The sequence below is a fragment of the Duganella fentianensis genome, from assembly GCF_964031615.1.
Taxonomy (GTDB): Bacteria; Pseudomonadota; Gammaproteobacteria; order Burkholderiales; family Burkholderiaceae_D; genus Rugamonas; species Rugamonas fentianensis_A.
In genome coordinates, this window is sequence record NZ_CAXIQN010000020.1 from 229375 (window position 1) to 286208 (window position 56834).

The following is a 56834-nucleotide window of genomic DNA, read 5'->3' on the forward strand; positions in this document are numbered from 1 at the left end:
GAGCGGCTACAGCGCGATCAAGCCGAATCGGCGGCTGGCTATTACGGCATGAGCCGGGTCTACGCTGCCCAAGGCAAGACGGACGAGGCAACTCACCTGCTGGAACAGGCCCGCACGCTAAGCGATGCTGCCGAGTATCCCGTCGAGCACCGCTTGGGTGACGCGTATCTGGCCAGGGGCGACAAGCTGGCGGCCAAAGCGGCCTATCAGCGCTACCTCGCCAACAAGCGCGCCCATCCGGCCAATCTGGAGACAGTGCGCAAGAGTATGAGCCAGATTAACTAGGTAGGCCATGCAATCCCGCGTATTCTCTCTGACCAACACCTCACCACAAGGAAGTAACATGACCGATGATAATGTCCCCGTTTGGCGCCTGAACCTGCTGCGTGCAATGTATTTGCTGGTGACGCTAGGTCTGGCTCTGTCGTTCTGGCCAGCCGTACTGGATCACACCGAACTCTGGGCACGCTGGGCCCAGCGTCGCGGCGAAATGGTGGCGATGCTGCTCGCCCTGTCGATGCTGTGCGTATGGGGCTTGCGCTACCCCTTGCAAATGCTGCCCTTGCTGATTTTCGAACTGGTGTGGAAGAGCTTGTGGGTGGTGACGATAGCCTATCCGCTGTGGCAGCAGGGTGCCATGACGCCGGGCGTTGAGGAATCCTTCTATGCATGTCTGGCAGGCATCATCATCACGCCCCTAGTCCTGCCATGGCGCTATATTTTGCAGCATTACTTCCGCAAACCGGGCCAGCGCTGGCGCAATTGAGAACTGCGGCAGAATCTTAAGCCGTACTCACGTCTACACTATTGGAGTAAGCTGTCGTCATGCTATCCACTTCCCATGCCGAAACCGCTGTGCAGGCGCACTCGTTCCAATTGCAGGTGCTATTCGGCTGGCGCCGCCTACTCACGGTCGTCCTGATCTGCAGCGTACTGTACTACCTGCTTAATCTGGCCCATGCAAGCCACACTTTCCGCCTGCCCATGAGGATTTATTGCACCGGTCTGGCCGTACTACTGGCGTTCGGTCTGTTCGAGCAATGGCCGCGTCGGCTGCCCGGATGGCTGACGCGCTGGGCACTGCAGGTATCTGCCGTCGGGATCACCGTTCCCGTCTCGGTCTTCCTGTTTTTCCACCTAGGCACCGCTGCGGGGGCGCCACCATTCTGGGATGATCCGATGCGCATGAACGGTTTTGTCCAGATGGCACTCGCAGGCACGCTCGTCGCCCCCTGGACGGCACTGGCCGCCTTATTGCGTCAGGGCGAAGCCAAGGCCGAGAAACAGGCGATCGAGTTCGAACTGGAACGCACCGAGCTGGCCCGTCAGGCGCTGGATGCCCGTATGCGCCTGCTGACGGCGCAGGCGCAGCCCCATTTTCTGTTCAATACGCTGGCCAATGTGCAAGCTCTGGTAGAAGCAGGCTCGCCGCGCGCACCTAGACTGCTGCAGAGTCTGACCGACTATCTGCGTGCCGCAGTGCCGCGTCTGGATGGATCTGCCAACACACTGGGGCAGGAACTGGAGCTGGTGCGCGCCTATCTGGAACTGATGCAGATGCGTATGCCAGACCGCCTTGCATTCGATCTGCATATAGGCGCAGGTGTGCACCTGTTGCGCTGCCCGCCGATGACTCTGCTGACGCTGGTCGAGAATGCCGTCCAGCATGGCATCGATCCCAGCGAAGAAGGCGGCCGTATCGACGTCCACGCCGATCTGATCGGTGAACGCCACTGCCGTCTGAGCGTGGCGGACACGGGAGTGGGCTTGCAGGCCAGCGGCGGCGGTCTGGGCACCGGACTGGTCGCACTGCGCGAACGTCTGCATTGGGCCTACGGCGCCGGCGCTACGCTGGAACTGAGTGAAGTGGCCCCGCATGGCGTACATGCCAGGATTGAATTCGATATCGCCCCCCAATGAATCCAACTACTCCCTACACGGCCTTGATTGCCGACGACGAACCGCTGTTACGCGAGATTATGGAAGCGCGCCTCGCCGCCGCCTGGCCGGAACTGAAGATTGTCGCCCAGGCCCGCAATGGCCGTCAGGCAATCGAACTATTCGAGCAATTTCAGCCGGATATCTGCTTTCTGGACGTGCACATGCCCGGTCTGAGCGGCATCGAAGTGGCACGCCAGATCGGCCGGCGTTCGCACCTGGTGTTTGTGACCGCCTTCGGCGAATACGCGCTAGACGCGTTCGAACAGGGGGCGCTCGATTATCTGGTCAAACCCGTTGCCGCTGCCCGCCTCGCCGAAACCGTGACACGGCTGCAGGAACGCTTGCAGTCCCGTCAGCCGGTGGTGCATACCGAAGCATTACTGGCGCAACTGGCGCAAAAGCTCAAGCTCGATCCGCCACAGCGGATGAGCTGGATCCGTGCCACGGTAGGCAATTCCTTGCGCATGATACCGGTCGATGACATCGACTTTCTCAAGAGCGACACCAAGTACACTCTGGTGGCGTACCGCGATGAAGGCAAGGCGGCAGAAGCGCTGATACGCCTGCCCTTGAAAGAACTGCTGGCGCAACTCGACCCTCAGCAGTTCGCTCAAGTCCATCGCTCGGTGGTGGTCAATCTGCGTTCGATACGCTGCGTTACGCGGGGCGAAAACGAAACCGCCGAGATCGAACTCAAGGGGCGTAGCGAACGGCTGCCCGTGAGCCGTAGCTACCTGCAGATCTTCAAGGAGATGTGAGCGACCAACGCCGTCGCTGCCTGCAGAATTAGTCCGATCAGGTAAGCTGACTTCACGCCTGCCACTACTCCCAGTAGCGTGCCTTGAGGAGTTTCCATTGCGCCTCGATCATTGCCTGATTCGGATCGTGGCCCGCACGCGCCACCACTGTGTAGCTTTTGTCTGCCGCCTGCAGGGCATCGAACCAGTGACGCGTTACGGCGGGATGGGTCACCAGATCGGCCTCGCCCTGGACTATCATCACGGGCAAAGCCAGACAGCGCGCGTCACGTTCCATGTCGACAGTGCTGAACATCCCCTCGCCCTGCATGCCGACAAATTGCAGCCAGGAATATTCTTCCGATTCGTCAAAATCCGCGGCGGGCTCTGCCTGCCACCAATGGCGGGGAGCGGGGTCAGCGGCAATAGCCTCGTATTTCCGCGTCAGACGGCGCAACGCACCCAGATTGCGCGGGTTACGCCACGGCGGCGGCCCCATACTTTCCAGCATGGCCAGCGCTGCCCCGTCACTGGCAGTGCGCGCCTGCGCCAGTGTCGCGGCATAACTGGCCGCCTCGTTCTGGCGCCGTCCCACCATCTGTGCGACGCCCATATAGGCATGAAATAGCTCAGGGCGTGCCACGGCCATATCGAGCGCCAGCACGGAACCCCACGAACTGCCCCACAGGATGAGCTTGGACTTGCCGAGACGGGCGCGCACATGTTCCGCCACGGCAATGCCATCATCCCTCATCTGGCGAATGCTTAAGTCGCCCTCGGGCCGGTTGCGTGTATAGGTCTTGCCCGCGCCGCGCTGATCCCACTGCACCAGTGTGAAATCCTGCTGCCAGCGGCCGAAGATGGCATCCGCGTAGGGGCTCAAGGGGTTGCCCGGCCCGCCGTGGACGAACAAAATCACGGGGTTGCTGCAGTGAGCACCGTCGATCGTTACCCACTGCAGTATCCCGCCTATGGGGACAAAGGCACGCTCATGGATGGGCGCATGGCCCCCCTCGGGGCAAGCCGGCGATGCAGCAGTTGCCGAATTGAATATAAAGAGAGCAATAATTGCAGCAAAGAAGCGAAGCATGGTCAGTGTCCGGTCGAGTGAAAACAGCCTCCAGAGTGGCATGTTTGCTGACTTGGCGCGTCCCAACTTAGGATTTGCGCCTATTCAGCCGCTACGAAATGCCGTCGGCGTGGTTCCCGTGTGTTTCTTGAAGACCCGGTTCATCGCGCTCTTGCTATTAAAGCCCGCCTCGGTTGCCAGTTCGAGCACACTGGCTTCGGCACGGGCAGGATCAGCCAGTGCGCGTTTCAGTGCAGCCACCCGGTAACCGTTGACGAATTCCTGAAAATTTATCCCGCAGGTCTGATTGATCAACTGCGACAATTCGTGGCTCGTCAATGCCAGCCTGGTGGCCAATGATTCGACGCTCAGCTCGCCATCGCGGTAGAGCTGATCTTGCTCCATACTCGCTACAAGGGCAGTCATGGCTGGCCCACGCATGGCATCTTCCAGCGTACTCGAGGCGTAACGACGCTTCTCGGGCTCCGGCAACCGCAGCGACTGCACGGCCAGGCCATAGACAAAACCGGTGACGACCAGCGCACCGATCAGGTCCGACCACACGGGCAAGGCCGGCCAGACCTGCTCGGCGACGAAGATCAAGGCGTCCAGCGCCAGTCCGCCTGCCAGCCATGCCGCAAGGCGGCGCAATGCCGGCGCATGCCCCCTACCCAAGATGGTATAAGCGGCGTAGGCATAGCTCGCCAGATGAACCACCTTCAGCAGCCCGGCAGTAACAATCAGGATGCCGATTATGGGAGGTGGCGGGAGCGCCCCCAACATGAGCGGCAGCCAAGCAATGAAAAACAGCAGAAACGGCAGACCGTGCAATAGATCACGTCGCCTTGGCACACGCCCCTCAAGCTGGCATCCTAGATAAAGCCAGCCCAGTGGACCTATCAGCAATGGCAAGGCTGCAACCGAACGGATCCAGCGTGGATGCGATGTAAATACTCCCTGCTCAGCGGCCAGCGCATGGGCCATCAGGAGTACGAACACAGCGAGCAGGCCTGCCAGCAGACGATTCGCCACCGGGTTGCCACGGCGCATAAGCAACAGACAAGCAATCAGCAACAGCCCTTGTCCCAGAGCTGCGATCAGAATCAGAGACATCATGACCGCACTTGCCACCTCTCCTTACCCGCGCCACCTTTTTGCAGCATGACAATGCTCCCGATCTTCTGCCCCTGCGGTGAAGGGCAGCGCGCCAAGAAAAATGCCATTGATGACGCAATTAAGTTCATCAATGGCATGCAATTAACCCCACAAATTCAATGGGTTAATCCATTTAGTTATTCCCACTCGATGGTTGCAGGCGGTTTACCGCTAATATCGTAGACCACACGGTTGATGCCGCGCACTTCATTGATGATGCGATTCGATACCTTGCCCAGCAGCGCGTGCGGCAGGTGTGCCCAGTGTGCCGTCATGAAGTCCTGCGTCTGCACGGCGCGCAAAGCCACCACGTATTCGTAGGTACGGCCGTCGCCCATTACACCGACCGACTTCACCGGCAGGAACACCGCGAATGCCTGACTGGTTGCTTCGTACCAGTTGGCTGGCACGCTGTCCTGATCGAAGCCCGGTACCACCACTGCTTCGTACGGCGTGTTGCGCAGTTCTTCGATGAAGATGGCGTCGGCCTGACGCAGCAGGTCGGCATATTCCTTCTTCACTTCGCCGAGGATACGCACACCGAGGCCAGGACCCGGGAATGGATGACGGTACACCATGTCATGCGGCAGACCCAGCGCCACGCCCAGCTTGCGCACTTCGTCCTTGAACAGTTCGCGCAGCGGTTCCAGCAGTTGCAGCTTCATGTGCTCAGGCAGACCGCCCACATTGTGGTGGCTCTTGATGGTCTGGCCTTTCTTGCCCTTGCCGGCCGACTCGATCACGTCCGGATAGATAGTGCCCTGTGCCAGCCATTTGGCGCTGGTCAGCTTGCCCGATTCGGCATTGAACACTTCGACGAATTCGCGGCCGATGATCTTGCGCTTCTGCTCGGGATCGGCCACACCCGCCAGATGGCCCATGAACTGGGCTTCGGCATCGACACGGATCACTTTCACACCGAGGTTTTTGGAGAACATATCCATCACCATCTTGCCTTCGTCGAGGCGCAGCAGGCCATGGTCGACGAATACGCAGGTCAGCTGATCGCCAATGGCGCGGTGGATCAGCGCGGCAGCAACGGACGAATCCACGCCGCCCGACAGACCCAGAATCACTTCATCCTTGCCCACTTGCGCGCGGATCTTCTCGACCGCTTCGCTGATGTAATCAGGCATGTTCCAGTCCGATTTGCAGCCGCAGATTTCGTGCACGAAGCGGCCCAGCATGGCCTTGCCCTGCACCGTGTGGGTGACTTCTGGGTGCCATTGCACGCCGTAGAAACGCTTCTCTTCATTGGCCATGGCGGCGATCGGGCAGCTCGGCGTATTACCCATCAGCACGAAGCCCGGTGGCATTTCCAGCACTTTATCGCCGTGGCTCATCCACACTTTCAGCATGCCGTGGCCTTCGTCGGTGACAAAGTCGTTGATGCCGTCCAGCAGCTTGGTGTGGCTACGGGCGCGCACTTCGGCGTAACCGAATTCGCGTACCTTGCCGTTTTCCACTTTGCCGCCCAGCTGGGCTGCCATGGTCTGCATGCCGTAGCAGATACCCAGCACTGGCACGCCCAGTTCGAACACGGCGTCGGGAGCACGCGGTGCATCGCCTTCCAGCGTGGAGCTGTGGCTGCCCGACAGAATCACACCGGCGGCGCCATAGTTGCGCACGAATTCGTCGCTAACGTCGTAGGGGTAGACTTCCGAGAACACACCGGCATCGCGCACGCGGCGTGCGATCAGCTGGGTTACCTGGGAGCCGAAATCGAGAATGAGGATTTTAGAGTGCATGGATATGTGCAGAAGAGGTCAACAATAGAAAAACGCCGGCCACACGGCCGGCGTTGCAAGGAGCTTAGTCGCCCGAACGGTAGTTCGGCGCTTCCTTGGTGATTTGTACATCGTGTACGTGCGATTCGCGCATGCCGGCCGAGGTGATCTCGACGAATTCGGCCTTGTTACGCAGTTCTTCGATGGTGGCGCAACCGCAGTAGCCCATCGACTGGCGCACGCCGCCTACCAGCTGGAAGATGATGGCCAGCACACTGCCCTTGTAGGCAACGCGGCCTTCGATACCTTCCGGCACGAACTTGTCGGCCTTCATGGCAGCGTCCTGGAAGTAGCGGTCGGCCGAACCATCCGACATCGCGCCCAGCGAACCCATGCCACGGTAGGACTTGTACGAACGGCCCTGATACAGAATCACTTCGCCCGGTGCTTCTTCGGTACCGGCGAACATGGAGCCCATCATCACGGTCGAAGCGCCGGCAGCCAGTGCTTTCGAGATATCGCCCGAGTAGCGGATGCCGCCGTCAGCGATACATGGTACGCCCGTGCCTTCCAGTGCTTCAGCCACGTTGGAGATGGCAGTAATTTGCGGTACGCCCACGCCAGCGACGATACGGGTGGTGCAGATCGAGCCGGGGCCGATGCCCACTTTAACGGCATCGGCGCCGTGTTCTACCAGCGCCTTGGCAGCCGCCGCGGTAGCGATATTGCCGCCGATAACGTCCACTTGCGGGAACTTGGTCTTAATCCATTTCACGCGGTCCAGAATGCCTTGCGAGTGACCGTGGGCGGTATCCACCACCAGCACGTCCACGCCGGCAGCAACCAGCAGTTCGATACGTTCTTCATCCTTGGCGCCTACGCCCACAGCCGCGCCCACCAGCAGCTTGCCCTGCGAGTCTTTCGACGCCATCGGGTGCGAAGTGGATTTCTGGATGTCCTTAACGGTGATCAGGCCGCGCAGTTCAAACGCTTCATTCACCACCAGCACGCGTTCCAGACGGTGCTTGTTCATCAGGCGCTTGGCTTCGTCGCGGTCTGCGCCTTCGGCACCTTCCATCACGTACACCAGCTTGTCGCGCGGGGTCATTTTGGCGCGCACTTCAGCATCCAGTTCGCGCTCGAAACGCAGGTCGCGGTTGGTGATGATACCGACCACTTCCTTGCCTTCCACTACAGGGAAACCGGAAATGCCATACTGCTCGGTCAGTTGAATGACGTCGCGGATTTTCATGGTTGGCGGGATGGTGATCGGATCACGCAGCACACCCGCCTCGAAACGTTTGACGCGCGCTACTTCACGCGCCTGATCCTTCGGGCTCAGATTCTTGTGGATGATACCGATGCCGCCTTCCTGTGCCATAGCAATGGCCAGACGGGCTTCGGTCACCGTATCCATCGCAGCCGACAGCAGCGGGATATTCAGACTGATATTACGGGTCAGACGGGTTTTCAGAGACGTATCGGCAGGCAGAACATTCGAATACGCGGGGACGAGCAGCACGTCATCGAACGTGAGTGCTTTTTGGAGTAGACGCATAGCATTTCCTATAGGCGCAAAAGCAGATTATACAGAAATCAGCGGTTCCTGTCATTAACTTCCGCAGACCACCAGAGACATAGATGAAATAAGGCCTACTACTTCAGAATTGCAATGTTTGGAGAGGTTTGCAAAGGTCTATGTTTTCGCCATTTTTTCGCCATTTTTTCGCCCAAATTTCGCCCGAGAATTTGGCCGCTTTCACCAGCTACTGGACGAGCTAAGTCTCCTCTAGCGCACTATTACGCGCATAAAACGGAGACCTAATGTTAGCAGGATCGGGGGGCATACCAACAATCTTGATCCGCCACTCTTGGAAATACACCGGACTGCCCTGCTGGTCTCCTCGGCTGGCATGCTGGAATCCCTGCCATAGCATTAGGCCATGATGCCAAGTTACGCAGCGCGCATCCCAGAGCGCAGGCAATAACTTGCCCTCGGTGCTGCTATTGCCCCACTCCTGCACCTCCATGCGCGTATGCAGGCCTGATCCGACCAGGGTAACCGCACCGAATATGCCGGGGTCGTTGTTAATATCCCGATCGCTGCGCCGAACGCCACGCTGCCTGAATTGAGTTATTTCACTGTACATAAATACAGTTTATCAGACCAAGACTAGCCACGTACAAAATGAGCAGCATAAGTCAAATGGTGATTTCAATTTACCAACACATTAAACTCAATTATCATAATTGAAACTTCGAACACGGCATTTAACGCTTACCTGCACGACTGGTAGAGCTGATGCCGCTGGCTGTTCAATCTAAAGATTTTTAAAGGTATGTGATGAAAAAAATTATATCGACGGTATTTGCGTGGCTATTCACTTTAATTTCCCCGCATGTCGACGCGCAGACTTGGACTCTGAGCACATATGGTCACATCACTGCCGGAAGTGACGATAGCAATGCTTTCGGCGCTGGAAAGAATCTTAATGGCTTGCAATATGTGAATACACTGACAATCTCTGTAGATCCAAAACTATACCAACTTCCGCGTTACTTCCCAGATGTCGGCCAGGGCTTCATGGACCCTGTTCCGGGCTCCTTCACGTTCACTAGCTCCGTTACAATAAACGGGAAAACTGTGCAATTTGAGGCCTTGGCGTCACGTGGGATTCAGCAAATATTTGGCTGGAAGCCAATTGGCTCGACGGAACGAATTACCGACATCATGGCATATGGGCAGGGAGCTTCCTTACCTGGTGGATATCTATTTGCCAACTGGATAAACGTCACGGCACCTAGGTCGGACGCTCTCGGTGTGCCTAACTTTCAGAATTCATTTTCTCTAAGTGCCCCAACCAATGGATCAATTGGTGAAAGCGGCATTTTCTATGACTTTATCCCGGAGTGGGGCAACGTTGGTGCAATCAATGGAGCCCTAAGCCTTGAAGGCAACATTGAGTACTTATCAGTAAATTCAATATCTCCGGTTCCTGAGCCATTCGCATATGTGGGGCTGCTACTTGGAATAGTCGTTATTAGTTTAGCTCAGTATCAACGCCGGAGAATTAGAGACAGCCTGCAATAGCTGCTTGCAGTTGCCCCTCATGTGACCTGCCGCGCGGCCAGTCCCGCGCCAGCGCAAGAACCTTACCCCCGTCGCTGGCCAGCGAAGGCAACCTGTCAAATTCAAAATCCGGGCGTTCAGGTACCGTCTTAATGCACGGTACCGTCACTGCGACACGGACTTCCACCGGCGCCAGCGGCGTGCTGCAACATCCGGCCAACAGCGTACTCATCAAAATTATTACCTTCATCGCACGCTCTCCAGAAGTTGATTTACCGCCGGCATGGCATCGGCACATGTGACCGCACGGACTGTACCCAGCTTGGCCAGAGCGATATCGTAGCGTCGACCGGCGGCAGCGGCCATCTGCCGGGCGGCCTGACCGCGTGCATCAGCCTGTACTGTCGCTGCCTGCATCGCATCGATTGCACTATTCTGCACTTCGATCGATGCCCGCAGCAAGGCACTGATGCCCTGCTCCGCCTCCAGGGCGGTCAGCGCCGTGTAACGGTCATGCGCGGCCAGCCACCATCCGCCGCCCATGCCGACACCGGTGACGAGCAGCATGGCCAGCAGCGCTGCCGCGACGGCACGCCACAAAATGGCCGTCATCGGATACCCGCAGCATACGATGCATGGCCCCCAGAAAATGATGCAGTAAGCACCTGGCTCCGCGGCGCGCCGGACGAAAGGCCAACATGTACCCACGTACCTTCATAGATCAACTGATCGAACTCAATGCCCGACTGGAGGATCAGGGCTGCCAGCGCGCGCGGCGTCAATCCGGGCGCCGTGATGTCGGCAGCGAGCCCGATCTGGTGTGCGCTATTGGCTGCTCCGCCCACGGCGGCATTGAGTTCCGGACACCGGTAAGCTGGCGCGCGGTGATGGATTTACCGCATCCGCAGCGCTTAACGCCCCACTTCATCAGTACGGATAGCGACATTGGCAATCGACAAATTGTTCATGCTTCACTCCGATCAGGTTATGCCTAAATTGGCGGTAATAAATTAGGAACGCATTGGGCGCAGGGCGCCACGGCTTACACGACGCTTCGCAGAACCTGGAAGTGAGAGGGACCGCATATGCTTACGTGGATGATCCAGCGGCATGGTGCCGTCGGAGTTGAATTTGTATGGCATAGTCTAACTTTCCGGGCATCCACCCTATCGATGGGCGTCCGGCCGTTGCGCCACGTTGCATCCGCTTGTGACATAAAAAAACCGCCTCGAGGGCGGTCTAGTGGGTCTGTGCATAAAAAACCACCGTACTGTAGCGGTGGCTCACTCATCCTTTGGAAACTAGGGTAGGTTCAAATAGCGGCAAATAAAAGAAAGTACCAGAATCACAAACCCAATCCCAAAAATACTTCCCTTCTTGCAAAATATAATAAAAGTAGCGACGCCCTTTAGTGGAATTCCGAGACCGATGGGAACTACCAACTGCATGAACGCGTCTATTGCGGTATTCAGAAATGCGACAAATAGCACCAATAACGCGACCATCACCAAAGCTAGAACCCATGGATTTAGATAATTACCCAATAAGTTCAACGCGCCAAAACCAACCATTGCGATGATAAAAAATAATATTGCTGTAAGCGTGCGGCCATAGCCTTCAACAAAGACCGCATCAATCGCTGCTCTCTGATCATCGCTGATACGGCTTTGGAATTTGATCAAAGACTCTTGAATTTTCGCATTAAATTCTTTACGTCGAGCATCGTCAAAAAAATAGTCTGCCGCCATGAACGCTGTGGCGAATACCTGCAAGGTGAGGATAACTTTGTCTGATATCAGTGCCATCGTCTTTAGGTTATGTTCAAATTCACAATCATACCAAAACCCGCTGAATAAAAGTATATTTTTATCAACAATCCACTACGCCGCCCCCTCCCTTTTTGAGCAAGCACCCCACGCAGATAATTTGCCGAGTACCGCCCTTGAGCTTACGCGCCTGCATCATGGCACCGATCACCGTTTCGATCACCTCGCACCCACCGCAGAGCGGACACTGCAGCATCTCGGCCGACTTACTTGCCGTCCGAGATTTTAGCTTGGGTTTTTACGGTTCTGGGGGGGTGGAGGTACGAGGTGCAGAGTCGTCCGGCGATGACATCACTACTTGAACGACCTGAGATCTCTTTCAGCCATTTGCTTGAGCGTCCGCGTACGGCCACGATCATTCGTGAACAGGGATGCATCGCCCCCCCCTCCCCGCACTGCACGCCATGCCCTTCATCTTACCCAGAATCTCATCTTGGAAGTCGTTGCTCTGCTGCGCTAGCCATTCGCTGTAGGTCAGGTTCGCGTCCACCAGTTCCGCATCGATCGTGTCCGCCCTGAAGGCTGGTATTGTGGAGAGGTAAATGCCAAGAACGAATTTGGCGGGTACGTAGGCTTTAAACGGTTCCTCTCAGGTCGCACTAACGGGGTCGTTTATATAGAAGGTCACGGCATGCTTGGGAAAGAGTCTACTGAAGAAGCCGTCCAGATCTTAAAGATTGCCACCGCGAAGATGGAAGTGTTCAACAGAATGGTTAAGTCACTTGCGGTGGCTTTTTCATTTGGGGCGTAAGACTGAAAGACCAATCCCTCTAAGCTCGCTAGGGCATTCATATGGAGGTTTTCCATGACCACAATAGACTCGCTGCTTAAGTCTGCCCGTGAATTGAATGCACAGGCTTACGCCGCGCTGTACGACGGTATGACAGAAGAACTGCGGACCTACATCGATTACAAGGGGCAGTTCCAGTCCGAACTCTACAAGTTTGTGGTTCCGGTGGATTTCAGCGTCGCGAGCATTGTTCCAGATCAGGTCTACGCAGCCGCTGTAGCCCAGCCGATGCAGGAGCGCCGACTCAAGGACTGTGCCTCTGCTCTGGCCTTGGCGAAACTCGCCTGCAGCGTATCAAGAACACCATCGACGTGGGCTATACCCAGGGCAAGTCGACCGCAGACATTATCCGAGAGATTCGCGGTACGAAGACACTTAACTACGCCGATGGTCTGCCTGATACCAGCCGGCGCGCCGTCGAGTCGGTGATGCACACGGCGCTGAGCCACACGGCGCAGATCACGAACACGACGTTTTTTAAGGAAAACGGCGACATTCTCGGCGACGAGGTATGGATAAGTATGCTGGACGGACATACGAGCGAGGGATGCCGCGCACGCAGGAGCATTGAGCCTAGGGCTCGACATAATGTATTCGAGAGCCACTGGAAGGAACTCTGCTCTGCAAATGAGCAGTGACCAATCAAGGTGAGAATTCGTTAGATTTCCAGTTGACAATCTTGAATATAATCCAAGAGCGCACAGGCACGCTCTTGCCGAAACTGGACAAATCTTGAAAAAAGCTACTCTCACCGCCGTGGGCATCGCTGTTATCGCGGCACTGGTAATTACATTCGGATCACCATACATTGCGCTTTACCAAATCAAGTCAGCAATCGCAGATCACGATGCCGATGCGGTATCCGAACATGTTGACTTCCCTGCGGTTCGAGAAAGCTTAAAGGGCCAGCTCATGGGAGGCGTGATGTCCGAGTTCAACAAACCGGAAATGAAGTCCAATCCATTTGCCGGAGTGGGGAAAGCACTTGGGGCGGCAATATTATCGCCTATGATCGATGCCATGGTATCGCCAGCTGGAATCATAGCACTGATGCAACGGACGAACTCAGGACCTGATTCAGCCGGCGATGAAAGCGAACAAGGCAGCATGGCTAACTACAAACTCTCGTTCAAGGGATGGGGTAAAGTGGTTATCTACCGTGAAGGTTCCGAAGAGGTCTCGCTCACCATGCGTCGCTATGGCATCTGGGACTGGAAGCTGACAGCTATCAACATGCCGCCTGACACCCTCAAGTTGTAACGAAAAAGCTCAGCATTCCATCGAATATCAAGGCTATCGAAGACAGCTGCATACTTAGCCAGATGATCATCTGTTGGGGAATGCGTAAATTGCCCCCTGTCGATTGCGTTCGATGATAAAGAATTCACCAGCTTTGGCTTTCAGGAATCCATGCAGCTTGTCCAATGGCTGCTGCTAAATCGCAAGCACGACTAGGAAAGCCAAGTATTTTAAGACCGTAGGATGGCGACTTGCCATCTACTGCCCCATAACTTACTAAAATGTGATAATTGATAAGTATTTTAGTGATACCTACCCATATAGTATAGATAATGCATTGGTGAAAGTAACATAGAATTTTTCAATTTGAGCAACTTAGATTGCTCTTGTACACTCGGATCTTATAATTAAATCATAATAAAAATGGATAAAAATTGAGCGGGCCAATCCTCTATTCAACCAACCCATGGATCACCTCAGACATAGTAAACAAACATCGTAACGGTGAGTACTTCGTTTGGTGTAGTGAGTATTTTGACTCCGCGACAGCCCACGGAGGATCTGCCGCTCGATCCATTGCGCCCAGCTCATGTCCGAAGGAAATATACGACACCCTGCAGAAAGCATGGGTAAACGAAGATAAGCACAACGCTCAAGTTAAAGGATACATTCGAACTTTCAAGCGACTCGCAAAGATTTGGTTGGCTGATGGATCGATTAATCAAGATCAAGCGAACGACATCATTGGCGTGGTAACCTCAGGGAGCTTTAAGATTTGGCGTCCAACCTTATATGTAATCCCGCGTCAGCCCGTAGAGAGTGCAGGGAGACTAATTACCGTTCCACCGAAGAAGCGAGCGGCTCATGGGCCTGAGCTTCAGATATTAGATCTGAAAACGCACGAATTCGACATGATAGAGAGGTAGGCATGATTGCATCACTTTCAGGGTTTGATAACCTGACGGCTGCCGGAATACTTGCGCGCATGGCGCTTGCCTTAGATGATGACGGCAACCCCGCAGCTCTTGATCGCTTGCCTGATGAGATTGATATTCGTCAACGAGTTCGCGCCGAACTATACGAACACCTTGGTTTGCGTATTGATGACAACTCGGAAGAAGCAGTCGAACGATTTACCGATGCCCTAGATGTTGCGAGCGACTCGCTTCTCGGGCCACTAGCTTTAGAAGATGCATTGATTGGGATGTCGAGGAAGGGACAGTTACCGTCTGATTTATACCACATCCGCGTCCTTGAGCCCGTTGAAGAAATTTACGGAGAAAAGTGGCCTGCTGAATATGACCGGTTAGAAGCAACTATCCGCCTGCCTGATCAAGAGCAGCACTACGGCGAACCAGAGCCAGGAACAGATGGGCACCTTGTTTCTATTTTTGCCAAACACTTTCCGGACCCATTTTCATTCAGAAGCTTTACGCTACTGGTTCTTGGCCAAAGACAAGGGACAAAGTTAACAGTTGTTCACGTTTGGCGACTTTACGCGGATAAAGTAGATGTTTCTGGCGTTACGGATTTACTGGATGTCGTGCGTCGCTTTACTAACGTCTATGGTGAGGAAATTATAATAAACGGAAAGAAAGGCCGTTTTTTTGAAACTGCACAGCTATCCTCATCCATTGCTACAACGACCGAGATTGAAATTGTCCCAAGAACTGTGATTGATCGACGAGGGCGAAAACGGGACGCCTCCATCAGCACTATTGATATAGTGTGTTTCCAACAGAGCCACCCAAAAGGAGGCAAAATTGCATCCTTAATTGTGGCTATCGATCGTGATAAGTACCGTGCTTCGCTTGAGGCACATGGTTGGTAGATGTAAATAAGCCCCGCAAGCTGGGGCTTATTCCTTCATTATTTAGACAAGCTTAGCCTGTACCTTCTCCTTCAAATCAGCCAGCTCTGGATCGATCACCCTCTTCTCACGCTTACGCTGATTTAGCCCTTGGGCATGGTAGCTACCTCGTCGCTTACTGTTATTATCCTCCAGCTCGAGTGTAATGACCCAGCGGTTCCTGCTCAACTTATGCCGCTAATCTAAATGTCTCAGCGGGCGTTTTCATGCCCAACGCTTGGTGTGGACGCTGATTGTTGTAGAAGCCAATCCAATCGGCGATGACCCGGCTGGCATTCTGCAAACTTTCGAAGCGATGACGTTGAACGCATTGCTCCTTCAAGGTCCGGATGACGCGCTCCACCATGCCGTTTTGCTCCGGGCAGTGAGGCGTGATGAACTCCTGCCGCAAGCCGTAGCTCCGAACCAGCCTGATGTAGCTTCGGCTAGTGAAAACCAAACCATTGTCCGACCGCAGTAAGAGCGGCGCAGTCACCCTGCCCAAGGTACCGTAGCGGGCAATGAGCGCCTGTTCAGAATCTGGCCCATTCTGTCTGCAACTTCCTCGCACTTGCCCGCGAAAGCGCTATCATTAGCCTTCTTTCCCCCTCCAAGGTGTGCTCTATGTGCGTGAATTTCCGGCCGCCCGATCCAGCCCTGCTGGAAGCGGTCATGGGCGTGGTGATCGACCTGCATGACAGCGGCTTCTGGCGTGGCGAAACGTGGAAAGATTACCCTGCCCCCATCGTCCGGCGCGGCAGCAGCGGCCAGCGCGAGGGCTTACTGGCCAGCTACGGCATGGTGCCGCGCCAGCGCATACCGGCCGGCGTACGCCCGTTCGACACCATGAACGCCCGCATTGAAACCGTAGGACAGTTACGCTCGTTCTCCTCGGCATGGCAGCATAGCCAGCTCTGTCTGGTACCAATGACGGCTTTTTATGAGCCGAATTATGAATCTGGCAAAGCCGTGCGCTGGGGCATAGGCGCAGCCGATGGCAGCCTGCTGGCTGCCGCTGGCCTGTGGCGCGCATGGCAGGGCGAGCAAGGGCCGGAGTATTCCTTCACCCAGCTCACCATGAACGCTGACGAACACCCGCTGATGCGCCGCTTCCACCGCGCCGGCGAAGAAAAACGCGCTCTGATACTGCTGCCGCAGGAAGAATGGGATGACTGGCTGGACTGCCGCAACCCCGAATATGCCCGCAGTTTCGTGCGTCCCTACCCGGCCGAACTGCTAAGTGCATGGGCCGAACCTGTCCCCGCCCGTAGCAAAGCGCCCGCCGTAACGCCCCAGCCCGAGGCAACTCAGGGTAATCTGCAACTGGATTTCTGATCTCTCTATGAAGCTACTACACCGCGCCCGCCACCAGTTTATTCCCGCTGCACTAGCCGGCATCTGCCTACTAGTGGCTGGCACGGCGGCTCACGCGCAATACCTGTGGATCGATGAAAAAGGTGTCAAGCAGTTCTCGGACCGGCCACCGCCGCCCAGCGTGCCGGAAAAACGCATCCTGAAAGCCCCCGGCAAGGCCAGCTTCAATCCCGACGCCAGCGCGCCAGAGGTGCCCGCTGCACCGGCACGCAACAGCACCACCTTGGCCGAGCGCGAAGCAGACTACCAGCGCCGCCACACTGAAGCGCGGGCGGCGGCCGACAAAGCTGCCGAACAAACCCGCCAGCGGGCCGAACAGACGGCCAATTGCGAAATTGCCCGAAAGAATCAACAAGCCATTAGCGATGGCATCCGTATCGCAACGTACGATAAAAACGGCGAACGTCACTTTATGACAGACGCAGAACGGGCCGAACAGGAAAAAAACAACCGCAAAGTGTTGGCTGCCTGCAAATAGCCCCTGTTGTAAACGGGGCAAGCTGCCGTATCATGTGCGATCCATTTTCTTTGCAACCTGACATGCTAAAGCCTACCGTAAACAAGGGCCGCGCCAGCGGACGCATCACCTTGGCCATGGTTGCGCGGCACGCCGGGGTTGCCACCATGACGGCATCCCGGGCGCTGACCCAGCCCGGTCTGGTTTCCCAGCCCCTGCGCGACCGCGTACTGCAATCCGTCGCCGAACTCGGCTACGTGCCTAACCGCGCCGCCCGTGCGCTCGCTTCGTCCCAGTCCAAAGTCATCGCCGTACTGGTGCCTTCGCTGTCGAACGCTGTGTTCACCGAAGTGCTGGCCGGTATCGAAGACGCGCTGGAAGGCGACGACTACCAGATCCTGATCGGCAATACCCGCTATTCCGAACGGGAAGAAGAGAAACTCATCACCACCTACCTGCAATCGGCACCGGATGGCATGCTGCTTACGGGTCTGAGCCCCTGCCCGCGCGTACAGCAACTGCTGGCAGGCAGCCCCATGCCGCTGGTTTCCATGATGGATCTGGCAGGCGAAGGCGATCAGCCTTCGGTGGGTTTCTCGCAATTTGCTGCCGGTCAGACCATGACGCGCTACCTGATCAGCCGTGGCTACCGCCGCATCGGCTTCATGGGCGCCCAGCTGGACGAGCGCACCCTGCGCCGTGCCGACGGCTACCGCCAAGCCATGCAGGATGCGGGACTGGCCGCAGCGGAACTGGAAGTGATGGTCGCCCAGCCTTCCACCATTGCACTGGGCGCTGCCCTGCTGGACCGTATGCTGGAGCAGGCCCCCGATTGCGATGCAATCTTCTGCTGCAATGACGATCTAGCCCAAGGCGCCGTGTTTCAAGCCCAGCGCCGCAATCTGAGCGTTCCCGACCAGCTGGCTATCTGCGGTTTCAACGACCTGCCCGCCTCGGCCTGGATGAACCCTACCCTGACCACCATCAGCACGCCGCGCTACCGCATCGGCTTTGAAGCGGCCACCCTGCTGCGCGCACTGATCAAAGGGGAAACTCCGGCCGCACGCCACATCGACCTCGGCTTCACGCTGATGGCACGCGAGAGCGCATGAACGCATCCACTGCACACGGCTGGGTGGTGATGGGCGTGAGCGGTTGCGGTAAATCCTCGGTGGGACAGCAACTGGCGCAAGCCTTGCAGCAGCCCTTCATCGAGGGGGATGCTTTCCATTCTCCGGCCAATATTGCCCGCATGAGTGCCGGCATCGCCCTCAGTGACGCCGATCGTGCCGACTGGCTGGTGGCGCTGGGTCACGAGATCCGCCGCGCGCGCCAGCAGCATGGCGGCTATGTGCTCTCGTGTTCAGCGCTGAAACGGCATTACCGTGACCGCCTGCGTGCTGCCGATCCCGCGCTGCGTTTTGCCCACCTGCATGGAGAAGCGGCCTTGCTGGCGCAGCGCATGGCCGGCCGCAATGCCCACTACATGCCGCCCAGCCTGTTAGCCAGCCAGCTGGCCACCTTGCAGCCACTGCAGGCCGACGAAGCCGGCATCGTGCTCGATATCCGTCACAGCACGGCCGATCTGGTGCACACTATCTTGCGGCTATCCGGCGCAGGCTTGCGCTAGTTGCAGGTACACTGGAGCTGTCGCCGCCTAGCGGGAGAGCGCCATGAATCTGGCCAAGCAGGAACAATTGCAGCGCGCCTTGAACGATGCTGCGCGCGATGTCGTCCGTCCGCCCCTGACACTAGCCGCCATCAGCATGCCGCTGAGCGCCGCGCAGATTGCCGACAGCAATCTCAACATCGTGCGCAACAAGGATACCGGCTGCATCCAGTTCATTTTCCCCGATCACCGCGCCCCGCGGCTCAATAGCGCCGCCGCGTCGGCCATGGACTGGCTGGTGCATGCCGCTGTGCGCGTGCGCGAAGAGATTACCCAGAACATGATCGAAAGCATGGAGCGCCATAGCAAACCGGAACGCCTGCTCAAGCTGGGCGCGGGCTGGCAGCAGCGCGCCAGCCCGCAGGATCTGGCCGCTTCGCGGGGACGCAAAGTACTCCTGCTAGTCCACGGCATTTGCAGTAGTTGCGAAGGGGCGTTCTGCGAGCTGGAGCGGGCCGGCACATTGGCCACGCTGCTGCAACGCTATCAGGGACAAGTGTACGGCTACGACCATTGGACGATCGCCAAAACACCGCAGCAGAATGCGCTCGATCTGCTGCAACTGATCCCGCCCGATAGCCAGTGGCAGCTAGACCTGCTATGCCACAGCCGTGGCGGGCTGCTGGTACGCAGTCTGCTGGCCGGCAGCGGACCACACAGCATAGCGGATCCCACTCTCGCCGCCATCAGCACCGCGCGGCAAGGCCGCATCGCCAGCGCCGGCACAGCAATTTTTGTCGCGGCCGCCAATCAGGGCACGCCGCTGGCTCAGCCCGCCGATGTGCAGAGCTTCCTGAATATCGCTGCTTTGCTGGCCACGATCAGCGGCGCGCTGGGGCTGGATCTCGTGATCGCACTGGCGCGGCTGGCGCTCAATCAGGGCTTGCAGCGACCTAGCATTGCAGCGCTGGCCAGCCACTCGGACCTGCAAACCCAGCTGGCGCAGGCCGGCAGTCTGCTAGCACAGGCCAGTATCTATTATGCGCGCGCCGATTTTGCCTATGGCGGCTCGGCACTGGAACAGACGGGTGCCTTGATCAACCACCTGCTGATCAATGCCGATAACGATGTCATCGTCCCCTACGACAGCGTGCTGCTGCCAGAGCCCGCACCGGCACCGGCCAACTTGCTGGAATTCGGTACGCCGCAGGCACGCCAGAGTGAAGTCTGGCATACGGAATTCTTCCGCCAGCCCGCCATGCGTGAGTTTATCTTGCAGGCAGTACGATCGTCAGCGTAGTACCGTCTACTTCCGAAGTGGTCATGCTGATGCTGCCGCCGTGCGCTTCTGTAATCAGCCGGGCCGAATACGTACCGAGTCCGCTGCCATTCTCCTTGCCTGCCGTAGCGTATTTTTCGAAGAAGCGTGCGCGCATCACTTCCGGTACGGCTGCGCGGTTATGAATGCGGATTTCGCCGCCGGCGGCCAGTGTAATGCTGACCGTATCGCCAGCGCTGCTAGCCTCGGTGGCATTGCGCACCAGATTATGCAGCATGGAATACAGCAGCAGCGGGTTGCCGGACACGCTAAGCGCTGCCCCCAGCGCCAGCGCAATGGTGATCTGCCGGCCGGCGCAGATGCCGCGGCTTTCATCGGCTACCCGCTGCAGCAGCGCGGCCAGATCGACGGGCGTCTGCTCCGGGCGATAATCGCCTGCCTCCATGCGCAGCAGCAGCGCGGATAGTTTCAGCATATCGAGCATATCGTTGGCCGTACGTTCGATCGCTACCAGCTGCTGGTTCTGCGCTTCGTTCAACTGCCCCGCCAGCAGCATGGCACTACTCATGCCGATAATTGCGGCCAGCGGATTATGCAGATCATGCCGCGTGATGCGCTCGACCTCTTCACGCAAACGGGCATTCTCCAGTGCCAGATCGAACTGGGCGCGCAGGTTCTCGCGGTCGCGCGCCGTGCGCAGTGCCGTGGCCACGCGGGCCTTGAGTATCATAGGCTCGATCGGCTTGCTGACATAATCGACGGCGCCCAGCGCCAGACCTTCCACTGTGCGGCTGGCATCGCTCACAGCGGTCAGGAAAATCACGGGGATATGCGCCGTGGCGGGATCGGCCTTGAGGCGGCGGCACACTTCGAAGCCATCCATCTCCGGCATCATCAGATCCAGCAGCACCAGATCGGGCGCACTGGCAGCGCATAGCTGCAAAGCTTTGTCGCCGCGCGCCGCCAGCTTGACCTGATAGTCGTCGCGCAGCAGGCCGCCCACCAGCGTCAGATTGGCCGGCGTATCGTCTACCACCAGCACCGTCTGGCGCTGTGGCAGCGGCGCAGCCGTTGCCGCCGCCGGCTGCACGGACGGCGCCAGCCGCTGGCCACCCAGCGCAGCATGAATACGGCGTTCCAGTTCCTCGGGGCGGAACGGCTTGAGCAGGAAGTCACTCACTCTGGCTTCGATCGCTGCCGCCACTTTTTCGCGCTGTATCTCCGCCGTCACCAGTATGAAGGGCAGTCGCGCCAGTGCTGGATGAGCGCGTACCTGCTGCAGCAGTTCCAGCCCGCTCATGCCGGGCATCGACCAGTCGGAAAGCACCAGCGTGAACTTGCGGCTGGCCAGCAGCTTCAGGGCATCTTCGCCATTGCTGGCCGTCTGTACGTCCGTCATGCCCAGCAGCTTCAGCTGGTGCACCACCAGATCGCGCATCACTGCAAAATCATCGACTACCAGTATTGTCGGCTGACCCAAAACGCCTCCCTATTCCATCAACAAGACAGGCTGCGCCTATTTGCGCAGCAGTATATTCAAGCCCGGTTTGAGATCGGCATCTTCCACATAGCCTATGGCGCCCGGTGTGCTCTGGACGAAGCTCACCACTTCCGCCCCGCTAGCCAGTTCGCGCGGCGGCGTGCCTTTGCCGATGTAGCGCCGCACTGTCCAGTAGGCCGTGTACTTTTCCTCATCCTGATTCAGATAGGTCTGCAGGAAATGGGCGCGCACCGTATTGCCGCTGCGTAGATTGACTGCCGCCACCGTCACGCCAGCCACCTCGACCACTTTGCCGCTATAGATTTTCTGCACCTGAGCGTCATCCAGACGGGGCAGATTGCCATTGCCGATCACGACCACGCCGGCCAGTGCCAGCGGAGCGGCGCCAGCGAAGGTACTGGCAGCCAGCAGGCTGCAGGCCAGCCGCCATCTGTTTTGTGCTATGCGCTGGACCATATCAGAACACCACACTGTAGGAAGCCGACAGCAGATTCAAACCCTGATGCTGCACCACGGCCGTACCCATGCCATGGTCGATCAGGCTACTGCTGGTGCCGATCTGCACATGCATCCATTCCAGCTTGAATTTGCTGCTGGGGCTCAGACTGTAGGCCGCACCCAGCGCCAGCGAGCGCTGGTCATCCACCCCGCCACGCGTGCCTTCCGCAATCCGGGCCGCCCGGTCCGACAGCAATCGGGCCAGCGTCACATACGGCGTCCATTTGCCCACGGGACGCAGCAAAGTCAGATAGGCGCCCTGCGAATTTTTCGGTGTGACGGCATGCGGCGCATGGCGCCACGCATACTCGCCCAGCACGCGCCAGTCGCCGTCGAAATGCAGATCGGCGCCCAGCAGCGCCACCCGCGTATCGATACCATCGCTGTCGCCTCCTTGCGGCACTCCGGGCGCGATATCGCTACCGCCCTGCGTGCCCGCAGCGGGCGCGCTGCCCTGCCCCATGCCGTCAACGCGGATACGGGCGCGCTGCCAGCCCATGCGCCAGACATCATCCTCGTTGCGGTAGGCCAGCACCACGCCGCCAGAACGGGTATGCAGTTCGCCTGCCGAGCTTGCGCCGGGCTGGGCCCGTGCCGTCAGGCTGGTGCGCCCCGCATAGGCTTCCAGCCCCAGTTCGCCCGCCGCCAGCGCCCAGTTGCGGCTGAACGCCAGCCCCGTGTAATCGTTGGTGGGGGCGGTGGAATACACTTCCGTGGGCAGATGCATGACGGCGTAGGAAGCCCCCACCTGCATATTTTCCGAGAACAGATACATCGGCATGCGCAGCTTACCGGCGCGCAGCAGCGTGTCGTTACTCAGACGGTAGGACAGAAACGCCCATTGCAGGCGGGCGTCCCAGCGCTGGTCATTGCTGACGGAAGGCGCCAGCGTGGCCTGTACGGTGGCGCTCCAGCGCGGCGCCAGCTCGGCCACCAGCTGTACGCCGGCCAGACTGTCACGCTCGAAGCTGCCGCTGCGATCTACATAGCGCTCGTAGCGATAGGAGCGATCGGAGACGGCATAGCCGGCGGTAGCAAAGCCGGACCAGCTCAGCTCTGCAGCATGCAGAGCCGGCAGCCCGCCCAGTAGCGCGGCCATGGCAACGGCCTGCTGGCACAGCGCGGCACGGCGCCGGCGGCTCAGATACGTGGTAGCTAATTTCTTCATAGGCGGTTTCAGGTAATGGATTCCGGCAGCAGCGACAGTGCCGTATCGAAGTCAATATTTTCCAGTGCATGGCTGATCTGCTGCACCACGTCCACCGGCAGTGCCGCGGCAAATGCCGCACGATGCTGTTCCCACAGAGCGATGCAGTCGCCATCACTATCGGCTAACAGAGCACGTAATTGCGGCAGGCAGTCTGGCAAGGCGGCACCGGCACTGGTGCCATCGATGGGCGCAGCAGGCTGCGGCAATTGCGCCAGCAGGCTTTGTAGCGGCTCACTCAAGGCCACCAGTGCCGCCTGCGCAGCAGCGCTCTGCTGGCTATGGCAGGCGCGTTCCAGCACTGCTGCCAGTTCGGCCACGCCAGCCGCGCCTATGGTGCCGCTCAAGCCGCGCAGGGTGTGGGCCAGCCGTTCCGCTTGCGGCCACTGGGCGGATGCCAGCAATGCCTGCGCCGCCGGCAGCATTTGCGCGAACTCCTGACCATACCGTTCCAGCATGCCACGATACAGTGACACTCTGCCGCCACAGCGGCGCAGACCCGCCACCGCATCCAGCCCCGCGATGGCCGGCAGACCGGAACTGGCGGGCAGCGCGATAGCTGCACCGGCCAGCGCTGCGTCGCCGGCATCGCCGGCTGCTACGGCGTCATCTGCATTAGCCGCAGCATCCACGCCAGCGAACGCTGGCGTGCCAGACTGCGGCGTGCCGTCAGCAGATAAAGTGGGCGCGGCGTAGTGACGCGCCAGTTCCGCATACAGTTCATCCGGCTCTATCGGTTTGCCGATGTGGCCATTCATGCCCAGCGCCAGACACTGTTCGCGTTCTTCGACCAGCGCGTGCGCCGTCATGGCGATCAGCGGCAGCGCGTCATACGCCGGCTGGGCACGCAGTCTGCGCGTGGCCTCGTAGCCATCCATCACCGGCATCTGCAAATCCATCAGCACCACATGGTAGTGATCGGGCGGCACCGCTGCCAGCAGGTCCAGCGCCGCCTGCCCATGCTCGGCCACCGTCACCTGCACGCCGCGTCCCTGCATCAGCTCGCACGCCAGCTGCTGGTTAAGGGGATTATCTTCTACCAGTAGCACCCGCATGCCATCCAGTGCAGTGGCCTGCTGGCGTTGCGGCAGCCTATCCATGGCACCGTTCTGCCCCGTTACGCTGGCCAGCAGCTCGCGCAGCGCCGCCGGCAGCACCGGCTTGGCCAGGAAGTGGCGCGCGCCCAGCCGGCCCGCGCTGATATGCAGGTGCTCGGCATCATAGGCCGAAACAATGGCGGTGACAGGCGCCTGCCCGTCTAGCGCTGCCAGCACCGTGTCGCCGCCGGCAGGTGCCATCACCCAGTCCAGCAACAGCAGGTCATACGGCTGGCCATGCGCCTGGGCTGCCTGCACCTGCGCGATCGCCGCCGCTGCGCTGTCGGCCGTGTCGATACAGCCTGCACCGCGTTGCGCCACATCCAGCGCCTGCAGCAGATGCTGCAGCACCGTGCGCGCCTCTGGCTGGTCATCCACCACCAGCACGCGCAGATCGCTCAGACTAGCCAGCGCCGTGCTGGCGCTCACCGCGCCGGCCGCCTCCGCCTCCGCAGTTGGGTAGGCAGCGGCACGGCCAAAGCGGGCGCTGAACACAAAACTGGAACCCTGTTCCGGTGCGCTCTCCACGTAGATGGCACCGCCCATCAGCTCCACCAGCCGCTTGGAAATGGTCAGGCCCAGCCCCGTCCCGCCGAAGCGGCGCGTGGTAGAACCGTCGGCCTGAGTAAATTCCTGAAACAGATTGGCTACCTGTTCAGCCGTCATGCCTATGCCCGTATCCCGGATGGCAAAGCGCAGCATCAGCGCCGTGTCGCTACGCTCGGCGACTTCAACCGACAGCCGCACATAACCGCGCTGGGTAAATTTGACGGCGTTGGACAGCAGATTGGTCAGCACCTGCCCCAGCCGCAGCGCATCGCCGCTCAGCATGCCCTGCTCGCCCAGCAACTGCGGATCTTCCACATCGAGCAGCAGTTCCAGTCCCTTGTCACGCGCCGCCATGCTCAGTAGCGACATGCTGTTGGCCAGCACATCCTCCAGCCGGAACGGCGCCTCTTCCAGCCGCAGCTTGCCGGCTTCGACTTTGGAAAAATCCAGAATATCGTTGATGATGCCCAGCAGCGAACGGGCCGCCTGATGCACTTTACTGACGTAATCGCGCTGGCGCGCATTGAGCTCCGTCTCCAGCGCCAGATGGCTCATGCCGATGATGGCATTCATCGGCGTGCGGATCTCGTGGCTCATATTAGCCAGAAACATGGACTTGGCCTGCGTTGCCGCTTCGGCCTGCGCGCGCGCTGCTTCCAGCTCGCGCTGCACCGCGGCGCGCGCCGCAATATCGCCCTCGATGGCCTGCGCCATGCCATCCAGCGTGCTGCCCAGCTGCTGCACCTCTTCCACCGCGCGCGGGCCGCTGCGCGCGGCCGCCACATCGCCATAACGGGTGCTGTAATCGCCGCCGCGCAACTGGCGCGCTGCCCGTCCCAGACGCGTGATCGGCGCCAGCACCTTCAGCCTGACCACCTGAAACGCGGCCAGCACCAGCAGCACCGTCAGCGCCATCGACGCCAGCGAAATGGCGATGCGCCGCTCCAGTCGCTGGGCCGCCATATCCATCTCCGCACTGGTGCGGCTATCGGTAATGGCACTGAGCGCATTCACGGCGCGCGACAGATCGGCTTTGAGTTCGCTGTACTGCTTGCTGTAGACCAGCTGGCTGGCATAGTCGCGGCGCGGTTCGCCATCATCGACAAAATCGCCTTGCACGGGATCGTACAAGCCCTGCGTGGCAGCAAACGCGATCTGTTCGATCTTGTTCATGGCAGCCGTGGCGGCAATCACCTGATTCAGTGCCTGAAATTCGGCCGCACCAAAGCCGGCCTGCCTCATCTTCTCGGCCAGCGACACTTGCCGCCCCTGCTCCGGCAGCTGGTGTTGCAGCAGTCCCGCGATGGCATCGTCCCAGTAAGTCATGGGGTTGTAGTTGGCCGGCGCCGGCTTGCTGCCTTCGCGGATCGCGAGAATATCGTAGTAATAAAACAGGTAGCGAGTTTCGCCCGTCAGCGTGAACGCGCGCACCAGCTGGGCCAGCTGTTCGGTTTCTTGATGTAGGCCATGCGTCAGCGCCAGCGCATCCTGCCGGTACTGTTGCGAAGAAAGCATTTCATTATGGGCCTGACGGATCAGAATAATCAGCCAGCCATTAGCCGCCAGCGAGAGCAGCACGAGAAACGAAAACCATGCAGAAATTCTGCGTAATTTCATAGGCGGGACAGCATTCTTGGCCGGATCGGGCGATAGCACAAGAATAGAACAGAATGCCTAAAAAACGAACAAAAAGTCACGCTGCCGTGTAGATTTACGGCAATAGTGTTGGTTTGTCAGACGCTGGCTTTGCGGCGCCGGCGTGCCTGCTTGGGGTCGGCGATCAGGGGGCGATACAGTTCGATACGGTCATGCTCGCGCAGCGGTGTGTCCAGCGTCTTCTTCCTGGCGTAGACGCCCACCTGCATAGCCTGCAGATCGAGCTGGGGCAGACGCTGCGCCAGACCACTCAGCGCGATGCCCTGAGCGATGGTGCTACCGGCCGGCACCTGCAAAGCTTGCAGAAATTGCAGCTCGTCGCTGGCGTAGCAGACTTCGATATTCAGCATATGCTCAGCCATACACAGCCTCCGCCCGTTTGCAGAAGGAATCCACCATGCTGTTGGCGATCATGCCGAATACGGGCCCCACCAACTGGGCCAGCAGCGCGCTGGAAAACTCGTAGTGCAGGTCCAGCTCGATTTTGCAGGCATCCTCGCGCAGGGCCTTGAAACTCCACACACCGTCCAGACATTTGAACGGACCATCGACCAGCTGCATGCGGATTTCCGACGGCGGCGTGTTCAGGTTGGAAGTGGTAAAGCTCTGGCGCACGCCACGATAGTTGATGCCGACACTGGCGACTACCTGATCATCATGTCTTTGCTTGATTTCGACCGCCCCGCACCATGGCAGAAACTGGGGGTAATCCTCGATGGCAGCCACCAGATCGTACATCTGCCGGGCGCTGTAACCGAGTAAAACTGACTTGTGCACTACTGCCATACGCTAACCATTTGCTATGATGTTGAATTATTCGCGAAAAAACCCGCGTAGCAGTAGTTTAACCGATACCATCCCATGACCATAGCTGATAACAAAAAAGCCTTTTTTGACTACTTCATCGAAGACCGCTATGAAGCGGGCATCGTGCTGGAAGGCTGGGAAGTCAAGGCCATCCGCGATGGCCGCGTGCAGATCAAGGAAGCCTACGTCACCATCAAGGGCGACGAGCTATTCCTGTTCGGCGCCCACATCAGCGCTCTGCCCACGGCCTCCACCCACATCCATCCGGAAGCCGTACGCACCCGCAAGCTGCTGCTGCACCGGCAGGAAATGGATAAGCTGATCGGCAAGGTGGTGCGCTCCGGCTATACGCTGGTGCCGCTCAATCTGCACTACAAGGGCGGCCGGGTGAAATGCGAAATCGGGCTGGCTAAGGGTAAGAAAATGCACGACAAGCGCGCCAGCGAGAAAGACCGCGACAACAAGCGGGAAGTGGCGGCCGCCATGAAGACCCACCGCCGTTAATCCCACCTCGCCCCTCCCCTGCTCTGCGCCCGGCCTGAGCTATGGCGACGGCTAGAGCAGGCGCGGCAGCACATCGGCCGCCGAGGCGGCCAGTTTCAAACTGATCAGATCATCGGCGCGGGTCTTGCCCAGATTGATGGCGGCGATAGGCTTGCCCGCAGCGGCGGCCAGCTTGCAGAAGCGGAAGCCGGAAAACACCATCAGCGACGACCCCACCACCAGCAGTGCATCGGCCTGTTCGGCCAGTGCCAGCGCCGCCGCCGTCCTTGCGGGCGGAATATTATCTCCGAAGAAAATCACATCCGGCTGCAGCGTACCGCCGCACGCCGCGCATACGGGCATATGGAAGCGCTGCATGGCTGCCAGCTCCACCTCGGCGTCGCCGTCGGGACGCACTTCCGGCACCACGCTATCGGCGTCCTCACTGGTGGCACTGGCCGCCAGCTCGGGATTATGGTCAAGCAGCCATTGCCGGATGGCGGCACGGGGATGGATGGTGTGGCATTGCAGGCAGCGCACGCCGTGGATATTCCCGTGCAGTTCGATCAGCTGACGGCTGCCCGCACGCTGGTGCAGGCCATCCACATTCTGCGTGATGATGGCACCGATGCGCCCCGCCGCTTCCAGTTGCGCCAGCGCGTGATGCGCCGCATTCGGCGCAGCCTGCGCCAGCGTCGGCCAGCCTACCATGCTGCGCGCCCAGTAGCGCCGCTGCACGGCCGGGTCTTTGCGGAAATCCGGCCCCTGTATCGGCGCACGGCCGCGCCGCACACCGTCCTGATCGCGATAGTCGGGAATGCCGGATGCGGTACTCAGGCCCGCCCCCGTCAGCACCAGCACATTGCGGTGCCGTTCGAGGAATTCTGCCAGTTGCGCCAGCTGGCTAGTGTCGACCGTCTGCATCCTGTTTCAGGCCTGCAGGCGCGCGCGCAGATCGGCCACACTGGCAGTCCACTCGGCATAATGTTCGCTGTCTTCCCACAGCTCGCGCAGTTCGCAGCTTGGCGCCAGCACCAGCTCGAGTACCTGCTGCGCCTTCTCGGCCAGATCGCTGCGCACGCGTGCCTTGGCCTTGCGTGCAGCCACCCATGTATCGACCGCACGACTATCTTCCGTCTGCGCCCCGCCCTTGCCCTGCAGGCGCGCCAGCACTTCGATCGCCACCAGTGCTTCCACCGCATACGGTGCTTCCAGCATGCCGCCGGCCGTCTGCAAAGCCACGTCGAGCGTGTTTTCCACCGCTTCCAGCGACGTCACCTGCGCCAGATCTTCAGCCCAGTCCTGCGCATAGTCATTGCCGAAAGCATCCACTGCCCATGTACCCATTGCTCGTCTCCCGCTGCGTGCACCGGCGGGCACCTGCCCAGCCGTTTTCAGCCAGCATCTTAGCAGAGCGGCATCCGGCGTGCGGGCAACTGCTAGAACAGCTCGATGGTCGGCAAAGCCTCGCCAGTGTTATCCTTGGCCGGTTCGCGGCTGACGATCTGTTCCAGTTCATCCACTAGCTGATCGAGCGCCCCGGCAACCACCGGCGCCAGATCAAAACCGGCGACGATGCGCTGGCCGGCGCGGCGGATCGCACTAATCATGGCAGCTTCCTGCGCCGAGCTCAGATCGAAGTCCTGCGACATGTCATTGACCTGCTCCACCAGCGTTTCCATGCTCTGGCCACTGCGCTCGCGCGCTTCGCTGAGGCGCACGCGGTATTCCTGCCGGGTCTGATCCAGCATGGCGAGGATATTTTCCAGCGCGGCGATGCCGCTAGCGTTATCGAGCATGGTGCGCAGCACGGCCAGCCGGTCATCGGCCGCCGCGGCGGCGATCGCCAGATGGTCGCGCAGACGGCCGCACAGCGCAGCATCGGCCAGCGGCATATTGTTGACGAGGATGGTAATACGCTCGAAGTTGTAGGCCGCCTTGTCGCGGAAGGCGACGATGCGATCCATCTCGCGCACATGGCGTACCATCGCCACTTCTGCCGCCACATCCTGTCCGGCCGCACTGATGGTCTGTTCCAGCCCCCCCACGCGCATATGGATCACCCCATCCAGACCGAAGCGGGCGGTAATTTCCAGCAGCGCCACGGCCACCTCCTGATAGCTGCGGCAGCCGTTCAGCTGGCGCAGGCACTGCACCAGCAAAGCATATTCATCGAGTACATGCGCATATTGCACAGCACTGCCGTTTGCAGACATATCGCTCATCATGTCACCTCGTTAGCTAGATCCCGTCATTCCATCGCGCCGGCTCAGTGAGCCGGCAGCACCTGTTTCACTACCCGAACCAGTTCCACACCGAGCACGGGTTTCACCAGCCAGCCGGTCGCACCGAGCTGCTTGGCTTCACCACGCTTGCTGGCATCGCTCTCGGTGGTCAGCGTCAGGATGGGCGTGAAACGGAAGCCGGGCAATGCCTTCACTTCGCGGATCAGCTCCAGCCCCCCCATGGTGGCCATATTGATGTCGGTGATGATCAGATCCGGCTTGGCGCCGCCCCGCAGGGCCGTCATCGCCGTGACCCCGTCATCCGCCGTCAGCACATTGAAGCCCCCCCCTTCCAGATTGCTCTTGATACTCATGATCATGGTGGGAGAGTCGTCAACGATCATTATCGTTTTGCTCATGATGGTCTTCCTTTCGATACGGTGGATAGCACGGTTGACGGCACAGCTCATACCTGCTGGTCAGGGACGAAGCCAGTCTGAAACATAGTCTATTTAATATTTTCGCTGAATTTACTGAATTCAGTAAATTCATTATTCCACTACATTTTGTCCAAGTCAATTGAGAGTTTTCTATATTTATCTATCGCTTTCCAATTTTTAATAGTTCACTTAAGAAATTCATTGCTTGCCGTCACAATAGCTGCCCTCACTAGCAATAAAAAAGCCCCTGCATCCGGCCGGATGCAGGGGCGCAACCAACGGTGACGCACGAACTAGCTGCGCGGCGGCTGGTGCTTCACTACCTGCATAGCTGTTGCTATCAAGCCACCCATGTCGCCCAGATTGGCAGGAATGATGATGGAGTTATTAGTTTTGGCCAGTTGCGCAAAGGCGCCCACGTACTGTTCGGCCACTTTCAGGTTGACGGCATCGGCACCGCCCTGCGCGCTGATGGCTTCGCCCACCTGACGCAACGCCGTCGCATTGGCTTCGGCCAGTGCCACGATGGCGGCCGCCTGCCCCTGCGCACGGTTGATGGCCGCCAGCTTGTCACCTTCCGAGCGGGCGATCTGGGCTTCGCGCTCGCCATTGGCGATATTGATCTGTTCCTGCTTGCGTCCTTCCGAAGCGGAAATCAGCGCGCGTTTTTCCCGCTCGGCCGTAATCTGGGCCTGCATGGCATGCAGAATTTCCTTGGGCGGCGTCAGATCCTTGATCTCGTAGCGCAATACTTTCACACCCCAGTTGGCGGCCGATTCATCGATGGCGTTGACGATGGCCGTGTTGATATGCTCGCGCTCCTCGAAGGTCTTGTCCAGCTCCATACGGCCGATCACGGAACGCAGCGTGGTCTGGGCCAGCTGCGTAATGGCGGCTATATAGTTGGAGGAACCGTAGGAAGCCCGCATCGCATCGGTAATCTGGAAATACAGTATGCCATCCACCTGCAACTGGGTATTGTCCTTGGTGATACAGACTTGCGGCGGCACATCGAGGGGAATCTCTTTCAGCACGTGCTTGTAGCCGATCCGGTCGATAAACGGAATCACAATATTCAGACCGGGCCCCAGCGTGGCATGGTATTTCCCCAGCCGTTCCACCACCCACGCATGCTGCTGTGGCACCACGTTGATGGTCTTGAAGACGAACACCAGCGCGACAATAAACAGGATCAGACTGACGTTACCAAAACTGATATCCATACCTACTCCTTAAAGTTGTTATGACTGGCGCAGCACTCAGGCGGCGGCCACGATCAGGCGGCTGCCGCGCACTTCGCGTATGGTGTGCAGGCCCGCTTGCGGGGTCGCACCGGCTTCCAGCTCCACATCCCACAGCGCACCGCGGTACATCACCCGCGCCATGCCATCCTGCCATTCGCTCACCTGCACGCTCTGGCCGATGTCCAGATGCTGGTTAGGATCACGCCCTGCCGCCTGCGCAATCTGCTCGGGGCTGTAGCGGCTCAGGCGCAACAACACCGTCGCCAGCATGCCCACCAGCGCCGCCAGCAAGGTCTGCGCGGCCATGCCGAAGCCCAGCACCGCCGCCAGTGCGCCTGAAATCAGGCCCAGCGCTATCATCAGCAGGTAGAAGGTCCCGCTGAACATTTCCATGATGACCGTTGCGCCCGCGGCCATCAGCCACAAACTCCAGTCCGACATACTGTTCTCCTTTCAGGCGATTAAACAAAACACATAAATACAATGCAAAAACCCCCGCAAGCCCGTCAGGGCTGCGAGGGTTTTCAGAGACAACGTAAGCGGTGAGGTATTAATGGTGTTGTTGAAACCTTAATGCGACAACCGCAGTCTATACCAATCCCGGCTTACGTCAATTCTTTTTACTGGCTTATTTCACCAGCGTGGCCAGCTTCTGCCACGTATCGATCACCGAGTCCGGATTCAGCGACATCGATTCGATGCCCTGCTCCATCAGCCAGACGGCGAAGTCCGGATGGTCGGAAGGACCCTGACCGCAGATACCGATGTACTTGTTGCGTGCACGGCAAGCCTTGATGGCCATGGCCAGCATGGCTTTCACGGCCGGATCGCGCTCGTCGAAGTCGGCTGCCAGCAGCGCCATACCGGAATCGCGGTCCAGACCCAGCGTCAGCTGGGTCAGGTCGTTGGAACCGATCGAGAAGCCATCGAAGTGGTCGAGGAACTGGTCGGCCAGAATCGCATTGGACGGCACTTCGCACATCATGATCAGACGCAGGCCATTTTCGCCACGCACCAGACCATTCTTGCCCAGCAGGCCCACCACTTTTTCCGCCTGACCCAGCGTACGTACGAACGGCACCATGATCTCGACGTTGGTCAGACCCATGTCGTTACGCACGCGCTTCATGGCCTGGCATTCCATTTCGAAGGCGCCGGCGAAGTCGTCGGCCAGATAGCGGGCCGCACCGCGGAAGCCCAGCATCGGATTTTCTTCGTCCGGCTCGTAGCGCGAACCGCCGATCAGCTTCTTGTACTCGTTGGACTTGAAGTCCGACAGACGCACGATCACTGGCTTAGGCCAGAACGCGGCAGCAATGGTGGCCACGCCTTCGGCCAGCTTGTCGACGTAGAAGGCTTTCGGCGAAGCGTGACCACGGGCCACGGATTCCACTGCCTTTTTCAGATCTGCATCAATATTCGGGTATTCCAGAATGGCTTTCGGGTGTACGCCAATGTTGTTATTGATGATGAATTCCAGACGGGCCAGACCCACACCGGCATTCGGCACAGCCTGGAAGTCGAAGGCCAGCTGCGGGTTACCCACGTTCAGCATGATCTTGGTCGGCAGCTTAGGCAGCTCGCCGCGCGACACTTCCGACACTTCCGTTTCCAGCAGGCCGTCGTAGATCTTGCCTTCGTCGCCTTCGGCGCACGATACGGTGACAAACGTGCCGTCTTTCAGCACATCGGTCGCATCGCCGCAACCGACCACAGCCGGCACGCCCAGTTCACGCGCGATAATCGCGGCGTGGCAGGTACGGCCACCACGGTTGGTGACGATGGCGGAAGCGCGCTTCATCACCGGTTCCCAGTTCGGGTCGGTCATGTCGGCCACCAGTACGTCACCCGGCTGTACACGTTCCATTTCCGACGGATCGGTAATCACACGCACGGGACCGGCGCCGATTTTCTGGCCAATCGCACGGCCGGAAGCCAGCACAGTACCGGTCGACTTCAGCTTGAAACGCTGCTGTACGTCGGTGGCTTTCTGCTGCGATTTCACGGTTTCAGGACGGGCCTGCAGAATGTACAGCTTGCCGTCGCGGCCATCTTTGCCCCACTCGATGTCCATCGGACGAGCATAGTGGTTTTCGATGATGACGGCGTACTTGGCCAGTTCCACCACTTCTTCGTCGTTCAGCGAGTAACGGTTGCGCAGTTCCACCGGCACATCGACGGTTTTCACGGAACGGCCAGCTTTGGCTTCGTTGGTGAATTCCATCTTGATCAGTTTGGAGCCGATGTTGCGGCGGATCACAGGCGATTTGCCTTTTTCCAGCATCGGTTTGTGGACGTAGAACTCGTCCGGATTGACGGCGCCCTGCACCACGGTTTCGCCCAGACCATAGCTGGAAGTGACGAAGACAACATCCTTGAAGCCCGATTCCGTGTCGATGGTGAACATCACACCGGAAGCGCCCAGATCGGAACGCACCATGCGCTGCACACCGGCCGACAGTGCCACTTCGGCGTGGGTGAAGCCTTTGTGCACGCGGTAGGAGATGGCGCGGTCGTTATACAGGGAAGCGAACACGTGTTTCATCGCGTCCAGCACGTTTTCGATGCCGACCACGTTGAGGAAGGATTCCTGCTGACCGGCGAAGGAAGCGTCCGGCAAGTCTTCGGCGGTGGCCGAGGAACGCACGGCGAACGAGACTTCGGTGCTGGAATCAGCCACCAGCGCTGCGTAGAACGCTTCGATTTCCTGTTGCAGACGAGGCTGGAACGGGGTATCGACGATCCACTGACGGATTTCCGCGCCGGCTTGCGCCAGAGCACGTACGTCGTCGATGTTCAGATCGGCCAGACGATCGGCGATGCGTTCGGCCAGCGGCTTGCCGCCGTCGACGCTGTGCGACAGGAAGTCACGGAATGCCTGTGCCGTGGTGGCAAAGCCACCGGGCACGCGCACGCCGGCACCGGCCAGCTGGCTGATCATTTCGCCCAGAGAGGCGTTTTTGCCGCCGACGGATTCAACATCCGTCATGCGCAAGTTTTCAAACGAAGCAACGTAAACCGCGTCGTTGTTCTGCTCCTTCAATGCTGCGTTGGACATAATTACACCTTTTGATGATAGAAATCTTCCAGCGAGGCGCAGACATGTTTCTTGTTATTCTGTTCGTCGTGCAGCACAATCTTGCCATTGCCGTCCATTCTACAGCCTGCGACGCAAATTGACGATCCACAATAATGACTGGCGCATCTCTCATGACACAAGAACAACGTTCCCCCCTGCCTTCCGCTGCCCGTACCGTGTTTTTTGTTTCCGACGGCACGGGTATCACTGCTGAAACTTTTGGTCACTCCGTGCTGACCCAGTTTGACTTGCGGTTCCGTCAAGTTCGCCTGCCTTTCATCGATACGGTCGATAAAGCACACGATGCTGCACGTAAAATTAACGAAGCGTTTGCAACTGATGGTTACAGACCAATCATCTTTTCGACCCTGGTAAAGACTGAACTGTCGCAGATCATCCGTCAGTGCAAAGGTATGCACATGGACTTGATCCAGACATTTGTTGCACCTTTGGAACAAGAACTGGGCGTCATGTCGACCCACACTATTGGTCGCTCGCATAATATAGTTGACAGCGAAGAATACAAAAACCGTATCGAAGCGATCAATTTCTCGCTGGCACACGACGATGGGCAGTCGCATAAAAACCTCGCTTCGGCCGATGTGATTCTGGTGGGCGTGTCGCGTTCCGGCAAAACCCCGACCAGCCTGTATCTGGCCATGCAGTACGGCATCAAGGCCGCCAACTACCCGCTGATCCCCGACGATTTCGAACGGGGCCGCCTGCCCTCCTCGCTGTACGAATTCAAGAACAAGATCTTCGGCCTGACCATTACCCCTGAACGTCTGGCAGAGATCCGCAATGAACGCCGCGCCGGGAGTAAATATGCGTCGATCGAGAACTGCCGCTATGAAGTCAACGAAGCAGAAATGATGATGAAGCGGGAAGGCATACGCTGGCTGTCGTCCACCGCCAAGTCGATCGAGGAAATCTCGACCACCATCTTGCAGGAAATCAAACCTAACCGGCGCGACTACTAAGTTGGCAGAAAGGCAGCATGCAAAGGCAGAATTCCCTCCCCTACGACCAGAGCGCGGCAGCCGAATGGTCGGCGATCGTGCTGGCAACACCCGAGCCTTGCCGCGCCGCGCTGGACCGCCTGATGACACGCGATGGCGAAAAACTGGCCCATTACTTTTATGAGCACATGCTGAGCCACCCGCAGGCCAGCGTATTCCTCAGTGCCGAGGCAGTACACCAGCGCCTGCATCAGTCGATGACGCGCTGGCTGCGCGAAATCTTCCGCCATCCGATGGACGATACTGCCGGCATCGTCGCCCATCAGCGGCTGGTGGGGGAAGTCCACGCCCGCATCCAGCTGCCGGTGCATCTGGTGTCACGGGGCGCGCGTCTGCTCAAACACCATCTGCACCTGTCGCTGGCCGGGGAATTCAGCGACGCCCAGCTGTGCGCGCAAGCCAGCACCTACGCGAACGGACTGATCGATCTGGCGCTGGAACTGATGAGCGTTTCGTATGAACGCAACAGCCAGCGCGAAGCCCGCACGGACGAGGCCTATCGTTTGTTTGCCATCGGCCAGAACGTGGGCGTGGAACGCGAGCGCCAACGCGCCGTGCTGATGGAATGGACTAACGAAGTCATGCTGGCACTGCATCGGGCCGGACCTGCGCCCCTGCCGGCACTGCGCAAATCGGAATTCGGCATGTGGTTCCACCACAAAGCCATTGCCATGTTCGAGGGCGATAGCGAAGTCGAACATATCGTCGATATCATCGAGCGTATCGATAACGTGATACTGCCGCTGCTGCGCCCACGCGACGGCGCAGCGGGCGAAATCGACCGGGTCGGCGATCTGCAGGATGAAGTCGACAACCTGAAGTTCCTGCTCGCCACGCTGTTCGAGCGCAATCAGGAAGCCGAGAACGGCCGTGACGCCCTGACCCGCTTATTCAGCCGGCGCTTCCTGCCGGCTGTAATCAGCCGCGAAATCAACGTCAGCCAGAAGCGCAAGAGCAGCTTCGCCCTGATGCTGATCGATCTCGATCACTTCAAGCGGGTCAATGACACCCACGGTCACGACGCCGGCGATCTGGTGCTGCAGCAGGCTTCTTCGCTGCTGCTATCGAGCGTACGCAATGGCGACTTCGTGTTCCGCTACGGCGGTGAAGAACTGCTGGTGATGCTGGTGGAAGTGACGCAGGAATCGGCCCTGCGGATCGCAGAACTGATCCGCAGCAAGTTCGAAACCAGCCCGTTCTCGCTATCGCAGGGGCGCTCCGTCAGCGTCACCGCCAGCATAGGCCTCGCGCTATTCGACGGCCATCCCGATCACCAGTATCTGGTCAAGCGGGCCGACGCCGCCATGTACGAGGCCAAGCAATCGGGCCGCAACCGCGTAGTACTGGCGCCCTAGCGCCGCTTACAGCCCCACCCGCGCCAGGGCAAACAGCGCCAGCGTGACGACGATGGCGCCACCGATGCGGGTGGCGATCTGGGCAAACGGCATCATCTGCATGCGGTTGGCCGCCGTCAGAATTGCCACATCGCCCGTGCCGCCCTGACCGCTGTGGCAGGCATTGATGATGGCAGTCTCGATCGGATACATCTTCAGCAAACGCCCCACCACAAAGCCGGTTGCCATCAAGGTGGCCACGGTGGCAACGATGGTGATCAGGTTGACCAGCGTGAACGCCGCGATCAACTTCTCCCACGGCGTCAGCGCAGCGCCGATGGCAAACAGCAGCGGATAGGTTACGGCCGTGGAGAAAAATTTATAGACCACGCCGGAAGCCTGCTGCAACTGTGGCGAGACCACGCGGCACAGCATCAGCAGCACAGCCACGAACAGCATCACCACCGGTGCAGGAAACTCGAACAGCTTGTGCGACATCAGGCCTACCATGTACAAGCTAATCGCGGTCAGGCCGGCGGCAGCAATCTGCCCCACATCGACGGCACCGGCCGGCAGTTCGGCAACGCGCAGATCATCTTCCGCACCGGGCTGCAAGCGCCCTTCGCCGGTCAGATGGGGATAGCGTTTGCCGACAAAATTGAGCGCGCCCGACATCAGAATGGCGCTCAGACTGCCCAGCATGACGGGCGGCAGCACTTCGGCGAAGATTTCACCCTGGGCCTGACCGAGGATAGCGGCGTAGCCTATGGACAGGGGAATGGCGCCCTCGCCCACACCGCCCGCCATGATAGGCACCACGATGAAGAACAGGGTGTGCTGCCAGCTCATGCCCAGCGCCGTACCCACGGCAGTGCCCACCAGTGCCGCCACCACCGTACCGGCGGCCAGCGGTGCGAAGATCTTCAGAAAGCCTTTGATCAGCACATTGCGGTCCATGCTGAAAATGCTGCCCACCACGATGGAGGCGATGAACAGGTAGAGGAAGTTGCTATTCTTGGTAAATTCGGCCACGTTCTTCAGCAGCACAGGCGGCATGGCGTGGATGTACACGAGGAAGGACGGTACGAAGGTCGCAAAGATTGCTGCCGCGCCGATATGGCGCAATAGCGGCATGCGCTTGCCAAATTCGGCGCAGGTGAAGCCGCCCACGGCCAGCACCGCGATCGAGACGGAAATATCCGTCGGCACTTTGCCCATGTAGACGAAACCGCCTATCAGTGCCAACAGCAGCAGATAGATGGGCAGCGGCACCAGACCGATACGTAGCTCCATGGCTCGCCACGCCAGCATATGCCACGGGGTGCGGGTCTGGATGGCTTGCGTGCCATGCTCATGGATGGGGCTGACGCTGGCCGGATAGTGGGAAGTTTGCGGTTTCATAAAGTCTCCTGTTACTGGTTCTGGCAGGAGTGTAATGACCACTAGCTTTCAAAAGGCTTTCTGCCACCAAGATGCAGAAGCAACAGAAATTGCCATAAAAATCACCAATAGTGCTTAAATGAAAAAATAAATGCACATTGGATATTTTCCGTGCTATTCTTGAGTCCTAGATGCAGTAATAACCGTTGTCAATAGGAAAACTCAAATGAAGCTCATTAAATTCGCACCGGCTGTTGCTGCACTGAGTCTGGTACTGGCATCGGGTACGGCTGCCGCCAGCAATCTGACCTGCTCCGGATCGTCTATCGAAGTCGTCGTGGCAGGCAAGTCCGTCCCTGTCAGCTGCCTCGGCTATTTCGATGGCAACCTGAACGGCAATGCCACCACCTGGAGCACCGTGCGCTCCGATCTGGCTGACTGGAAGGTAAGCGTGACGGGCCCCGCTGCCGACGCCAATATGCTGGGCAATATCAGTGGCGCCGCATCCTTCAACTTCAACAAGACCCTGTACGGCGACACCGTGATCGGTGTGCACTACGGCGTCATCAAGGAAGGCACGGGCAAGGATGCCGTCAAAGACAATAATCTGACGGCGTTCTACCGCTTCGATGCCGGCACCACGGGCGTATTCAGCATCATCAACAAGGTCGATTCCATCTCGAATGCCACCCTGTACCAGACCAGTATGGCAGCGCCTGTGCCAGAACCGGAAACCTACGCCATGTTGCTGGCCGGCCTAGGCATGGTGGGTCTGATCGCACGCCGTCGCAAACGCGCTTGATATAGCGCACAGCAAAGACAAAAAAGCTGCCGATTGGCAGCTTTTTTACTTTCCGAGCAGCGAGCACGCTTCAAGCCTGTTTCAGCCTGCAAGCGCGGCGTCGCTGCCCCGCCAGAAGCAGTCCGCCGGCAGCCAGCATGACATAGCTGAATGGCTCGGGAACGGGTGCCGGCGATGTCTCCAGCGATAAATTATCGAGGTTGAGTATGTGATTGGGATTGTCCGGCATTACCGAGAAGCTGCTAATCGCCCGCGCACTGCTGACGCTTATCGTGCCCAGATTGAATTGGCCGTTACCTTTGAGCGTCTGTGCCGCCAATACCTTACCATCTGCATCGTAGGCCGTCAGCGTGGCATCCCAGAAGGACTTACTCTGGATGCTGATGCCATACACAGGCACGCTGAACGAAGCGATGGGATAGCTGGAACTGATGAAGTGGCTGCTGCCATCGACCGAAAATAGCTGGTAGTTGAATAACGAGCCCTGCGAGAAAGTCACACCAAGCGCAGCAAATTGGTCACTCAATGCTTCGATTTCACGGCCACCAGTTGGCGTATCATCCAGCGTGCCCAGCACACCATCAGCTCCTGGCAAATGCTCGAAGTCGATCAGTATGGAACTGGCGCTGGCGGGCTGACCCGCCATTAACATGGCAACTGCCGCAACTGCACATGCGCGCTTGAATGCAGACATCTGTTTCCCCTTAACGAAAATTATCTAATAACTTGAATTTTTGTAAAGAGATTATAAATTCAGCAATGCCGATATTGCAACCAATTTCCCTCGGACTTAGCCGGCATTGCACGTCAGCGTACCGGCGCTTCAAAATAGAAAAGGAATAGATAGGCAAGGTATCAGCGGAGCGCTGTGATTGCCAGATGTCAGAAGAAGTGGCGCCAGTCGGTCAGCCAGTCAGGAAACTCTTCTACCGGCATCGGTTTGCCGATGTAATAGCCTTGTGCGTAGGTGCAGCCCAGCCCCTGCAGGAAATCCCAGTCTTCCTTGGTTTCCACCCCCACCGCGACGGAACGGCGGTCGAGATTACGCGCCAGCCCCAGACAGGAGCGCAGCACGGTGGCAATGGCGGGCTTCTTGAACGCGCCATCGACAAAGCTGCGGTCTATCTTCAGCTCGGAGAAGGGAATACGGGCCAGCAATTGCAGATTACTACGCCCGGTACCGTAATCATCGATGGCCAGACCGTAGCCTTTCATGCGCAAGCGCAGCAGCCGCTCGATGAAATGCGGCTCCGTCGTCAGCACGGCTGATTCCGTCATCTCGAACGTGATGTAGTCGGGCAGTATCCGGTGCCGTTCCAGACAGGCCGCCATCTGTTCCATGAACTGGGGATGGGCCAGCGTACTGGGGTCGACATTGATGGAGAACGATATCGGTATGCTCTGGTCATGCAGCTGACGGCAGGCAGCCACCGACTTCTCGATCAGGCTCCAGTCGAGAAAATCGATGCGCTGATGCTGCTCCAGCACGGGCATGAAAGCGGCAGGTCCCAGCACACCGAAGACCGGATGGCGCCAGCGGGCAAACATTTCCAGCCCCTTCACCTGGCCCGTTTCCAGTTCTATCTTGGGCTGGAAGTAGGGATCGAACTGGCCGTCCTGCAGCGCCTGCCCCACTTCGGCAAAGCTGAACTGCGGCAGCTGGCTGTGGCCACTATAGGCGTGCGGCGCGCTGGGCTGCAGCGCATGCTGGATCATGCTTTCCAGCCGGACTGCCGCAACGGGCTTGGCCAGCGTGCCCCAGATGTTCACGCCATAGGCCTGTGCCATGGTTTCTACGGAAATCAGCACGGCGCTGCTCTGGGCGCCAGTGACGATCAGGCCGGCGCGGCACTGCTGCTCGGCCAGCCGGCGGATCAGCTCCAGCCCGTCCATGCCGGGCAAGGCCAGATCGATAATCGCTACATCCACCTTGGGCGCCAGACCGGATGTCAGATGGCGCAGAGCGGTGTGCCCGTCCGGCACCTGGGTAATATGGCCGACACCCAGATGCACCAGCACATCGGCCAGCGCCAGACGCTGGGCCTGCTCTGCTTCGGCTACCAGAAAATGCAACTGGGCGATGTCCATGGGGGCTCCATTGATCGCGCTAAATTAGCGCGCTTAGGCCTGATTCTGCCTGACTTGTTCGAAAAAGCATACTGCTGCGCAAGCTGCCACGTTCAGCGACTCCACCTGCCCCAGATGAGGGATCACCACCTGATGGGTGGCCAGTGACAGCAGATCGTCGGCCACGCCCTGCCCTTCATGGCCGAACAGCCAGGCTACCGGCTGGCGCAGATCGACATCGTACAGGCGCTGGGTAGCGTAGCCGCTGGTAGCCAGCGTGGTCACGCTGGCATGGCGCACCAGCTCTGCCAGATCGACGTTCTCGTAGATATCCAGCACAAAGTGGGCGCCCATGGCCGCGCGCAGTACTTTGGGCGACCAGCAATAGGCCGAACCGGCACTGCAATACACTTCGGTGATACCGGCTGCTGCCGCACTGCGCAGAATCGAACCCATATTGCCGGGATCCTGCACGCCATCGAGCAGCACGGCATTGCGCGCCAGCGCGGCGCTAACCGCACGCTCCGGCGTGGCGATCGAGAACATCACTCCTACCCCGTGCTCGACCTGTGAAATGGCTTTGTACAGCGCATCCGGCAGTGCCAGCACGTGTGCATGGCGCGCTTCCAGCTGGCCGACAATGTCCATCACTTCGGCATGCTGCAGCGCCGACTCGCTAACGATGCACTGCTCGGGCAAACCGCGCAGCTGCAGGAACGACTGGCACAGATGCACACCATCGAGCAGAGTGCGACCCAGCTTGCGCCGCGTGGCAGCATTGCCGGCCAGCTTAACCAGCTCTTTGTATTGCGCGTTGTCGCGCGAGGTAATCGTCTTCATGCTGCCGCTCCTTTAGCCTGTGGCCCCGCTGCCAGCACCGCCCGCACGGGCGCAAACGAACGACGATGCACGGGCGACGCGCCGAACTCGCGCAGGCGGGCCAGATGCAGCGCCGTACCGTAACCTTTGTGCTGGTCGAAGCAGTACTGCGGATACTGTTCATGCAGCGTTACCAGCGCCGCATCGCGCGCCGTTTTGGCCAGTATCGAGGCCGCAGAAATCGCTTCCACCTTGTCGTCACCACCGACGATGGCGATGCTCTGGATTTTCATCACCGGGCAGCGGTTGCCGTCTATCAGTGCCAGCGTCGGCACCGTCTGTAGCGCTTCCACCGCACGCCGCATGGCCAGCATGGTGGCCTGCAGAATATTCAATCGATCGATTTCCGCTTCCGACGCTTCGGCTATCGCCCATGCCAGTGCCTGCGCCTTGATCACGGGCGCCAGCAGATCACGCTTGGCTTCGGTCAGCTTCTTGGAGTCGCGCAGGCCGGCAATCGGACGGGCCGGATCGAGGATTACGGCCGCCGCAAACACAGGGCCGGCCAGCGGCCCGCGCCCTGCTTCATCGACGCCGCAAATGATTTCATCGGGCGAGTCGGGCAGGAAGTCGAACAGGCCGGGAGTGGGGTTTTTCACGTTGATTCTCTTATGCTTGGATTACTTTGAGCACGGCAGCGGCGCTCTCCTGCGCGCTATTGCGCAGCAGGCTATGATGCATGTCGGTGAAGCGCTGCGCCAGCCGCAGACGCTGCGGCGCATCGGTCAGTTGCTGCCATATGGCCTCGGCCAGCGCTTGCGGGCTGGCTGCATCCTGCAGCATTTCCGGCACGAGGAATTCGCGCGCCAGAATATTCGGCAGTCCTATCCACGGCTGGTAGCCGAAGTGGCGCAGAATCTGCCATTCCAGTGCCATCATCTTGTAGGCGATCACCATCGGCTTCTTGAACAGCGCTACCTCCAGCGAAGCCGTGCCGGATGCCACCAGCACCGCATCGGCCGCTGCTATGGCCGTATGCGACTGACCATCGAGCAGCGTCAGTTCCACATCCTGCAGGCCAGCCTGCGCGATCAGTTCGAGGAAGTACTGGCGCTGGCGCGCTCCCGCCATCGGCACGACAAAGTGCAGCGACTGGTCGCGCTGTTTCAGCAACTTGGCGGCGCCGATAAAGGCCGCCGTGTTGTACTTGATTTCCGACATGCGGCTACCCGGCATGATGGTCACCACATTGGCCTGCTCGGGCAAGCCTATGGCGCGCCGCGCTGCTGCCACATCGATCGCCAGCGGAATCACTTCCGCCAGAGGATGCCCCACATAGCTGCACGGCACACCGGCCTTGCGGTAGATCTCCTCTTCAAACGGGAACACCACCAGCATGTGCGACACGGCACGGATGATTTTCTTGATGCGGCCACCACGCCATGCCCAGATCTGCGGGCCGATGTAATGAATGGTGGGGATGCCGGCAGCTTTCAGCTGTTCTTCCAGCCCCAGATTGAAGCCGGGGTAATCGGCGCCGATAAAAGCGGCCGGCCGTTCGGCCAGCAACTGGTCGCGCAACTGGTTCTGGATACCTTTGATTTCGCGGTAACGGGGAATCACGGCCAGCAGGCCGCGCACGGTCAGCTTGTCCATCGCCCAGTGCGATTCGAAGCCCTGCGCCATCATCTGCTCGCCGCCTATGCCATGGAAGCGCGCATCCGGCAGATGGGGGCGCAGGCCAGACAGCAGACGCGCCGCCAGCATATCGCCAGACGGCTCGCCCGCCACCAGCGCGATCGACAGCGGCGCGGAACGCGACGCTACAGTGGGCGACCGGGTAGTCGCCGCAGTATCAGCGGACGATGCCACGGGTGGCCGTGCCGAGGAACTCGCGCATCGCACGGATCTGCTCGGCCGCAGCAGGATTGGCCGCCTCTTCCGCCTGCAGCGCCGTCTTGGCCTCTTCCAGCGTCAGACCGGAACGGTAGATCAGCTTGTAGGCGGTGCGGATGCCGTTGATCTGCTCGCGCGTAAAGCCGCGCCGCTTCAGACCTTCGATATTCACGCCGTGCGCCTGTGCCGGATTCCCGTTCAGCAGCACGAACGGCGGCACATCCTGGGTCAGCGAAGTGCTCATGCCGACGAAAGCATGGGCGCCGATCTTGCAGAACTGGTGTACATTGGCGAAGCCGCTCATGATCACCCAGTCGCCGATCTCGACGTGGCCGGCGATCTGCGCATTGTTGGAGAAGATGGTGTTACTGCCCACCTGACAGTCGTGCGCCAGATGGACATAGGCCGAAATCCAGTTGTCATTGCCCAGCGAAGTCACGCCCTTGTCCTGCACCGTACCCGTGTTGAAGGTACAGAATTCGCGGATGGTGTTACGGTCGCCGATGGTCAATCGGGTCGGCTCGCCATTCCACTTCTTGTCCTGCGGCGCAGCGCCGATGGACGAGAACTGGAAGAACTTGTTATCGCAACCGATGGTGGTGTTACCTTCGATGACCACGTGCGGCCCCACCACCGTGCGCGCACCGATCACGACGTTCGGGCCGATGATGGAATACGGGCCGATCTCGACGCTGTCGTCGAGCTGCGCCTTGGGATCAACTACGGCAGTAGCATGGATCTTGGCCATGATTACTTCCCGGCTGGCTGGCTGGCGTCGGTGGCGCTACGGATGGTGCACATCAGTTCTGCTTCCACCGCGGTCTGGCCGTCGACCGAACCGACTGCCTTGTATTTCCAGATGCCGCGCGACACGCGCACGATTTCCACGTTCATTACCAGCTGATCGCCCGGTTCGACCGGACGCTTGAAGCGGGCATTGTCGATGCCGACGAAGTACACCACCGAATTCTCATCCGGTTTGATGTCCATGGTCAGGAAGGACAGGATGGCAGCCGTCTGCGCCATCGCTTCGATCATCAGCACGCCCGGCATCACTGGCTTGTGCGGGAAGTGGCCGTTGAAGAATTCTTCATTGACGGTGACGTTCTTGACGGCGGTGATGCTCTTGCCCGATTCCCAGTCCAGCACGCGGTCCACCAGCAGCAGCGGGTAGCGGTGCGGCAGGTACTGCTTGATGGTGTGAATGTCCAGGCACTTCTTGGTGCAGGTGGATTCGGAGCTTACCGGGGTGTTCGTAGTCATAATGTTTTCTCGTCCTGATTCGTCAATGTTTTAATTGTTTTTTCCAGCGCGCGGATTTTATCGCGCATCGTCGACAGATTGCGCACGATGACCGCCGATTTTTCCCATTCGCTGTTTTTGGCCAGCGGGTAGAAGCCCGTGTACTGGCCCGGTTCGAGGATGGAGCGCGATACCATGCTGCCCGATCCTACGTGTACTTTGTCCACGATGGTCAAGTGGCCCAGCACCATGGCGGCGCCGCCGAAAGTGCAGTACTTGCCGATCTTGGCACTGCCTGCCACGCCCACGCAGCCGGCCATGGCCGTGTGTGCGCCGATGTGGCAGTTGTGACCGATCTGTATCTGGTTATCCAGTTTCACGCCATCTTCGATGATGGTGTCGGCCAGTGCACCACGGTCGATGGTGGTATTGGCGCCGATATCCACATCGTCACCTATCACTACGCGGCCGGTCTGGGGAATCTTGATGTAGACCCCGCCCTCATTGGCGAAACCGAATCCGTCCGTGCCGATCACGGCGCCGGAATGGATGATGCCGCGCTGGCCGATCACGCACTTGGCGTGGAAGGTGACGTTGGCGAACAAATGGGTTTCGGCGCCGATCACGGCTTCTCGGCCAATATAGCAGCCGGCATCGATCACCACGTTTTCACCGATCACGGCACCGCTTTCGATCACCACGCGTGCGCCGATATGGGCGCTAGCGGCCACCTGCGCATCGCCAGCCACCACCGCACTGGCATGCACGCCGGGCGGCGGCACCAGTGCCGTCAGCGACTCGAAGTACTGCGCCGCGCGGGCGAAATACACATACGGATTATTGGTGACGATCAGCGCGCCGGAAAAACCGGCGCTGATGAAGGCCTGATCGGCCGCCGACACGATCAGTGCCGCGGCCTGGCTTTGCAGCGCCTGCGCGCGCAATTTGCTGTTACTGAGGAAGCTGATGTGCGAAGCGCCGGCGTCTGCCAATGGTGCAATGCCATCCACTTCGAGGCTGGCATCGCCCATCAACTGACCGCCGAGGCGTTCGACCAATTGCCCTAGTCGAGTGCCCATCGGGTGGTCCAATCTGTTGAATTATTTATCTTTATCGAGTGCGGCCAGCACTTTATCAGTGATGTCGATGCGCGGGCTGGCCCAGACGGCGTCCTGCAGCACGATATCGAAGCCTTCCACCGTAGCCATCTGCTTGATGATCTTGGTGGCTTTTTCCGAAATCGCCTGACGCTCCTCGTTGGTGCGCTGGTTCAGGTCCTCGCGGAATTCGCGCTGGCGACGCTGATATTCCTTATCCAGTTCGAACACATCGCGCTGGCGTTTGACGCGGTCAGTTTCAGCCAGCGCCGGCATGTCTTTTTCCAGCTTCTCGGAGGCTGCCTTGAGGCGCAGCGCCATGTCGGTCATGGCTTTTTCGCGGCTCTTGAATTCTTCCTGCAGCTTCTCGCCGGCCAGCTTGGCTAGCTTGGATTCGTTGTAGATGCGCTCGGGGCTGAGCCATGCAATGCGCGACACGGAAGTCTGCGCCTGCACCGGCGCCCAGGCGCAGCAGCCCAGTGCAAGCACAGCCAGAGTTTTGCTCAGGTTAGCGGACAGAGTCTTCAACATATTTCTCCGAAGTAATTTTCAATACCGGCGACCAGTTCACCCGCGGGCCAGCTTAGAAGCCGCTGCCCATCTGGAACTGGAAGCGTTCCAGCCGGTCGCCCGGTTTGGTGTTCAAAGGCTTAGCATAACTCAGTTTCAGCGGGCCCACCGGCGAAATCCAGCTGATGCCCAGACCGGTCGAGTAGCGCAGCTCGGACGCACGCATCTTCTGGCCTTCCTGATACACCTGACCCGAATCGAGGAAACCGAACCAGCGCAAGCTGCGATCCTTGCCCGAACCGGGGAACGGCAGCTGCAACTCGGCGTTACCGATCAGACGCGAAGCACCACCGAGCGCATCGAAGTAGTAAGGATCGACGGCACCCAGCGAGGAGCTCAGGTAGCCGCGCACGGAACCGATACCGCCACCGTAGAAGTTCTTGAACACAGGGTATTTGCTATTGCGCAGACCATGGCCGTAATCGATCTCGCCCTTCAGCGCCAGGGTGATATTCCAGAACAGCGGCTTGTACCACTGGTGTTCGTAGACAGCGCGGAAGTACTGCTGCTGGCCCACCACATCGATTTCCAGATTGGCGCGCTGGTAGCGGCCCAGCGTTGGCGTCAGCGCGGAGTCGCGGCTGTCGCGCGCCCATGCGGCCGTCAGCGGCACGGCGTGCGTCTGGGCGGTACCGGTACCGTCGGCGCTACCCGTGACACTGGAGACGTATTCGCGGAAGCGGGTCGGCGAAGTCAGGTCGGTGGTGATGCGCGAACGTTCCAGACCGATACCGAAGAACACCGTATCGACTTCCGAGAACGGCACACCGTAGCTGATGCGGCCACCTTGTTGACGAATGGTGTAGCTACCGATGTTCAGCGCTGGCGGCTGCTGGGTACGCATATACACTTCGTACGAACGCGAAACGCCGTCGTCCGTGTAATACGGGTCGGTCTGCGAGAACGAAATGGTGCGGCTGTATTTCGAGGTATTCAGTTCGATGCCGACGGTGGTACCGGAGCCGGCAAAGTTAGCCTGCTGCACTGCTGCCTGGAAGGAGAACTTCTCCGACTGCGAGAACGCGCCACCGATCTGGAAGTTACCAGTCGGCTTTTCCACCACGGTCAGATTGACGTCCACCTGATCGGAAGTACCCTGCGCTTCCGGCGTATCCACCGTCACGTCCTTGAAGTAGCCCAGACGGTCAACGCGGTCGCGCGACAGCTTGATCTTGTTCGCGTCGTACCACGACGACTCGAACTGGCGGAACTCGCGGCGGATTACTTCGTCGCGGGTGGTGGTGTTACCGGCGATGTTCATGTGGCGCACGTAGGCGCGCTTGCCCGGATCGATAAAGAAGGTAAACGATACTTCGCGTTTCTCGCGGTCGATATCGGGGTTGGCGTTGACGTTGGCAAAGGCGTAGCCAAAGGTGCCCAGACGGTCGGAAATCAGCTTGTTGGTGGCGGTCAGGCGCTCGCCCGAATAAGTCTCGCCCTTACGCAGCAGCACCAGCGAACGCAGTTCTTCTTCGCGGCCGAAAGTCTCGCCTTCGAACTTGATACCTTTAACCGTGTACTTCTGGCCTTCGGTAATATTGATGGTGATGTAGATGTCCTTCTTGTCCGGCGTGATCGACACCTGGGTCGAATCGATCTGCATCTCGATGTAGCCGCGATTCAGATAGAAGGACTTGAGCGACTCGATATCGCCGGTCAGCTTGGTTTTGGAATACTGGTCGGACTTGGTGTACCAGCTGAACCAGCCGCCCGTATTCAGGGCCAGCTCTTCTTTCAGTTCCTTGTCGCTGAAGACCTTGTTACCGACGATGTTGATCTGTTTGATTTTGGCGATTTCACCTTCATCGACGGCGAAAGTGATGTTTACGCGGTTACGCTCGATCGGCGTCACGGTGGTAACGATTTTCACGCCATACAGGCCGTGCGACAGGTACTGGCGCTTGAGTTCCTGCTCGGCGCGGTCGACCGACGCCTTGTCGAAAATCTTGGTCTCGCCCACGCCGATATCTTTCAGCGCCTTGACCAGCGTGTCTTTCTCGAATTCCTTGGTGCCGGTGAACTCCACTTTGGAGATGGCCGGACGTTCTTCCACCAGCACGACCAGCACATCGCCGTCGCGTTCCAGTTTCACATCCTTGAAGAAGGAAGTGGCATACAGCGCCTTGATGGCGGCCACGCCTTTATCGTCATTGAAGGTCTCGCCTACCCGCACTGGCAGATAGCTGAAAACCGTACCAGCTTCCGTACGCTGGATGCCTTCGACGCGGATATCCTTGACGACGAAGGGCTCGATGGCCATGGCACTGCCGGCGCACAGCGCCAGTACTGCAGCGCCTATCAGGCTGCGGCGAAACGGGGATGAAGTAATACGGTCAGAATATAATTTCATTGGGTATTCAATGGCTAATCAACGAACTACGCTGCTTATATACAGCGCACAGCTCACACAGCTCTCTGCTACAACTCGGTTACAGCAATCGCACAACGTCGTTAAACACTGCCAGCAGCATTAAAGTCAGCAACAGTCCTATGCCGAAACGCTGCGCAATTTCACCAAAACGCTCCGGCACAGAGCGCCCAGTTAAAACTTCCAGCGAATAATACAGCAAATGCCCCCCATCTAGAACGGGAATCGGTAGCAAATTCATCACCCCTAAACTGATGCTGATGAAGGCGATGAAGCCCAGATAGCTGGCAACCCCTGCCCTTGCGGTCTGGCCGGCATAATCGGCGATGGTCAGGGGGCCGGTAACATTTTTCAGCGATGCCTCGCCGACCAGCATTTTTCCTACCATTTTGACCGTCATTACCGACGTTTCCCACACCCGCTGGACAGCTTTCAGCACTGCGGCAGGGGGCGACGAGACCACTTTGATCATATCCGGCGCCAGCGCGATATAGGCGCTGATCTTACCGACTGTTACAGTTCCTTGAGCTTTGCTGTCCTTGCCGTCTTTGCCTGCTAGCTGCGCTGCGGGCACCTGCTCACCCTGCGGCACCATGGCCAGCGTCAGCTCCTGACCGGCGCGGCGTACCTGCACCTGCACGGTGCGGCCGGCGGCGCCCCGGATAATCTCGATGAAGGCGATACCGTCGGCCACCGGCGTGCCGTCCACGGCCAGCAGCAGATCGTCCACCTGCAGACCGGCACGCGCAGCGGGACCGCCAGCGATCACCTGCTGCACCACCGGCAGCGGACGCGCCATACCCATGCCCAGATCGCCCGTCACATCGCCTTCGATATCGAGGCCGGCCAGCAGTACGGCTGGCAGCACAAAGTTGTAATGACCCTGCCCTGCCCGCTCGACGGAAAGCAGTACGTCGCTACGGTTAATTACGCCCTGTATCAGCTCCCAGCGCAGTTCCGACCACGTCGTCACGGCTTTACCGTTGACGCCAGTGATCTGGTCCCCGCTGCGCAGCCCGGCCACCCACGCGGCACCGGCGCCCTGGCTGGCGCCCACGCTGGGCTGCACGCTGACTTTACTGGCCGGTTCCTGCACGCCCACCATATACAGGCCGGCAAACAGCAGGACCGCCAGCAGGAAATTAGCCAACGGGCCGGCAGCCACGATGGCGATACGTTTCCATACATTCTGACGGGTGAATTCGCGCGCCAGATCCGCTTCCGGCAGACCGGCCAGATTGCCTTCGCGGGCATCTAGCATCTTCACGTAGCCACCCAGCGGCAAAGCCGAAATCACCCACTCGGTCTGATCGGCGCCATAGCGGCGCGACCAGATCACCTTGCCCATGCCGACCGAGAAGCGCAGCACTTTGACGCCGCACCAGCGCGCCACCAGATAGTGCCCCAGCTCGTGGATAGTGACCAGAGTGCCGAGGCAGACGATGAACGCCAGTACGGTCTGCAGCAGGTTCATTTTGCCTGCCCGCTGCGCAATTGGGCGATGTACTGCTGCGCCGCCTGGCGCGCCAGCCCATCCTGCGCCATCACTGCGGCGATGCTGTCGGCCGCGCCATGCGGCACGCTATCCATCACGTGGGCAATCACACGGTCGATCTGGCGGAAGCCGATCTGCAGATCGAGGAAGGCCTGCACGGCCACCTCATTGGCGGCATTCAGCAGCGCCGGTGCAGTACCGCCGGCACGCAGCGCTTCAAAGGCCAGTGCCAGACAAGGGAATCGTTCGAAATCGGGACGCTGGAACTGCAGCGTGGCGATCTGGGTCAGATCGAGCGGGCCGACGCCTGACGCGATCCGTTCGGGATAGGCCAGTGCATGGGCAATCGGCGTGCGCATATCGGGATTACCCAGTTGCGCCAGCACCGAACCATCGGTGTAGGACACCATCGAATGGATCACCGATTGCGGATGGATCACCACTTCGATCTGCTCGGCCGGTGCACCAAACAGCCAGTGCGCCTCGATCACCTCCAGCCCCTTGTTCATCATGGTGGCGGAATCGACCGAAATCTTGCGCCCCATACTCCAGTTAGGATGCTTGCAGGCCTGCTCCGGCGTGACCGCTTCCAGCGTCGCCACATCGCGATTCAGGAAAGGCCCGCCCGATGCCGTCAGCAGAATCTTGGCGACCCCGCTGTTGGCCGGCACCCGCGTATAGTCCGATGGCAGGCACTGGAAGATGGCATTGTGTTCGCTATCGATGGGCAGCAGCACGGCGCCGGATTCCTGCACGGCGTCCATGAACAGCTGGCCCGACATCACCAGCGCCTCTTTATTCGCCAGCAGTACCTTCTTGCCAGCGCGGGCCGCAGCCAGCGTAGGCGCCAGACCGGCAGCGCCGACGATGGCCGCCATCACGCTATCGACTTCGGGCGCACTGGCGATGCTGCACAGGGCCGCTTCGCCATATTCCACTTCGGTGTTCACACCGGCCGTACGCAGCAAGGCGCTCAGGCGGCTGGCCGCTTCGGCCGTGCCGACCACGGCGCGCACGGGGCGGAAAGTGATGCACTGGGCCGCCAGTTCATCTACCCGGCTATGCGCCGACAATGCGTAAACGCGGTAGCGCTGCGGGTGACGGGCGAGCACGTCCAGCGTGGACACGCCGATCGAACCGGTGGCGCCAAGGATGGTAATGTGTTGCATGTTAGTCTCTCAGAGCCAGAAGCCTATCAGTGCGGCCAGCGGCAGCACGGGGATCAGGGCATCGATACGGTCAAGCACGCCGCCGTGGCCGGGCAGCAGATTACTGCTGTCCTTCATGCCGGCGCGGCGTTTGAGTTGGGATTCGAACAGGTCGCCTACGATGGACGCGGCGACGATCACGACCAGCAGCAGCAAGGCAATCGCCCAGCCGAAGCGGGCCTGCAGCTTGACGGCGAAGGTGTCGCCCAGCCATGGCGCGCTCGGCACCAGCAGCACCGTGGCGCTGGCCAGCAGCAACACGGCGATACCGCCGCCGATCGCACCTTCCCACGATTTGCCGGGCGAGATGGACGGCGCCAGCTTGCGCTTGCCGAAGGCCTTGCCGGCGAAATAGGCGCCGATATCGGCCAGCCACACCAGTGCCATCACCGACAGCAGGTACAGCGGCGATTGCAGATACAGGCTGAGGATGGCGAAGAAGCAGGCAAAGATGGCGAAGCTGAAGGTGGTTGCCATCGACCAGTTGCCGCCGCCCTGCAGCGGGGGCAGGCCCATGCCCAGCGTAGGGACGTAACGGATCAGCCACAACAGACAGGCCACGCCGTACAGCGAGTTCACCGACGATGGCTTGGCCACCAGCATCAGCAGCACGAACAGTGCGCCACCGGCCACACCGGCCAGTTTAGCCTTGCCTGCGCTCACGCCGAACAGACGCGCCGCTTCCCACAGGGCGGCCGCGACGAACAGCGTCACCACGCCTGCCACGGCAGGGAAGTACTGGGAGAACAGCACGGGCAACAGCACGGCCAGCAGCAGCACGGCCGTAATAATCCGGGTTTTCAGCATCAGTTTGTCTTTTCTGCCAGTTGCGCACCGGTACGGCCGAAACGGCGTTCGCGGTGCTGGTAGGAGGCTATCGCCTCATCCAGACTTTCCTTGCTAAAGTCGGGCCAGTAGGTATCGGTAAAGAACAGTTCCGTGTAGGCCAGCTGCCACATGAGGAAATTGGAAATACGCTGCTCGCCGCCCGTGCGGATGAACAGGTCCGGCTCGGGCGCATAGGCCATGGCCAGATGGGGCGCCAGCTGTTCTTCGCTGAAATCATGCGCGCCCGGATGGGCTGCCACCATTTTACCTATGGCCTGCATGATATCCCAGCGGCCGCCATAGTTGGCGCACACGGTCACCGTCATGCGGGTATTGTTGGCGGTCTTGCGCTCGGCTGCAGCGATCATGCCTTGCAGCTTGTCGTCGAAGCGCGACAGGTCGCCCACCACTTTCAGGCGGATATTATTGGCGTGTAGCTTGGAGACTTCGCGATCGAGCGCCGTAACGAACAAGCGCATCAGCAAAGACACTTCCTCTTCGGGGCGACGCCAGTTTTCCGAACTGAAGGCGAACAGAGTCAGGTATTCCACGCCGCTACGGGCGCAGGACTCGACCACCGTGCGGACGGCATCGACGCCTTTGACGTGGCCGGCAACGCGCGGCAGGAAGCGCTTGGTGGCCCAGCGACCATTGCCATCCATGATGATGGCGATATGACGTGGCACGGCCGGCGCATCCGGAACTTCAGTAGTCGAACTGGTATATTTCATGAAAACTGCAGTGCCAAAGTGTTAAGTATTGCAGGTGTTACCCGAAAAAACAAGACGCCAGCAGAGCACCCGCGGCCGGTGAGCAGGTCACCGGCCCGGAGCCGCTGCTGGCGCCTGGACTGACGCTTAGACGGTCAGAACTTCCTTCTCTTTCTCTACTACCATCTTGTCGACGTCAGCGATGAACTTGTCGGTCACCTTCTGCACGTCATCGATCGCGCGACGCTCGTCGTCTTCCGAGATAGCCTTGTCCTTGACCAGCTTTTTCAGCGATTCGTTGGCATCGCGACGGATGTTACGCACAGCGATCTTGGCGTCTTCCGCTTCGCTCTTAACCAGTTTCACCATTTCTTTACGGCGCTCTTCGGTCAGCGGCGGGGTTGGAACGCGGATCACGTCGCCCTGAGCTGCCGGGTTCAGGCCCAGATCGGCATCGCGGATGGCTTTTTCAATGGCAGCGGCCATTTTCTTTTCAAACGGCTGCACGCCGATGGTGCGCGCATCGACCAGCGTCAGGTTGGCCACCTGATTGATAGGGGTCGGATTACCGTAGTAATCGACGGTGACGTGGTCCAGAATACCCGTGTGGGCACGGCCGGTACGCACCTTGGCCAGATCGGCACGCAGGGTTTCCAGCGATTTGGTCATGCGCTCCTGCGCACTTTTCTTAACGTCAGCTACGGACATTACTGCTCTCCTGTATTCGGTATTGGGTATAAACGGTTAGCATTAAACGTGAACCAGCGTGCCCTCTTCCTCGCCCATGATAACGCGCATCAGCGCGCCCGGCTTGGTGATCGAGAACACTTTGATCGGCAGCTTCTGGTCGCGGCACAGCGCAAAGGCCGTGGCATCCATTACCTGCAGGTGTTTGGCGATGGCTTCATCGAAAGTGATGGAGCTGTACAGGGTGGCGTTCGGATCTTTCTTCGGATCGGCCGAGTACACGCCATCTACCTTGGTGGCTTTCAGCACGATTTCCGCACTCACTTCCGAGCCGCGCAGCGAAGCTGCCGTATCGGTGGTGAAGAACGGGTTACCGGTACCGGCGGCAAACACCACCACTTTGCCTTCTTCCAGATATTGCAGCGCTTTCGGGCGCACATACGGCTCGACCACCTGCTCGATGCCGATCGCCGACATGACGCGGGCGGTGATGCCCACATGGCGCATGGCGTCGGCCAGTGCCAGTGCATTCATCACGGTGGCCAGCATGCCCATGTAGTCGGCAGTGGCACGGTCCATGCCTTGCGCGCCAGGTGCTACGCCACGGAAGATATTGCCGCCGCCAATCACGATAGCCAGTTCCACGCCCAGTTTTGCGACTTCGGCCACGTCGGCGACCATGCGCTCGATCGTGCCGCGGTTGATGCCGTAGGCATCATCACCCATCAGGGCTTCGCCGGACAATTTGAGGAGGACACGTTTGTAGGCTGGTTTGGACATGGGACGGGGCTCCTAAGTTGGGTTTATTCGGGTAAGGCTGCCGGCGCCTATGATACCTATAATTGCGCCGGGAACAACTATTTACTTCACTGATACAACTAAGTACAACTGGGTGCAGCTTAAAAAAACGGGCCTCTCGGCCCGTTTTCTTTTTATTACGCTCCTTTGGAAGCGGCCATCTGTGCGGCCACTTCAGCAGCGAAGTCATCAACCTTCTTCTCGATGCCCTCACCTACCACGAACATCGTGAAAGCTTTCACGGTGGTGGCTTTTTCTTTCAGCATCTGCTCGATCGATTGCTTGTCGTTTTTCACGAAAGCCTGGTTCAGCAGCGAAACTTCTTTCAGGTACTTCTGTACCGAACCTTCCAGACGTTTAGCAACGATTTCAGCCGATTGAGCTGGCTTGCCTTCGGCAGCCGCTTTAGCAGCATCTTCGTCAGCTTTCAGTTTTGCAACCGAACGCTCTTTTTCGATCAGTTCTGCTGGAACTTGATCTTGCGACAGAGCTACTGGTTTCATAGCAGCGATGTGCATCGCTACATCTTTACCCACTTGCTCTTCAGCGCCGTCGAAGTCGACGATCACGCCGATACGCGAGCCGTGCAGGTAGGAAGCCAGTTTGCCGGTGGTTTCGAAACGCTGGAAGCGACGGATGGTCATGTTCTCGCCGATCTTGCCGATCAGAGCCGAACGCACTTCGTCCAGGGTTTTGCCATCCAGTGGCAGTGCCAGCAGAGCGGCAACGTCAGCTGGGTTGTGTTCTACCACCAGACGGGCTGCGTTAGCGGCCAGTGCCAGGAAGTCGTCGTTTTTCGCAACGAAGTCGGTTTCCGAGTTGACTTCGATCAGCGCGCCTACGCCGCCGGCGATGTGGGTAGCTACCACGCCTTCAGCGGTGATACGTGCCGACGCTTTCGATGCCTTGCCGCCCAGTTTGACGCGCAGGATCTCTTCTGCACGGGCCATGTCGCCATCGGCCTCGGTCAGTGCTTTTTTGCATTCCATCATTGGTGCGTCGGTCTTGCCGCGCAGTTCGCCTACCATCGCTGCAGTAATCGCTGCCATGTGTTTCTCCTGTATTCGGTATTCGTGAGGGATGGGGAACGGGTGTTACCTGCTCTACCCAAAACGTTAAAAAAAAGGGGGAGCTGTTGGCCACCCCTTTTTCCTTACAGCCTAGCTAGGAACAATTAAGCCTGTTCGCTCACTTCGACGAAATCGTCGCCAGCTGCAGCTTTAACCATTTCAACTACTTCGTTACCGGCAGCAGCACGGCCTTCCAGGATGGCATCTGCTACGCCGCGAGCGTACAGAGTGATGGCTTTGGACGAGTCATCGTTACCTGGAATGACGAATTGCACGCCTTCTGGCGAGTGGTTGGTATCGACCACGCCGATCACTGGGATGCCCAGTTTTGCGGCTTCGGTGATGGCGCCTTTGTGGTAGCCAACGTCCACGACGAAGATTGCGTCAGGAACGCCGCCCATCTCTTTGATGCCGCCGATCGATTTTTGCAGCTTAACCATTTCGCGTTGGAACATCAGCGCTTCTTTTTTCGACAGCTTCTCAACCGAACCGTCTTGCATCGCAGCTTCCATGTCTTTCAGACGCTTGATCGAGGT

The 56834-nt window shown here is 59.1% G+C and carries 57 protein-coding genes (2 of these 57 only partly in view); 17 read left to right on the forward strand and 40 right to left on the reverse strand.

Annotated features, from left to right (window positions below):
• The 4 genes in view from ABNT42_RS15535 to ABNT42_RS15550 are tightly spaced (at most 59 nt apart) and all read left to right on the forward strand, a layout consistent with a single transcriptional unit that may run on beyond the window.
• Positions 1-285, forward strand: partial view of a hypothetical protein gene (locus ABNT42_RS15535; protein ID WP_348698448.1) — the end only. The gene continues 717 nt to the left of window position 1, outside the view; 285 of the gene's 1002 nt are visible here — the last part of the coding sequence; its start codon lies beyond the left edge, outside the window; the stop codon is at positions 283-285.
• Positions 286-343: 58 nt separating this feature from the next.
• Positions 344-766, forward strand: a complete 423-nt coding sequence (locus ABNT42_RS15540) for a hypothetical protein (RefSeq protein WP_348698449.1) — start codon at positions 344-346, stop codon at positions 764-766.
• Between the two features lie 59 nt (positions 767-825).
• Entirely contained in the window at positions 826-1920 is a 1095-nt protein-coding gene (locus ABNT42_RS15545) for a histidine kinase (protein ID WP_348698451.1), read from the forward strand.
• The gene (locus tag ABNT42_RS15550) at positions 1917-2699 is read left to right on the forward strand and encodes a LytTR family DNA-binding domain-containing protein (RefSeq protein WP_348698453.1); all 783 of its coding nucleotides are present in this window, start codon (positions 1917-1919) and stop codon (positions 2697-2699) included. Before ABNT42_RS15545 ends, ABNT42_RS15550 begins: the two co-directional genes overlap by 4 nt.
• Before the next feature lie 64 nt (positions 2700-2763).
• Here the strand turns inward: ABNT42_RS15550 and ABNT42_RS15555 are convergent, their stop codons facing one another.
• From ABNT42_RS15555 to guaB, 4 genes are all read right to left on the reverse strand, one after another.
• Positions 2764-3810, reverse strand: coding sequence for an alpha/beta fold hydrolase (locus ABNT42_RS15555; protein ID WP_348698455.1), 1047 nt, complete (start codon positions 3808-3810; stop codon positions 2764-2766).
• 42 nt (positions 3811-3852) lie between these two features.
• The gene (locus ABNT42_RS15560; RefSeq protein ID WP_348698457.1) at positions 3853-4863 is read right to left on the reverse strand and encodes a helix-turn-helix domain-containing protein; all 1011 of its coding nucleotides are present in this window, start codon (positions 4861-4863) and stop codon (positions 3853-3855) included.
• A gap of 176 nt (positions 4864-5039) precedes the next feature.
• On the reverse strand, positions 5040-6650 hold the full coding sequence (gene guaA / locus ABNT42_RS15565) for a glutamine-hydrolyzing GMP synthase (protein ID WP_155435325.1): 1611 nt from the start codon (positions 6648-6650) through the stop codon (positions 5040-5042).
• 64 nt (positions 6651-6714) lie between these two features.
• Positions 6715-8187 carry an IMP dehydrogenase gene (gene guaB / locus ABNT42_RS15570; protein ID WP_348698459.1) on the reverse strand — a complete coding sequence of 491 codons (1473 nt, stop codon included), beginning with the start codon at positions 8185-8187 and terminating at the stop codon, positions 6715-6717.
• Positions 8188-8973: 786 nt separating this feature from the next.
• On the opposite strand from guaB, the gene ABNT42_RS15575 reads away from it, so the two are divergent.
• Positions 8974-9720: a hypothetical protein gene (locus tag ABNT42_RS15575; RefSeq protein WP_348698461.1), complete on the forward strand. Its 747-nt coding sequence runs from the start codon at positions 8974-8976 to the stop codon at positions 9718-9720.
• A 225-nt stretch (positions 9721-9945) separates the two neighbouring features.
• Here ABNT42_RS15575 and ABNT42_RS15580 read toward each other — a convergent pair whose 3' ends face one another.
• From ABNT42_RS15580 to ABNT42_RS15590, 3 genes are all read right to left on the reverse strand, one after another.
• Positions 9946-10311 carry a hypothetical protein gene (locus ABNT42_RS15580; RefSeq protein WP_348698463.1) on the reverse strand — a complete coding sequence of 122 codons (366 nt, stop codon included), beginning with the start codon at positions 10309-10311 and terminating at the stop codon, positions 9946-9948.
• Complete coding sequence (locus tag ABNT42_RS15585; RefSeq protein WP_348698465.1) at positions 10308-10544, reverse strand: D-Ala-D-Ala carboxypeptidase family metallohydrolase; 237 nt, start codon at positions 10542-10544, stop codon at positions 10308-10310. Before ABNT42_RS15585 ends, ABNT42_RS15580 begins: the two co-directional genes overlap by 4 nt.
• Positions 10545-11000: 456 nt before the next feature.
• Positions 11001-11504, reverse strand: coding sequence for a hypothetical protein (locus ABNT42_RS15590; RefSeq protein ID WP_348698467.1), 504 nt, complete (start codon positions 11502-11504; stop codon positions 11001-11003).
• A gap of 826 nt (positions 11505-12330) precedes the next feature.
• On the opposite strand from ABNT42_RS15590, the gene ABNT42_RS15595 reads away from it, so the two are divergent.
• From ABNT42_RS15595 to ABNT42_RS15605, 3 genes are all read left to right on the forward strand, one after another.
• Positions 12331-12744: a hypothetical protein gene (locus ABNT42_RS15595; protein WP_348698469.1), complete on the forward strand. Its 414-nt coding sequence runs from the start codon at positions 12331-12333 to the stop codon at positions 12742-12744.
• A gap of 303 nt (positions 12745-13047) precedes the next feature.
• On the forward strand, positions 13048-13575 hold the full coding sequence (locus ABNT42_RS15600; RefSeq protein WP_348698470.1) for a DUF2939 domain-containing protein: 528 nt from the start codon (positions 13048-13050) through the stop codon (positions 13573-13575).
• 907 nt (positions 13576-14482) lie between these two features.
• Positions 14483-15385 (forward strand): hypothetical protein, encoded by a 903-nt coding sequence (locus ABNT42_RS15605; protein WP_348698472.1) that lies wholly within the window; start codon positions 14483-14485, stop codon positions 15383-15385.
• A gap of 208 nt (positions 15386-15593) precedes the next feature.
• Here the strand turns inward: ABNT42_RS15605 and ABNT42_RS15610 are convergent, their stop codons facing one another.
• Positions 15594-15974 (reverse strand): integrase core domain-containing protein, encoded by a 381-nt coding sequence (locus ABNT42_RS15610; RefSeq protein WP_348698473.1) that lies wholly within the window; start codon positions 15972-15974, stop codon positions 15594-15596.
• A gap of 53 nt (positions 15975-16027) precedes the next feature.
• Here ABNT42_RS15610 and ABNT42_RS15615 point away from each other — a divergent pair, with 53 nt between their 5' ends.
• The 5 genes from ABNT42_RS15615 (at position 16028) to ABNT42_RS15635 (ending at position 20143) form a co-directional block, all read left to right on the forward strand.
• Positions 16028-16738 (forward strand): SOS response-associated peptidase family protein, encoded by a 711-nt coding sequence (locus tag ABNT42_RS15615; RefSeq protein ID WP_348698475.1) that lies wholly within the window; start codon positions 16028-16030, stop codon positions 16736-16738.
• Positions 16739-16745: 7 nt separating this feature from the next.
• On the forward strand, positions 16746-17255 hold the full coding sequence (locus ABNT42_RS15620; RefSeq protein WP_348698477.1) for a DUF4124 domain-containing protein: 510 nt from the start codon (positions 16746-16748) through the stop codon (positions 17253-17255).
• 62 nt (positions 17256-17317) lie between these two features.
• Complete coding sequence (locus tag ABNT42_RS15625; RefSeq protein ID WP_348698479.1) at positions 17318-18346, forward strand: LacI family DNA-binding transcriptional regulator; 1029 nt, start codon at positions 17318-17320, stop codon at positions 18344-18346.
• Positions 18343-18864, forward strand: coding sequence for a gluconokinase (locus tag ABNT42_RS15630; protein WP_348698481.1), 522 nt, complete (start codon positions 18343-18345; stop codon positions 18862-18864). The genes ABNT42_RS15625 and ABNT42_RS15630 overlap by 4 nt, the downstream gene beginning before the upstream one ends.
• Before the next feature lie 43 nt (positions 18865-18907).
• A complete protein-coding gene (locus ABNT42_RS15635) occupies positions 18908-20143 on the forward strand; it encodes a hypothetical protein (RefSeq protein WP_348698483.1) in 1236 nt (411 codons plus the stop codon).
• Here ABNT42_RS15635 and ABNT42_RS15640 read toward each other — a convergent pair.
• From ABNT42_RS15640 to ABNT42_RS15665, 6 genes are all read right to left on the reverse strand, one after another.
• On the reverse strand, positions 20112-21602 hold the full coding sequence (locus tag ABNT42_RS15640; RefSeq protein ID WP_348698484.1) for a response regulator: 1491 nt from the start codon (positions 21600-21602) through the stop codon (positions 20112-20114). The genes ABNT42_RS15635 and ABNT42_RS15640 overlap by 32 nt on opposite strands.
• A 36-nt stretch (positions 21603-21638) precedes the next feature.
• A complete protein-coding gene (locus tag ABNT42_RS15645) occupies positions 21639-22079 on the reverse strand; it encodes a hypothetical protein (RefSeq protein WP_348698486.1) in 441 nt (146 codons plus the stop codon).
• A gap of 1 nt (position 22080) precedes the next feature.
• Positions 22081-23289, reverse strand: a complete 1209-nt coding sequence (locus ABNT42_RS15650) for a hypothetical protein (RefSeq protein ID WP_348698487.1) — start codon at positions 23287-23289, stop codon at positions 22081-22083.
• Between the two features lie 8 nt (positions 23290-23297).
• Positions 23298-26591 carry a response regulator gene (locus tag ABNT42_RS15655; RefSeq protein WP_348698489.1) on the reverse strand — a complete coding sequence of 1098 codons (3294 nt, stop codon included), beginning with the start codon at positions 26589-26591 and terminating at the stop codon, positions 23298-23300.
• 116 nt (positions 26592-26707) lie between these two features.
• Positions 26708-26992 (reverse strand): RnfH family protein, encoded by a 285-nt coding sequence (locus ABNT42_RS15660; protein ID WP_348698491.1) that lies wholly within the window; start codon positions 26990-26992, stop codon positions 26708-26710.
• Positions 26985-27416 (reverse strand): type II toxin-antitoxin system RatA family toxin, encoded by a 432-nt coding sequence (locus ABNT42_RS15665; RefSeq protein ID WP_348698493.1) that lies wholly within the window; start codon positions 27414-27416, stop codon positions 26985-26987. Before ABNT42_RS15665 ends, ABNT42_RS15660 begins: the two co-directional genes overlap by 8 nt.
• A gap of 75 nt (positions 27417-27491) precedes the next feature.
• On the opposite strand from ABNT42_RS15665, the gene smpB reads away from it, so the two are divergent.
• The gene (gene smpB, locus ABNT42_RS15670) at positions 27492-27941 is read left to right on the forward strand and encodes an SsrA-binding protein SmpB (protein ID WP_348698495.1); all 450 of its coding nucleotides are present in this window, start codon (positions 27492-27494) and stop codon (positions 27939-27941) included.
• Between the two features lie 51 nt (positions 27942-27992).
• Here the strand turns inward: smpB and ABNT42_RS15675 are convergent, their stop codons facing one another.
• From ABNT42_RS15675 to ppsA, 7 genes are all read right to left on the reverse strand, one after another.
• Complete coding sequence (locus ABNT42_RS15675) at positions 27993-28844, reverse strand: NAD-dependent protein deacetylase (RefSeq protein WP_348698497.1); 852 nt, start codon at positions 28842-28844, stop codon at positions 27993-27995.
• Positions 28845-28850: 6 nt separating this feature from the next.
• Positions 28851-29267 (reverse strand): DUF4259 domain-containing protein, encoded by a 417-nt coding sequence (locus tag ABNT42_RS15680; protein WP_348698499.1) that lies wholly within the window; start codon positions 29265-29267, stop codon positions 28851-28853.
• A 92-nt stretch (positions 29268-29359) separates the two neighbouring features.
• Positions 29360-30145 carry a hypothetical protein gene (locus tag ABNT42_RS15685; protein ID WP_348698500.1) on the reverse strand — a complete coding sequence of 262 codons (786 nt, stop codon included), beginning with the start codon at positions 30143-30145 and terminating at the stop codon, positions 29360-29362.
• A 44-nt stretch (positions 30146-30189) separates the two neighbouring features.
• Positions 30190-30564, reverse strand: coding sequence for a response regulator (locus tag ABNT42_RS15690; RefSeq protein ID WP_348698502.1), 375 nt, complete (start codon positions 30562-30564; stop codon positions 30190-30192).
• A gap of 314 nt (positions 30565-30878) precedes the next feature.
• Entirely contained in the window at positions 30879-31808 is a 930-nt protein-coding gene (locus ABNT42_RS15695) for a stomatin-like protein (RefSeq protein ID WP_348698504.1), read from the reverse strand.
• A 36-nt stretch (positions 31809-31844) separates the two neighbouring features.
• Entirely contained in the window at positions 31845-32270 is a 426-nt protein-coding gene (locus ABNT42_RS15700; RefSeq protein ID WP_348698506.1) for an NfeD family protein, read from the reverse strand.
• 187 nt (positions 32271-32457) lie between these two features.
• The gene (ppsA, locus tag ABNT42_RS15705) at positions 32458-34887 is read right to left on the reverse strand and encodes a phosphoenolpyruvate synthase (protein ID WP_348698509.1); all 2430 of its coding nucleotides are present in this window, start codon (positions 34885-34887) and stop codon (positions 32458-32460) included.
• A gap of 152 nt (positions 34888-35039) precedes the next feature.
• Between ppsA and ABNT42_RS15710 the strand changes: the two genes are divergently transcribed.
• Positions 35040-35888, forward strand: a complete 849-nt coding sequence (locus ABNT42_RS15710) for a pyruvate, water dikinase regulatory protein (protein ID WP_348698511.1) — start codon at positions 35040-35042, stop codon at positions 35886-35888.
• Positions 35889-35905: 17 nt separating this feature from the next.
• The gene (locus tag ABNT42_RS15715) at positions 35906-37282 is read left to right on the forward strand and encodes a GGDEF domain-containing protein (RefSeq protein ID WP_348698513.1); all 1377 of its coding nucleotides are present in this window, start codon (positions 35906-35908) and stop codon (positions 37280-37282) included.
• A 6-nt stretch (positions 37283-37288) separates the two neighbouring features.
• Here ABNT42_RS15715 and ABNT42_RS15720 read toward each other — a convergent pair whose 3' ends face one another.
• Positions 37289-38662, reverse strand: a complete 1374-nt coding sequence (locus tag ABNT42_RS15720) for a 2-hydroxycarboxylate transporter family protein (RefSeq protein ID WP_348698515.1) — start codon at positions 38660-38662, stop codon at positions 37289-37291.
• 205 nt (positions 38663-38867) lie between these two features.
• Between ABNT42_RS15720 and ABNT42_RS15725 the strand changes: the two genes are divergently transcribed.
• Complete coding sequence (locus ABNT42_RS15725; protein WP_348698517.1) at positions 38868-39443, forward strand: PEP-CTERM sorting domain-containing protein; 576 nt, start codon at positions 38868-38870, stop codon at positions 39441-39443.
• A gap of 70 nt (positions 39444-39513) precedes the next feature.
• Here the strand turns inward: ABNT42_RS15725 and ABNT42_RS15730 are convergent, their stop codons facing one another.
• The 18 genes from ABNT42_RS15730 to rpsB all read right to left on the reverse strand — a co-directional run.
• A complete protein-coding gene (locus tag ABNT42_RS15730) occupies positions 39514-40095 on the reverse strand; it encodes a hypothetical protein (RefSeq protein WP_348698520.1) in 582 nt (193 codons plus the stop codon).
• A gap of 230 nt (positions 40096-40325) precedes the next feature.
• Positions 40326-41531 carry an EAL domain-containing response regulator gene (locus ABNT42_RS15735; protein WP_348698522.1) on the reverse strand — a complete coding sequence of 402 codons (1206 nt, stop codon included), beginning with the start codon at positions 41529-41531 and terminating at the stop codon, positions 40326-40328.
• Positions 41532-41564: 33 nt separating this feature from the next.
• On the reverse strand, positions 41565-42350 hold the full coding sequence (locus tag ABNT42_RS15740) for an RNA methyltransferase (RefSeq protein ID WP_348698523.1): 786 nt from the start codon (positions 42348-42350) through the stop codon (positions 41565-41567).
• Complete coding sequence (gene rnhB / locus ABNT42_RS15745; protein WP_348698525.1) at positions 42347-42988, reverse strand: ribonuclease HII; 642 nt, start codon at positions 42986-42988, stop codon at positions 42347-42349. The genes ABNT42_RS15740 and rnhB overlap by 4 nt, the downstream gene beginning before the upstream one ends.
• Positions 42989-42998: 10 nt before the next feature.
• Complete coding sequence (lpxB, locus tag ABNT42_RS15750) at positions 42999-44135, reverse strand: lipid-A-disaccharide synthase (protein WP_348698864.1); 1137 nt, start codon at positions 44133-44135, stop codon at positions 42999-43001.
• A gap of 49 nt (positions 44136-44184) precedes the next feature.
• Positions 44185-44973 (reverse strand): acyl-ACP--UDP-N-acetylglucosamine O-acyltransferase, encoded by a 789-nt coding sequence (lpxA, locus tag ABNT42_RS15755; protein WP_348698527.1) that lies wholly within the window; start codon positions 44971-44973, stop codon positions 44185-44187.
• A gap of 2 nt (positions 44974-44975) precedes the next feature.
• Positions 44976-45488 carry a 3-hydroxyacyl-ACP dehydratase FabZ gene (gene fabZ, locus ABNT42_RS15760; RefSeq protein WP_348698529.1) on the reverse strand — a complete coding sequence of 171 codons (513 nt, stop codon included), beginning with the start codon at positions 45486-45488 and terminating at the stop codon, positions 44976-44978.
• Complete coding sequence (gene lpxD, locus ABNT42_RS15765) at positions 45485-46546, reverse strand: UDP-3-O-(3-hydroxymyristoyl)glucosamine N-acyltransferase (protein ID WP_348698531.1); 1062 nt, start codon at positions 46544-46546, stop codon at positions 45485-45487. The genes fabZ and lpxD overlap by 4 nt, the downstream gene beginning before the upstream one ends.
• Positions 46547-46567: 21 nt before the next feature.
• Positions 46568-47092 carry an OmpH family outer membrane protein gene (locus ABNT42_RS15770; RefSeq protein WP_348698865.1) on the reverse strand — a complete coding sequence of 175 codons (525 nt, stop codon included), beginning with the start codon at positions 47090-47092 and terminating at the stop codon, positions 46568-46570.
• Positions 47093-47147: 55 nt separating this feature from the next.
• Entirely contained in the window at positions 47148-49484 is a 2337-nt protein-coding gene (bamA, locus tag ABNT42_RS15775; RefSeq protein WP_348698532.1) for an outer membrane protein assembly factor BamA, read from the reverse strand.
• Positions 49485-49563: 79 nt separating this feature from the next.
• Positions 49564-50976: an RIP metalloprotease RseP gene (gene rseP / locus ABNT42_RS15780; protein ID WP_348698534.1), complete on the reverse strand. Its 1413-nt coding sequence runs from the start codon at positions 50974-50976 to the stop codon at positions 49564-49566.
• Entirely contained in the window at positions 50973-52166 is a 1194-nt protein-coding gene (gene ispC, locus ABNT42_RS15785) for a 1-deoxy-D-xylulose-5-phosphate reductoisomerase (RefSeq protein ID WP_348698536.1), read from the reverse strand. The genes rseP and ispC overlap by 4 nt, the downstream gene beginning before the upstream one ends.
• Before the next feature lie 9 nt (positions 52167-52175).
• Complete coding sequence (locus ABNT42_RS15790; RefSeq protein WP_348698538.1) at positions 52176-53012, reverse strand: phosphatidate cytidylyltransferase; 837 nt, start codon at positions 53010-53012, stop codon at positions 52176-52178.
• Positions 53012-53764, reverse strand: a complete 753-nt coding sequence (gene uppS, locus ABNT42_RS15795; protein WP_348698541.1) for a polyprenyl diphosphate synthase — start codon at positions 53762-53764, stop codon at positions 53012-53014. The genes ABNT42_RS15790 and uppS overlap by 1 nt, the downstream gene beginning before the upstream one ends.
• 126 nt (positions 53765-53890) lie before the next feature.
• A complete protein-coding gene (frr, locus tag ABNT42_RS15800; RefSeq protein WP_348698542.1) occupies positions 53891-54451 on the reverse strand; it encodes a ribosome recycling factor in 561 nt (186 codons plus the stop codon).
• Between the two features lie 42 nt (positions 54452-54493).
• Complete coding sequence (pyrH, locus tag ABNT42_RS15805; protein WP_348698544.1) at positions 54494-55210, reverse strand: UMP kinase; 717 nt, start codon at positions 55208-55210, stop codon at positions 54494-54496.
• A 155-nt stretch (positions 55211-55365) separates the two neighbouring features.
• Positions 55366-56277, reverse strand: a complete 912-nt coding sequence (tsf, locus tag ABNT42_RS15810) for a translation elongation factor Ts (protein WP_155435293.1) — start codon at positions 56275-56277, stop codon at positions 55366-55368.
• A gap of 125 nt (positions 56278-56402) precedes the next feature.
• Positions 56403-56834, reverse strand: partial view of a 30S ribosomal protein S2 gene (gene rpsB / locus ABNT42_RS15815; RefSeq protein WP_348698866.1) — the 3' portion only. Its footprint extends 321 nt past the window's final position; the window shows 432 of its 753 coding nt (coding positions 322-753); the start codon falls outside the window, past its right edge — the gene reads right to left on this strand; the stop codon is at positions 56403-56405.

Bases quoted from the DNA above. Each gene is read 5' to 3' on its own strand.
- ABNT42_RS15540 (WP_348698449.1), top strand. From the start codon at position 344: ATGACCGATGATAATGTCCCCGTTTGGCGCCTGAACCTGCTGCGTGCA.
- ABNT42_RS15545 (WP_348698451.1), top strand. From the start codon at position 826: ATGCTATCCACTTCCCATGCCGAAACCGCTGTGCAGGCGCACTCGTTC.
- ABNT42_RS15550 (WP_348698453.1), top strand. From the start codon at position 1,917: ATGAATCCAACTACTCCCTACACGGCCTTGATTGCCGACGACGAACCG.
- ABNT42_RS15555 (WP_348698455.1), bottom strand. From the start codon at position 3,810: ATGCCACTCTGGAGGCTGTTTTCACTCGACCGGACACTGACCATGCTT.
- ABNT42_RS15560 (WP_348698457.1), bottom strand. From the start codon at position 4,863: ATGATGTCTCTGATTCTGATCGCAGCTCTGGGACAAGGGCTGTTGCTG.
- guaA (WP_155435325.1), bottom strand. From the start codon at position 6,650: ATGCACTCTAAAATCCTCATTCTCGATTTCGGCTCCCAGGTAACCCAG.
- guaB (WP_348698459.1), bottom strand. From the start codon at position 8,187: ATGCGTCTACTCCAAAAAGCACTCACGTTCGATGACGTGCTGCTCGTC.
- ABNT42_RS15575 (WP_348698461.1), top strand. From the start codon at position 8,974: ATGAAAAAAATTATATCGACGGTATTTGCGTGGCTATTCACTTTAATT.
- ABNT42_RS15580 (WP_348698463.1), bottom strand. From the start codon at position 10,311: ATGACGGCCATTTTGTGGCGTGCCGTCGCGGCAGCGCTGCTGGCCATG.
- ABNT42_RS15590 (WP_348698467.1), bottom strand. From the start codon at position 11,504: ATGGCACTGATATCAGACAAAGTTATCCTCACCTTGCAGGTATTCGCC.
- ABNT42_RS15595 (WP_348698469.1), top strand. From the start codon at position 12,331: ATGACCACAATAGACTCGCTGCTTAAGTCTGCCCGTGAATTGAATGCA.
- ABNT42_RS15605 (WP_348698472.1), top strand. From the start codon at position 14,483: ATGATTGCATCACTTTCAGGGTTTGATAACCTGACGGCTGCCGGAATA.
- ABNT42_RS15615 (WP_348698475.1), top strand. From the start codon at position 16,028: ATGTGCGTGAATTTCCGGCCGCCCGATCCAGCCCTGCTGGAAGCGGTC.
- ABNT42_RS15620 (WP_348698477.1), top strand. From the start codon at position 16,746: ATGAAGCTACTACACCGCGCCCGCCACCAGTTTATTCCCGCTGCACTA.
- ABNT42_RS15625 (WP_348698479.1), top strand. From the start codon at position 17,318: ATGCTAAAGCCTACCGTAAACAAGGGCCGCGCCAGCGGACGCATCACC.
- ABNT42_RS15630 (WP_348698481.1), top strand. From the start codon at position 18,343: ATGAACGCATCCACTGCACACGGCTGGGTGGTGATGGGCGTGAGCGGT.
- ABNT42_RS15635 (WP_348698483.1), top strand. From the start codon at position 18,908: ATGAATCTGGCCAAGCAGGAACAATTGCAGCGCGCCTTGAACGATGCT.
- ABNT42_RS15645 (WP_348698486.1), bottom strand. From the start codon at position 22,079: ATGGTCCAGCGCATAGCACAAAACAGATGGCGGCTGGCCTGCAGCCTG.
- ABNT42_RS15650 (WP_348698487.1), bottom strand. From the start codon at position 23,289: ATGAAGAAATTAGCTACCACGTATCTGAGCCGCCGGCGCCGTGCCGCG.
- ABNT42_RS15655 (WP_348698489.1), bottom strand. From the start codon at position 26,591: ATGAAATTACGCAGAATTTCTGCATGGTTTTCGTTTCTCGTGCTGCTC.
- ABNT42_RS15660 (WP_348698491.1), bottom strand. From the start codon at position 26,992: ATGGCTGAGCATATGCTGAATATCGAAGTCTGCTACGCCAGCGACGAG.
- ABNT42_RS15665 (WP_348698493.1), bottom strand. From the start codon at position 27,416: ATGGCAGTAGTGCACAAGTCAGTTTTACTCGGTTACAGCGCCCGGCAG.
- smpB (WP_348698495.1), top strand. From the start codon at position 27,492: ATGACCATAGCTGATAACAAAAAAGCCTTTTTTGACTACTTCATCGAA.
- ABNT42_RS15675 (WP_348698497.1), bottom strand. From the start codon at position 28,844: ATGCAGACGGTCGACACTAGCCAGCTGGCGCAACTGGCAGAATTCCTC.
- ABNT42_RS15680 (WP_348698499.1), bottom strand. From the start codon at position 29,267: ATGGGTACATGGGCAGTGGATGCTTTCGGCAATGACTATGCGCAGGAC.
- ABNT42_RS15685 (WP_348698500.1), bottom strand. From the start codon at position 30,145: ATGAGCGATATGTCTGCAAACGGCAGTGCTGTGCAATATGCGCATGTA.
- ABNT42_RS15690 (WP_348698502.1), bottom strand. From the start codon at position 30,564: ATGAGCAAAACGATAATGATCGTTGACGACTCTCCCACCATGATCATG.
- ABNT42_RS15695 (WP_348698504.1), bottom strand. From the start codon at position 31,808: ATGGATATCAGTTTTGGTAACGTCAGTCTGATCCTGTTTATTGTCGCG.
- ABNT42_RS15700 (WP_348698506.1), bottom strand. From the start codon at position 32,270: ATGTCGGACTGGAGTTTGTGGCTGATGGCCGCGGGCGCAACGGTCATC.
- ppsA (WP_348698509.1), bottom strand. From the start codon at position 34,887: ATGTCCAACGCAGCATTGAAGGAGCAGAACAACGACGCGGTTTACGTT.
- ABNT42_RS15710 (WP_348698511.1), top strand. From the start codon at position 35,040: ATGACACAAGAACAACGTTCCCCCCTGCCTTCCGCTGCCCGTACCGTG.
- ABNT42_RS15715 (WP_348698513.1), top strand. From the start codon at position 35,906: ATGCAAAGGCAGAATTCCCTCCCCTACGACCAGAGCGCGGCAGCCGAA.
- ABNT42_RS15720 (WP_348698515.1), bottom strand. From the start codon at position 38,662: ATGAAACCGCAAACTTCCCACTATCCGGCCAGCGTCAGCCCCATCCAT.
- ABNT42_RS15725 (WP_348698517.1), top strand. From the start codon at position 38,868: ATGAAGCTCATTAAATTCGCACCGGCTGTTGCTGCACTGAGTCTGGTA.
- ABNT42_RS15730 (WP_348698520.1), bottom strand. From the start codon at position 40,095: ATGTTAATGGCGGGTCAGCCCGCCAGCGCCAGTTCCATACTGATCGAC.
- ABNT42_RS15735 (WP_348698522.1), bottom strand. From the start codon at position 41,531: ATGGACATCGCCCAGTTGCATTTTCTGGTAGCCGAAGCAGAGCAGGCC.
- ABNT42_RS15740 (WP_348698523.1), bottom strand. From the start codon at position 42,350: ATGAAGACGATTACCTCGCGCGACAACGCGCAATACAAAGAGCTGGTT.
- lpxA (WP_348698527.1), bottom strand. From the start codon at position 44,973: ATGGCCAAGATCCATGCTACTGCCGTAGTTGATCCCAAGGCGCAGCTC.
- fabZ (WP_348698529.1), bottom strand. From the start codon at position 45,488: ATGACTACGAACACCCCGGTAAGCTCCGAATCCACCTGCACCAAGAAG.
- lpxD (WP_348698531.1), bottom strand. From the start codon at position 46,546: ATGGGCACTCGACTAGGGCAATTGGTCGAACGCCTCGGCGGTCAGTTG.
- bamA (WP_348698532.1), bottom strand. From the start codon at position 49,484: ATGAAATTATATTCTGACCGTATTACTTCATCCCCGTTTCGCCGCAGC.
- rseP (WP_348698534.1), bottom strand. From the start codon at position 50,976: ATGAACCTGCTGCAGACCGTACTGGCGTTCATCGTCTGCCTCGGCACT.
- ispC (WP_348698536.1), bottom strand. From the start codon at position 52,166: ATGCAACACATTACCATCCTTGGCGCCACCGGTTCGATCGGCGTGTCC.
- ABNT42_RS15790 (WP_348698538.1), bottom strand. From the start codon at position 53,012: ATGCTGAAAACCCGGATTATTACGGCCGTGCTGCTGCTGGCCGTGCTG.
- uppS (WP_348698541.1), bottom strand. From the start codon at position 53,764: ATGAAATATACCAGTTCGACTACTGAAGTTCCGGATGCGCCGGCCGTG.
- frr (WP_348698542.1), bottom strand. From the start codon at position 54,451: ATGTCCGTAGCTGACGTTAAGAAAAGTGCGCAGGAGCGCATGACCAAA.
- pyrH (WP_348698544.1), bottom strand. From the start codon at position 55,210: ATGTCCAAACCAGCCTACAAACGTGTCCTCCTCAAATTGTCCGGCGAA.
- tsf (WP_155435293.1), bottom strand. From the start codon at position 56,277: ATGGCAGCGATTACTGCAGCGATGGTAGGCGAACTGCGCGGCAAGACC.